A 48,785-nucleotide genomic window follows, 5' to 3' on the forward strand; every position below is an offset into this window, starting at 1 on the left:
CGGTATCTGACAAAAATTCAGATAAAGTGCAAAAAAGTGTCGGTGAACGGATCAATACCCTAAAACACCTTAGCGATTTTTCGTGTATTTAACCGATAATCCCGGGAGTGATTTTGAGCAATAAATTAGGATTCGGACAATTTTGTTGATACTCAAACAAGTCCTTTTTTGTACAAACTCCGGGATAATCTCCCCTGAAATGGCCAATGTCCCCTATAATTTGGAAATGAAGATGCGGCGCATAGTTTACATTAATCCTGGTATCGCCTAATGTTCCTAAAACCTCTCCCGGCTTATATTCTTTGTTTTTATAGAGCCCATAAAGGGATTCTATCGATAAATGCCCATAAAGCGTATAAAATTGAATTCCGTCCAATTCATGTTTCAAAATTATGGTCGGACCATAATCTCCCGGAAGCTTATTATTTTTAAAACTATGCACTAAACCCCCAACTGGTACAATAACCCTGGTACCTGCTTTGGACCAAAAATCCATTCCAAGATGAATATTGCGTACTTCATCACCTTTGGGGTTAAAATTAGGACTATTGCTATATAAGTTCCTTTTTTCTAAATACCCGCCATAAGCCACTGAAGCGGGTTCATCTTTAAGAATGGTGTCTATATACTCCTGGCAAATTGTTGGATTCGCTATATCAAGGGTTTTCAGATCACTATTGGATACAGATAAGTTAAGCGTAATATATTTTGAAATCGGAATTTCCCTGTCTAAAATAGCTATTGGCCGGTCAGTATGCTTTAGAAGTACTTTTTCAAGCAAAGTCATAGAAATTCTTATAAAGTTGGTAAAACCAGAGCGTTTATACTTACCAAAGGCATTAATTAACAGGTCTTTAACCTCAATTACAGAAAGATTTAGTGATTTTTGAAATAAAATCGAAAAATGAAATTTCTGAAACTATTTATTTTACTGGGAGTCACTTTAATCTCCACCAGTTGTGAATCCAAAATTAAGAATAAAATGGAGCCAGCCAAAGAAGTAGTTCTGGTTCAAAAATTTTCAAAACAAGATCTCCAGGATTACGAAACCGCCTATTTTGCCAGTGGGTGCTTTTGGTGTGTTGAGGCTATTTTTGAAAGTGTAAAAGGAGTTAAGGAAGTAATTTCAGGCTACGCCGGCGGAACTGAGGAAAATCCGACCTATGAACAGGTCGCTTATGGAAAAACGTCCCACGCGGAGGCAGTTGAAGTTTATTACAACCCCAAAGAGATATCTTATTTTGAACTTGTACAGGTATTTTTTGGATCCCATGACCCGACAAGTCTCAATCGTCAGGGCCCGGACAGAGGTGCCCAATATCGATCTATTGCCTTTTACAAGAATCCAAAAGAGAAAAAGATCATAGAAACTTATATGGCAGCCCTAGAGGATAGTGGCCGTTACGAGGACCCTATTGTTACTGAAGTTACTGCCTTTACCAAATTTTACGATGCAGAAGACTACCATCAGGATTACGAAAGAAAAAATCCAAATAATTCCTATGTCCGACAAGTATCTGTCCCAAGGTTAAATAGATTTAAAATGAATTTCCCTGATTATCTTAAAAAAGAAGCCCACTAGATAGGTCAGTATAAATTTAGCTGGTATATATAAAGCGACTTTTTTAAGTCGCTTTTTTTATTTGTGCTCGCTTCAGACTATATTTAAGGAATTAACACATTCTAAAGCGAAATGAATCATAAAAATCTTTCTTTGTTTCAAAAAACAACCTTAATATTTATCATATTCGCCTTTCTGGGATGTTCCGGTTCCGAAAAAGATACAGAACCCTGGATTTCCCTGTTTGACGGTAAAACACTTAATGGCTGGACTATTAAAGGAGGTGAAGCGCATTATGAGGTGCGAGATGAAATAATTGTGGGAAGTACAGTACATGATACTCCTAACACCTTCTTAACTACCGACAAAATGTACGGTGATTTTATTCTGGAATTGGATTACAAGGTAGATTCCACTATGAATTCCGGAATTCAAATCCGCAGCAATAGTTTCCCTCATTACAGGAATGGGCGGGTGCATGGTTATCAGATAGAAATAGATCCTTCCGAGAGGGCATGGAGTGCAGGAATCTATGACGAAGCCAGAAGGGGATGGCTCAATACCATGGATAATAATCCGGAAGCACAACAAGCCTTTAAACAAAATGACTGGAATCATTATAGGATTGAAGCAATAGGAGACACTCTCAAAACCTGGATTAATGATATCCCCGCCGCATATTTGATTGATGACAAAACCAGTAGCGGATTTATTGGTCTTCAGGTACATAGCATTGGGAAAGATCAAAAGGAAGGCACCGAAATACAATGGAAAAACATTAATATCCTAACAGACAGCCTTTCTAAATATTCACGGAAAAGTCCACTTGCACCTATAATGACTAAAAATCAACTCACAATTGATGAAGAAAAAAATGGCTGGAAATTACTTTGGGACGGAAGTACTACTAACGGATGGCGGGGTGCTCGCCTGGATGATTTCCCGGATAAGGGTTGGATCATAGAGAACGGTGAGCTTATAGTATTATCATCAGGTGGTGAAGAATCTGCAGCCGGCGGAGATATTGTAACAGAGGACCTCTATGGGAATTTTGAACTTCAAGTAGACTTTAAACTTACCGAGGGTGCCAATAGCGGAATAAAATATTTTGTGGATACCGATATTAACAAAGGCCCGGGATCATCGATTGGCCTGGAATATCAAATCCTGGATGACGCCAGACATCCTGATGCTAAATTGGGAAATCACGAAGGTAGCAGAACCCTGGCCTCTTTGTATGACCTCATCAAGGTCGATCCAAATAAACCAGTGAATCCAATAGGTGAATGGAACCATGCGCGCATCCTTTCCAAAGATAACCATATAGAGCATTGGTTAAATGGCATGAAAGTGCTGGAATACGAGCGAAAAAGTGAAAACTATAGAAAATTGGTTGCTGAGAGTAAATACAAGGTCTGGCCTAATTTCGGAGAAGCAGAACAGGGCCATATACTGCTTCAGGACCACGGTGATCGTGTTGCATTTAAGAATATTAAAATCAGACCAATCCAAAACCAATAACCATGACTACAAGACGAGATTTTATTAAGAAAACCACTGTTGGAAGTGCAGCCCTGACCTTAGGAGGTTTGGTGCTTCCGGGAACCTTAAAGGCAAATGTTTTAGGCGCCAATGATCAATTACAGGTAGCGGTAATAGGAGTGAGAAGCCGCGCAAAAGCACTAACCATGGGAATTTCAAAAAGCCCCAATGTTAAAATTATTTATAACTGTGATGTAGATGATACCATTATTGAGGCTCACAATATATGGTGCCAGGAACAAATTGGTTATGTTCCTAAAGTTGAAAAAGATTTCAGGAAAATGCTGGAAGATAAGGATGTTGATGCGGTATTTATAGCAACACCTGAACACTGGCATGCTCCCATGGCAATAATGGCCTTACAGGCAGGAAAACATGTTTATGTTGAAAAGCCTTGCAGTCATAATCCGCACGAAAATGAATTGCTTGTGGCGGCCCAGGAAAAATACGGTAAAAAGGTACAGATGGGTAATCAGCAACGGTCTGCAAGGACTTCTATTACGGCCATCAGGGATATAAAAAATGGAATAATTGGCAATGTGTATAAAGGAGAAGCTTATTATTCCAATAGCCGCTCATCTATAGGCAATGGGGTTGATATTGCTGTTCCAGCGACCTTAGACTGGGAACTATGGCAGGGGCCAGCGCCAAGGGAAGCCTATAAAGATAATGTTCATCCTTATAATTGGCATTGGTTTCGTAATTGGGGAACAGGTGAAATTCATAACAATGGCACCCACGAAATAGATATCTGCCGTTGGGCCCTTGGGGTTGATCTGCCAGAGACCGTCACTTCTTTTGGTGGCAAATATGCATATGATGACGACTGGCAATTTCCAGATAACCAACAGGTTACTTATACATTTAGTGAAAATAAGTTTATAACATGGAACGGTCATAGCAGAGGGGTAATGAAACCACAACAGCCGGGTAGAGGTGCAACGATATATGGTAGTAAAGGTACCATAGAGTTAAGCCGGGAAAGCTATAAATTATACGACCTAGATGGACGACCCATCAAATTTGAGTTTGAAACTGGTGGCAGTGCAACCATTGACACTATGGGAGCAGGTGATCTGGATGGAATGCATATTGCAAATTTCTTTAATGCCATTCGCCTAGATGAACCACAAAACTCCCCAATAGCAGATGCGAGCATTACAACTATGCTTTGTCATCTGGGAAATATGGCCCAGGATGCAGGAGAAACATTGAAAATTGATCCGGCTACAGGTAAAATCCGAAATAATAAGCAGGCTATGGCATCCTGGAAAAGGGAGTATGAAAATGGCTGGGAACCAAAACTTTAAGCACGATATATGAAGCGGAGAGAATTTGTGATCAAAAGCGGACTGGTAACAGCTGCAATGGGTGCCTCAAGTCCTATGGTATCTGGTATGGTCTTTCCTAAAAAAGGGACCAATACCATCAATATTGGGGTCATAGGCACTGGAGATCGAGGAAGTGGATTAATATCGGTCATGAATCAAATCCCGGAACTAAATGTGATATCCTGCTGTGATATTTTACCCTTCAGACTTCAGAAAGGTATTGAAAATACGAAAGGTACAGCCAGGGGATATTCAGATTACCGTAAGCTTTTAGAGTCAAAGGATATAGATGCCATCCTGGTTGCGACACCTTTTAATACCCATGCCCAAATAGCCATGGAAGCTATTGATGCCGATAAACATGTTTTTTGTGAAAAGACCATGGCTAAAGGATTTGAAGGAATAATCCAACTTAAGGACAAGGCAAATACTTCCAATAAAATCTTCCAGACAGGACATCAATACCACAGTTCACGTTTATACACACATGTCGTAGATCTTATCCGGGGAGGCAAAGTTGGTAAAGTAACCGCTATTGAATGTCAGTGGAATCGAAATGGAAACTGGAGAAGGCCTGTAAACGACCCTTCATTAGAAAGAGCAATAAACTGGCGAATGTATCGTGAATATTCAGGTGGCCTGGTAGCTGAACTTTGTTCACATCAAATAGATTTTACAAATTGGGTTTTAAACGCCACTCCTGACAACGTAATGGGAGTTGGAGGAATTGACTACTGGAAAGATGGCCGCGAAACATTTGATAATGTACATCTTATCTACAGCTATCCCAATGGTGTAAAAGCTAAATTTACATGCCTGACCAGTAATTCCAAAGATGATTACAAGATAAAGGTAATGGGAGACAAAGGAACGCTGATCCTGGATTATGTGAATGCCTGGTTTTACCCTGAAGGACATTATAAAAAGGAAATTCAGGATGTGGACGGCGTATCAGGAGCTACTGTAAAATGGGATGAAGGCAAAGGAATTCCACTTGACATTGAACATGCAGACCCCAGCAAGCAGGCATTAATTGATTTTAAAGATAATATCTTAAGTAATACAACTCCCATATCTAATGTGAATACCGGAGCAACAACTGCTGTATGCGTTCAAATGGGATTGGATGCCATGTATAAGGGTAAAATAGTTCAATGGAACCATGAATTGGACTTATAAAAAAGTAAGTCGCCAAAGTCCTGATTTTTAAAACTTTAACACGAAGCCAGCCCTGGTATTTGCGCACTTTCACCTTAAGAATTTTATGATGTCACTATCAAATGGTACGGCCAGTAACTTAAATGGCCTTGGAAAAATTGACTTCAGTCTGTACTAACAAATGATTACGGGGATAAAGAAAGGGAAGATGCTATTGGATCGGTTTTAATACCAGAAAGTAAGAGAGAAAGGATAGATTAAAAGAGACATATGGGGGCTTTGGAAGAGGTTGATTGATTACTGTTGAAGCAGAATTTCACTGTATCTCGAATCTATTACAATCGATTTTCCGGAATTTGCTTCCAGATAATAGCCATTGTGAACCACGTGGTTTCCGTTTTTTTCTGATGCAAGTTTTAATTCCGCCGGAGCCGAATATTTGGATGAAGTCGCATCAATGGTTATGCTAAATGGGGTAACAGGTAAATTACATATTAATTCTCCATTTTGCATTGCTATGTCCAAATCTTTAAAATCACTGGCAATTGCATTGATCCTTATTGCGCCAAGGTCATTTTTTATTTGTGCACTTTTAAGTAAACGATCTATCGTAATATCCGAAGAAGTAGTACTTAATGTCAATGTATTTACATCCTGAAGAGCAACATCATCGGAGAAATTGATATTTAAGTTTCCATAATTCCATCGTTCTACAGACACCGGGGAATAGGAAGCGACAATATTTGTATTCACACCATCTATGGTGGAAGCAAGCAACCTTGCATAGGACAAGGTTGCATTCATATTCCTGGTATTTTCTGCCAATTTAACTTCCCCATGTCGCACATTCATTTTAAGCTTGGTGGATTTTGGCATTTTAATCTTAATCGTCTTCTTTATTTTATAATTTTTCCCTCCACCATCTGAAGATCTGTAATAAATTGTAGGACTATCTTTACCTTGCCTGGAAATAATTACGTTTTTCTGAATCTTGCGCTGTTTCTCAGCAATTTTTCGCTGCTCTTCCATTATCTCGCGTCTTTCTTCCATAGCTTCACGCCTAATTTCCTGGGCTTCCCTTCTCACTTCTTCTCTTTCTTTCATCATTTCTTCTCTTTCTTTCATCATTTCTTCCCTTGCGGCTTCACGTTCTTCAACCCTGGCTTGCATTTCTTTACCCCATTCTTCTATTTCCTTTTGATACCCTTCATCAAAACTCTTTTCAAATTCTTCAGACCACTCTTTCAGGTATTTTTCACCGTCTTTCTTATAAGCCTCGTAGTCAAAATTCCTGAATTGCATTGGGGGCATAGGAGGAAGGGGCATTTCCATAATCACCTGTGGTATATCGGGAAGTTCAGGTATCTGTATGTCCAGGAAAAGAGGTTCTAATTCGGGCATTTCCGGAATTTCTGGTATTTCCACAATAATATTATGAGCATCACCATGAGCACCTCTTGCAATCCATGAATTTTCCCTGCCTGTTTTTATAGTGATTTCCTGGCTATTACCTAAAATCTTTATCCCCCCTTTGTCAAAATATGCCTCGGCTTCTTCAGGGGAAGCACCTTCCAGTTCAATAGTGGCCTCAACTACTACCTGATCCTTATTCCAGGTTGTAAATTCAATGTCTGCGTGACTTGTGTTGATATCAACAACAGCATTCTTACCTACTACAAAGGTTTCCTTATAGGTCTTCGATTCTTTTTGCCCATAGCCGCTGGTTAAATACAGGCAAAGACTCAGGACGATACTTTTAAACACTATTTGATGTAACTTGTTCATTTTCTGATGATTTTAATTGATTTAATTTTTCTTTTAATTTTTGCAACAGTGCTAACCTTAGCTGCAAATTTTTTATTAGTGCATTAATGGTCTGGTCATTTGGACCAATTTCATTCAATTCTATATTCAACCTTTTGTATTCTTCATTTAATTCAGACAATCTGGACATATAATCATCCACCAGCGCTTTATTTTCCTTAGATACTTCCAGCCGTGATAATTCCAGATTGATATTGGCCATATAATAATTTTCTATTTTCTTTAAATCAGGAGAAAGATCTCCTAAAGAATAACCTTCTGCCCTTGTATCCTCGGTCCCTTTCTCCACAACAGTTGGCTGTTCTATAGTTTCGGTTTTAGAATGTAAATAGGCATATATTCCAAGGCTAAAAAGTACCAATACGGAGGCTGCAATCTTTATAAAATAAAAAGTTGACTTTCTTTTTAAGGGTAACTCTTTATCCAATAATGCTATAAACCGTTCTTCATGCCCATCTTTCATGGGAACCTTTTTCTCATTATCATCCCTGAACAGTTCTCTAAGATCCTGTGCCATATCGTTTTTCTTTAAGTAATTCCTTTAAATGTCCTTTTCCTCTCAATAATCTGGTCCTGCTTGTGGTTTCTGTTAAATTCAATATTTGAGCGATCTCACTATGATCATACCCTTCCATTAGAAAAAGCTGCACTACAAGCCGGTACTTTTCTGATAATTGATTTATAGCTTCTCTTACCTCATCAATTGAAATTCCATCATCTACAGACCAGTCATTATCTTCAACAATATGTATACTATTCTCATTGAGTTCCTGAAAGCGTTCCTTCCCGGATTTTAGAAAATCTATACTTCTGTTGATTACAATTCGCTTTAACCACGCGCCAAATGTGACTTCACCTTTAAACTGATGTATCTTCTGAAACGCCTTTATAAAGGATTCCTGCAAAACGTCTTCCGCATCATCCGGATCACTTACGAAGCGCTTAGCGACATAGTACATTCCATCACAATACTGCCTGTAAAGCTTTATTTGTGCTTTTCGATCGTTGGCTTTGCAACGCTCTACCAGATCTATTTGAAACATTTGGCCAGTTTCCAATTTAGGTGTTAGTTGTTGTTATCTTAAGGACGGGAGAAAATATTAGATGTTGCAAAAAACAAGTATTTTTAAGAAATTTTAAATGATCAACCTTGCAACAAGTTACAATTAAAAACGAATTTCTATCCTTGACTGTCCTTGATTACGGAGCCGTAATTCAAAAAATTCTGTCTAAAGATCGGGAAGGAAATATATTGAATTTGGTGGTTGGATTTGAGAATCCTGTTGATTATCTGGAAGATCAAATTGCTATGGGGGCATGTGTTGGGCGTTTTGCCGGAAGAATATCAAATGGGGGCTTCAATCTTAAAGGCCGTACCTATAAATTGTACGCGGAAGATGGGGTCCATCTACATGGGGGAAAGGCTGGCTTCTCAAAAAAATACTGGACTTTTGATACCATTGAACACAACAACGAACCATTCGTTAAATTAAGTTATCAAAGCCCACATATGGAAGAGGGCTATCCGGGTCATATAAAGGCAAGTGTAACTTACAAACTGGTTGGTAATTCTCTCCATGTTATCCATATGGCAACAACAGACAGAACTACGGTCATTAACCTGACTAATCATTCTTACTTTCGGCTTGACAATACCAATTCCATTGATCACTATGAAATGCGACTGGAATGTCCCAAAATACTGGAAACCCGCGACAATTTGTTACCAACCGGTAAATTGATTTCAGTTACAGACACAGATTATGACTTTCTTATCAAAAAAAAGATTGCAAAAATACGACTAGACACGCCGTTTGTAGTTTCAGAAGTTGGTAAAAAAGTAGCTGAGTTATATTCCCCTGTTTCAGGAATTCTAATGGGGGTTGAAAGTAACCAACCCGCAGTTGTAGTTTATACGCCGCCCGGGTTTGCTGCCATTTGTTTTGAAACACAAAACTTCCCGGATGCACCTAATATTAAGTCATTTCCATCAGCAATCCTAAATCCCGGAGAAACCTATAACAACCAGGCAGTTTTTACTTTTGATTTAGTAACTTAGACAAACTAATCAATACCTCAATACGATGAAAGTATTAAAATGGATTTTGATCATATTAGCTGCAATAGTCCTACTTTTTTATTTCGTGGCCATGCCCTATCTCAAGGAACAAACAAAGAAGAACAGTCCACAAAAGACCGTTGTATATACTGAAAATGGTATGGACCTTACAGTAAAATACAGCAGTCCCTTTAAGAAGGGAAGGGAAATTTTTGGTAATCTGGTTCCTTATGATACCGTTTGGCGCACCGGTGCCAATGAGCCTACAACGCTTACCACGAATTCCAAAATTTATATCATCGATAAAGAACTTCCATCCGGCACCTATTCAATTTGGACCGTTCCGGGTAAAGAAAGTTGGCAAGTAATCTTTAATAAGAATGTTCCTGAATGGGGTGTTACAATAATGAGCGGTGGTAAAGAAACAACGAGGAACCCTGAAGAAGATATCATTAATGTTGAGGTACCTGTTATTAATTTGGTGCAAACAGTTGAAAGTTTTACAATCGATTTTGAAGACACTGGTCAACTATACATGAGTATGGACTGGGATAAAACCAAGGTCAGGGTTCCTATCAACAACTAAGTTTGAGTACAGAAAAAAATAAAGATACGAAGGGGGTCCTCCAGGTTAGAAAGCACCGCAAAAAGAAGCCGTCCGTTGAGGAGCTTACCCATGGAGTTCTTAATGGCGATAAATCCATCTTGGCAAGGGCAATAACTCTTGTGGAAAGCACAAGAAATGATGACCTGAAACAGGCCTATACCTTAATTGAAAATTGCCTTTTAAAAAAATCCAATAGTATTAGAATTGGTATAACCGGGGTTCCGGGGGTTGGTAAAAGCACCTTTATTGAAATCTTTGGCAAAACACTTACGGGACTTGGCAAAAAAGTCGCTGTCTTAGCCGTTGATCCCACAAGTACCCTCAGTAAGGGCAGCATCCTTGGTGATAAAACACGAATGCAGGAGCTGGTTAAGGATCCTAACGCATTTATAAGGCCATCACCTTCAGGCAAATCCCTTGGCGGAGTAGCCCGTAAGACACGAGAAACCATTATCCTATGTGAAGCCGCCGGTTTTGATATTATCCTGATTGAAACAGTTGGGGTTGGACAAAGTGAGACCGCAGTACACAGCATGGTCGATTTCTTTTTACTCTTAAAACTGGCAGGAGCCGGAGACGAACTCCAGGGAATTAAAAGAGGTATTATGGAAATGGCGGATGCCATTGTTATTAACAAGGCCGAAGGAGACAATTTAAAAAGGGCAGAACGGGCACAAGTAGAATTTGAAAGAGCTTTACAATTATATCCTCCAAAAGTAAATGGATGGACACCCAAGGTTAGTACATGTTCTGCTATAGACAATAGGGGAATTATTGAAATATGGGAAATGATTATACAATTTTTGGACACCACCAGAGACCATGGTTATTTTGAAAGCAACAGGCAAAACCAGAATAAATACTGGCTCATGCAAACCATAGAAGAACTTCTAAAACAGCAATTCTACCAGACAACTGCTGTTAAAGAGCACCTGGAATCTATGTTGCAAAAGGTTGCTGAAGATAAAATCTCCCCTTTCCGGGCGGCAGAACTACTCATGAACAACTATAAGAAAGAACTTAAATAAAAAGCATAAATTTGTCCGAACAATTATCCACTTTAATGAACCCGGTTACTGCCTCCCTTTTATCCATAGTTATTCCGCTTTATAATGAAGAAGAAAATGTAGTGCTGCTTACCTCCAAAATCAACGAAAGCCTCGAGGGCTATATTTATCAGATTATTTATGTGGATGATTTTTCTACGGATCGTACACGACAAAAGGTAAAAGAGATGAAAGATCCCAGAGTTCATCTTATTTCACTAAAAAAGAATTATGGCCAAAGTCTGGCATTGGCTGCGGGCATAGATTATGCTGAAGGTGAATATATTATAACCATGGACGGGGACCTGCAGAACGACCCTCAGGATATTCCCAAAATGCTGGAATATGCGGTGAGTGGGGAATATGATGTGGTCACAGGTATCCGGCAAAAAAGAAAGGATTCGTTGATAAAAAAAATACCCTCCAAGATTGCTAACTTTCTGGTCAGACGCGTCACAAAGTTAGATATCAAAGACAACGGATGCGCCCTTAAGGTATTCACAAGGGATATTGCTAAGGATTTAAATCTCTATGGCGAAATGCATCGCTTTATCACTTTATTGGCTCATTTGGAAGGTGCTCAAATAAAACAGGTTCCTGTAAAACACCATGCAAGAAATGCCGGAGTCTCTAAATATGGACTCGAACGTGTTTTTAAAGTAGTGGCTGATATGATGTTGCTCCTTTTCATCAGGAAGTATTTCCAGCGACCCATTCATTTATTTGGTATTCTTGGGGTCTTGCTAATTATCCTGGGAATTTTCATTAATATCTATTTACTCATCGTAAAACTGGTTTACGGACAGGATATTGGAAACAGACCGCTTCTTATTTTCGGAATGATGTTCATTTTAGCTGGGATTCAACTGTTTACAATAGGAATAGTCATGGAACTGCTTATAAGAACCTATTACGAGTCACAAAATAAGAGACCATATAGAATTAAAAGTATATCTATAGGTGGCCAATAATCGTAAAAATTTAATTACCCTACTTAAAATTATTTTCAGTGTCCTGCTGATTTATTTTATTTTTAACAAGATTCCCTTTAAGGATGTTTGGGCTGTTTTAAAGACAAGTAATCCGTGGCTATTAACTATTGCTCTTCTATTCTTGTTACTTTCTAAAGTCTTCAAAGCCTTGCGCTTAAACCTATATTTTCACCAACTCAATATTCCAATAACCCAAAAGAGTAATTTTAAACTCTATCTCCTGGGCATGTTTTATAATCTGTTTCTCCCTGGCGGTATTGGTGGGGATGCGTATAAGGGTTACGTAATCCGTGATAAATTTGAGGTAAATACCAAAAGCGTGGTTACGGTTTTTTTATTGGATAGATTAAGTGGATTGTTGGTAATTGTGAATTATACCTGTATCCTGGCATTACTTTTGAAAAATGAAGTTTTGCAGCCCTATAACTATCTTTTTATATTGGTTATCCTGCTCAGTTTATTTGTTTTTTGGTTCATCAATAAAAAATATTTCTCATTCGTTTATCCTGTTTTTTGGAAATCAATAGGTTATTCTTTAGTTGTACAATTGGTACAATTGCTATCTGTGGTATTTATCATTAAATCATTATATGTAAAAGGTAATATGATTGCCTATCTGTTTATTTTCTTTATTTCTTCGATGGTTTCCGTTCTGCCTGTCACAATCGGCGGAATTGGTAGTAGAGAATTGGTCTTCTTTTACGGGGCAGAATGGTTGAAGCTGGATCAAAGTACCTCTTTGAGCATAAGTATTTTGTTTTTCTTCCTTACGGCCATATTGTCCCTAACCGGAATCTATTATCACTTTAAAAAACCAGAATTAAAGTTAGAATCAACCTAACAACTCTAGTCTTTAAGATGAATTAAGTGCATATGGTTCAGCACCTGATTCCTTGAGGAGGGATCTAAGAATTTCGGCTGCAAACGCGTTATCCTGAATTGCTCTGCTGAGTAATGCTCATCCCATCCGAAACCATATTTTTTAAGGCTTTGAAGATCATCATCTGTGCCATAAACCCATACTGCACCCATATCGGATAAATTTGAGGTCTCCGTAATCTTAACGGGGTGTTGGTTGTAAAAATCCATTGCCCAGGAAGAACTTAGGGTAATCTTGTATATCTGGTCCACCGGGATATTCTTTTCGGCAACAATACCGGCAATTGTAGAACCGGCCTGATACTTTAATAAAGATGGGTAAAAATGTAAATTCATTACGGCATTAAGAAATAGAGAACTGAACAGGGCGATGGTTAGTAAGCGAATACCGTATCCCTGATTCCTCAAACAGATTAAACCTGTTAGTACAAACGCGGACAAAAATAAAATATAGGCATACCAGTCCGAGAATTTGAAAACAAAAAAACAAATCAGAATTGAGCTTATGCCAACTAAACCCAGAATGAAATATTGCAGTCCAAGAAATACTTTCCTTTTTTTCAACTTTGTGTCATTAAATAATTCTTGCATAAAGGAAGCGGTAAGCACAGCAAACAAGGGTATCGTGATATTCAGGTAATGTGGCAATTTAAATTGTGCAAAACTTATTATTATAAAAATTATAGTAATCCCCCCAATAGTAAGAAACTCCAGACCCGAACTCCTCCTGAACTTCGCATTGAAAAACGCCCTGATTCGAGTCCAATATGCAGCAAGGCCGAGTATAGTCCAGGGCAGAAATACCCATAAAAAAGTATGGAAAAAGAAAAAATAATCACTGCTATTCTTCCCTACCCCTTCTCCGCTTAAACGTTCAAAACTCTGCTCCCAGAGAATAAATAGTATTCCACTCCTGTGATCTTTACCGCGGATAACTTTCTCCGGATGCAAGTCAAATTGCTGGTAATAAGCGTAGAGCACAGGTGAAATTGTCAATGCAAAAACGACCAGGGCAACTAAAACCTTCCAACTAAAAAGCAATTTCCATTTCTTGCTAAAACCCAAATGACATAATATTGGAAGACCTATTACCAATAGTGCAATCTGTCCTTTAGTGGAAAAAGCAATTCCGGCACCAAAAGCACCCAGAAGTAAATTCTTAAGGGATTTATTTTCTATATAAGAAGCTAATTGCCAAATAGCAAAAGCTGTAAATCCGGTAAGCACAGCATCTGTTCGCACATCAATATTGGAAAGCATAATGGTTTGCGCCGTCATAAAAATAAGTGAGGCAACTTTTCCTACTTCTTTATTATACAGGAGCTTACCTAAACCATAACAACTATAGGCTCCCAACAAAGTGGCAAGGATTCCCGGAATGCGATAGGCCCAATCGTGCAGGCCGAAAATTTTATAAGAAATGGCTGCCAGCCAGTAATGCATATGTGGTTTATCCAGATACTCCTCCGGCCCTTTAAACAAATTAATAAAATCGTTTTCCTGTACCATTCGCATTGCCATTACAGCAAATTGAGCAGAATCATATTCAAAAAGTGTTACGAACATCCCCGCCAGATATACCAGGACTATGAGAAAAAGAAAGAGCCAATACTTGGTATTTGAGATCATATGCGGTATTTGTAAATGGCAAAGATATATAACTTGGCAAATAGCCATCCAAAGAGTAAACCAATACCCATACCTGTAATAACATCCAATGGAAAATGTACTCCAATGTAAATTCTGCTATAGGAAACAAATGCAGCCCAAATAAGCAAAAAAACACCCACATATTTATAGGCTGAACCGAATAGAACGGTAAAAAATAATGCCAGTGCAGATGTATTGGCGGCATGGGCAGAAAAATAGCCAAATTTCCCGCCGCAATAGTCTTTTACGAGGCGCATTACCTGGCTAATTTCAGGATCATAACAGGGACGTAAACGTTGAACCCCGTATTTAAAAAAATTAGATAATTGATCAGTAACTGTAATTAAAAAAATGACGCTTATAACCACAAAAATCATCTTCTTAGCTCCAAAGTGCTTAAAGGAGAGAATTAACAGGAAAAAATACAACGGAATCGCACTCCACTTATTGGTGAGAAACATCCAAAAACCGTCCCATTCTGAACTTCCCAAAGAATTGAGAAAAAGGAACACTTCCTTGTCGAGTTGTACCAATTCTTCCAACATGTTAATCTTCGTATCTGGCTATTTCCCTATCATAAAATGCAGTAGCGGCTTCTATCAGGTTTTCCGTTTCGGAAGACAATTCTTTTTCATCTTCACTGGTAAAATCTTCAAGCCACTCAACTTCATCATTTTCCAGGTTGATTATGAATCTCGGGTATTCCGTATGAACAACAAAAATTGAAGTAGGATAATCGGTATTATCACCGAGTAAAAATTTTGGAAATTGCATAGATCAATCTATTTATATTTTAATTTATCATTCAAAGGAATTCTCTTCGGACTATCATAAGCATTTCAAGATAAAAGGCTATTGAGAAGCTATGAGTTGTTTCGTCATTTTATTAAATCGAATATACAACATAATTGCCGATGTACTCAAGCCTGACAGTAATCCAATCCATATTCCCAAACTCTTCAGTTCTGTATGTAATCCCAAATAATAGCTTATTGGAAACCCTATCAACCAATAGGCAATAAAAGTGATAAACGTTGGAACTTTGACATCCTGCAGGCCTCGTAATGCACCCAGAATAACCACCTGAAGACCGTCTGAAATCTGAAAGAAAGCCGCTACCAGCAGTAATTGAGAGGCAAGCAGAATTACCTCCATATTATCTAACTGGTTTACAGGGTCGTTCACATCAAGGTATATTGTTGGAAGCCAATGTCTTCCAAGAAGGAAAAATAATGCAAAAACTACCTCAAGCATAAAAGTAAGAACAAAAATAGATTGGGCTATTCGCCTTAATTCCGTAAAATTATGTAACCCTTTTTGATTTCCAACACGTATCATAGCGGCAACCCCAAGACCCATTCCAAACATGAATGTCATGCTGCTAAGATTTAAAGCTATCTGGTTTGCTGCCTGAGGGTTTTTTCCTAATACGCCGCTCAGCCAAATGGCTGCGGTAAAAATAGCAACCTCAAAAAACATCTGTAAGGAAGAAGGAAAACCAAGGTTAATAATTTTACGCATCACCCGGTTTTCAATTTCTTTAAAATTTAATCCCGTTACATAATCATGAAATTTTTTCTTTTTATTCAGTAAATACCAAAGCAGAATCAGCATTAGAACACGGGCGGCAAGGGTTCCAATAGCAGCTCCAATAATTCCAAGTTTTGGAAATCCAAACGCCCCAAAGATCAACAGATAATTAAGTACAATATTCAGCACATTTGCCACAATTGTAGCATACATGGGATACTTAGTTTGCGATAAGCCTTCAGAAAACTGTTTAAAAGCCTGAAACATTACCAAAGGGACCAATGAGAAGGCTACCAGATCCAAATAGGGTAGAGATAACTCTACGACTTCAGGAGGTTGGTCCATTAAAAACATCAATGGTTTTCCCAATTGAATTAACCCGAAAAGCACTAAACCAATAATGGTACACAACACTAATCCGTGCTTTAAGGCACTTTTTGCACCCACTTTGTTTCCGGCTCCATCTGCCTCAGCTACCAATGGAGTAATAGCAGTTGAAAATCCTATTCCCAATGACATAGCAACAAATACAAAACTATTTCCAAGAGAAACAGCGGCTAACTCTGCAGTGCCTAATTGCCCAACCATGATATTGTCTGCAAAGGCTACAAAAGTATGTCCAAGCATTCCCAGAATAACAGGTACTGCCAGCCTTATATTATATCTGAATTCTTTGGTGTATTGTTGCAGTAACACAGGATAATTTTTGAAGCAGCAAAGATAGGATTTAGGATTGGTTTAAAGATAACATATAGTAAGCCGTGAGCCATTGGGATATTAATACAAATAGATCGTATTCCGGGAATCGAATATCCTCAGTAACAAAGCAGATCAAAGCCTAAATCCTCTTAGCTTCCTCCCAATAGACATCCATCTCTGCCAGTGACATTTCCTTGAGTGTTCTTTTGTGATCTTTGGCTTTACCTTCTAAATATTGAAAGCGTTTAATAAATTTCTTATTGGTCCGTTCAAGGGCATTCTCGGGATTAATATCTAAAAATCTGGCATAATTTACCAGAGAGAAAAGTACATCTCCAAATTCGGATTCCAATTTATCTTTATCCCCGGCACTCACTTCTTCCTGTAACTCTGACAACTCCTCCTTTACCTTTTCAAATACCTGCTCCGGTTGTTCCCAATCAAATCCAACACCAGCCACTTTTTCCTGTATTCTATTGGCTTTGACTAATGCAGGAAGACTATTTGGAACTCCTTCAAGAACACTTTTTTTACCTTCTTTAAGTTTAATACTTTCCCAATTTCTTTTTACATCTTCTTCATTGGTAACAGTTACATCCCCGTAGATATGAGGGTGCCGGTTAATCAGTTTGTCACAAATAGAATTAGAAACGTCAGCAATATCAAAACTATTGGTTTCAGATCCGATTTTCGCATAAAAAACAATATGCAACAGAAGATCTCCAAGCTCATTTTTAACTTCCTTTAGATCATTTTCCAGAATTGCATCACCCAATTCATAAGTCTCTTCAATGGTAAGATGTCTTAAGGTTTGTAGTGTTTGTTTTTTATCCCAGGGACATTGTTCCCGGAGTTCATCCATAATAGTAAGTAAGCGATCAAAGGCCTTAAGTTGTGATTTTCTTTTATTCATAGAACGGGCATTTGGGTAAAAGTACAAATACCATTGATAAAGGTGTATGGAAAATTTAAACTAATTTAGAAGCACACAGCTAACTAATCAAAACAATAAAATCATGCAATCCAGACGAGATTTTTTATTGCAATCCACAGTTTTAACTGCCGGATCATTGCTTCTTCCTTCATTTACTTATGCCCCTAAAAAAACACAACATTTTGGTGTTCAATTGTATTCATTCCGGAATGAAATGGCAAAAGATGCCATTGGCACATTGAAACAAATAGCCGCTTTGGGTTTCAAAGAGATTGAAACAGCCAGAAGTCAGAAAGGACACTATTATGGCCTCAGCCCTGCCAAAATGAAATCAGTTTGTGATGACCTGAATATGAATCTAAAGAGTGGACATGTGCATTTAGATCAAAACTGGCAGCAAACCATGGTAGAGGCAGTAGAATCAGGACAGGAGTATCTTATCTGCTCTTCAATGCCAAGTAAAGGACAAAATACAGACAATTATAAAAAGGTAGCTGAAGAATTTAATAAAGCCGGAGAAGCATGTAAAAAAATGAATCTCAAATTCGGTTATCACAATCATGAATATGAATTTGAAACTGAAAATAACCAGGTTCTTTATGATGTACTCCTATCAAATACAGAAGCAGATCTTGTTCATATGGAATTGGATCTCGGATGGGTGATTGTGGCAGGAAAGGATCCCCTGGATTATTTTAAAAAGTACCCGGGAAGGTTTCCATTGTGGCATTTAAAGGATATGGACATGAATAAAAAGGTAAGCACAGAATTTGGTAAAGGTGGCCTTGATATTCCTGCTGTGATGTCTTATAAAAAAGCTTCGGGTGTAAAGCACATTTTCATAGAGCAGGAAGAGTATGCTAACAACGCATTGGAGAGTATGAAACATAATATGGCATACCTAAAAAGTCTTTCCTAAACGCTTTTATTTGCAGATCTGATTAGCCATGACCAAAACTAAAGATCCCTATTTATTGTCTTCTGACAAAATCAAAGATCCTCCATTGACCTTCGGGGGACGCCTAAAATTTCTGGGGCCAAGCTTTATACTATCTGCCTCCATTGTAGGTTCAGGGGAATTAATAGCCACAACAACTTTAGGTGCAGAAGCCGGGTTCATTACATTTTGGGTGATAATCGTAAGCTGTATCGTAAAAGTAGCTGTACAATTAGAGTTTGGAAAACATACTATCCTTACCGGGGAAACGGCCATGCAGGCTTTTAATAAACTACCCGGTCCTGTTTTTGGTAAAGCCAAGTGGTCTGTCTGGACTGTATTGGCAGTTATGATCGTTAAACTTTTACAGGTTGGAGGTATTGTGGGTGGGGTGGCCATAATATTAAACATGGCTATCCCCGGAATAGGTGTGCCCTTCTTTTGTTTTGGTATTGCTATAATAGTAGCCCTAATGGTTTATCGTGGTTATTACTCTTTTATTGAGAAATTTTCGCTTATAATGATTGGATTCTTTACCATTTTTACTTTTGCTTCACTTTATTTTCTGAAATTCACTCCTTTTCAGATATCTTTTGATAGCATCTGGAGCGGACTTCAGTTTAAACTACCAAAAGAAGCCTTAGCAACTGCTATTGGGGCCTTTGGCATTACAGGAGTAGGAGGTGATGAAATAATACACTACAATTACTGGTGCCTTGAAAAGGGCTATGCCGCTTTTACCGGCAAGAATGATAATTCTGAAGCATGGAGGATTAGAGCCCGGGGGTGGTTGAAAGTTATGAAATTAGATGCTATAATTGCCATGTGTATCTACACCGCTGTCACTGCTGCGTTCTATTTGCTCGGTGCAGCTGTACTTCATGCACAGGGTTTTGTCCCTGAAGGATATGGTATGGTGGAGACACTTTCATCCATGTATACGGAATCCTTGGGACCTCATGCAAAATCAGCCTTTCTTATTGGTGCTTTTATCACTTTGTTCTCTACTTTGTTTGCAGCCCTGGCGGCCTGGACAAGACAGATAACAGATATTTTTGGGGAGATTGGATTGATACGTTTTTCTAACTTCGAACAACGTAAAAAGACAATTGCAGCCCTGGCCTGGCTTATACCCTTATTATGGGCATTACTTTTTGTCTTTATTAAACTACCTGTTCTGATGGTGCTTACCGGAGGTATAGTCGGCTCATTTTTACTTTTTCTAGTGGTCTATGCCGTCTTCTATTTTAGATATTTTAGGGTAGAACCATTATTTAAACCGGGATTTTTTTATGATCTTACATTATGGATTAGCATCCTGAGTATTTTTGGTGTAGGAATTTTGGGAATTATAAAATTATTTAGCTAAGGAACGCTGGAATAAATAAAACCTATTAAAGTGAATAAAATGTATATTATGAGTTGGAAACCAATTGTATTAGCTTTTATAGTAATTAGCTTGTTTATCGGTTGTGAGAGCCAGGAGCCCTATGATTTAATAATCAGAAACGGTACCATTATGGACGGATCTGGTGATTCTTCGTATAAGGGGGACATCGCTATTAATTCGGACACTATAGTTGCCCTCGGAGATCTTAAAAAAGCTGTTGGGGCGCAGGAAATAGATGCAACCGGACTTACCGTGGCTCCCGGGTTTATTAATATGCTTAGCTGGGCCAATGTCTCCCTAATAGAAGACGGCAGATCACAGGGCGATATCAGACAAGGCGTAACACTTGAAGTTATGGGGGAAGGACGTTCAATGGGCCCCTTAAATGAACATATGAAACAGCAAATGAAAAAGAACCAACAAAATATAACCTATGACATTAGTTGGGCCACCCTGGGAGAATATCTGGATTTTCTGCAAAATAAAGGTATCTCTACCAATGTGGCGTCTTTTGTTGGTAATGGAACATTGCGGGAATATGTGATGAATTATGAGAACCGACCGCCCAATTCGGAAGAACTCGAAAAAATGAAGGAACTAACCAAACAGGCAATGGAGGAAGGGGCTGTTGGGCTTTCAACTTCATTGATTTACGTACCAAGCGGACATGCAAAAACAGACGAAATTATTGAATTAGCCAAAGTTGCTTCAGACTATGATGGTATGTACGTCTCACATATCAGAGATGAAGAAGAAAACCTTTTAGAGGCAGTACAGGAATTAATTACGATTTCCAAAGAAGCAGATATCCGTTCTGAAATCTATCATTTTAAGGCCTCCGGTACGGCCAACTGGCATTTGCTGGATAGTGCAATACAATTAGTAAATAACGCACGGAAAGCAGGACTTCCCATAACAACCGATATGTACATGTATAACGCCAGTTCTACCGGTCTTAATATTTTATTGCCTTCCTGGGCCAAGGAAGGGGGCCATAGTATGACCATGGAATTAATGGCTCAAAAGGCCAAAAGGAAGCAGATGATAGAGGAAATAAAATTTCATGTACCCCCTGAAAAGATTCTATTGGTTGGTTTCAGAAATAAGGAAATGAGGCACTTAATAGGTAAAACCCTTGCCGAAATAGCTGAGGATAGATCCAAATCTCCTGCTGAAACAGTGGTCGACTTAATTGAAGAAGATGATAGCAGGATTCAGGTAGTATACTTTTCCATGTCCGAAGAAAATATAAAAAAGAAATTGGCCCTTCCCTATATGGCTATTTGTTCTGATGCAGGTTCATATACCAATGAAGGGGTTTTCTTAGAACAAAGTACGCATCCAAGGGCTTATGGGTCCTTCGCGCGTTTATTGGGTCACTTCGTTCGCGATGAAAAAGTTATTTCTTTGGAAGAAGCTATTTATAAACTTACTACGCTCCCGGCGACAAATCTAAAACTTAAAAAACGAGGTGCATTAAAAGAAGGATATTATGCCGATGTAGTAATTTTTGATGCCAATACAATAAAAGCTAATGCTACCTTCTCCAAACCGCATCAATATGCTACGGGGATGAAACATGTCTTTGTAAATGGTATCCAGGTACTTAAAGATGAAGAACATACAGGTGCATTTCCGGGCAGGGTAGTTCGAGGACCGGGATGGACGGGAAATTAATTCTAATTAATATATTCAAAACAAAAGATGAACTATTTAAGTGTATTCCTTATTCTGTTTATTTCTTTCGGAACTGTAGCCCAAAAGCAAGAACTTATTGCTGATGGGGCTGAACTTACTTTGGTGGCTTCTAATTATAAATTTACAGAAGGTCCTGCTGCTGATAGCAATGGAGACGTATATTTCACGGATCAGCCTAATAACAAAATTCTAAAATGGTCTGCTTCAGAGAATTCGGTTTCAGTTTATATGGAAAATGCGGGAAGAGCTAATGGACTTTTCTTTGATAATGATGGAAATCTATTGGCTTGCGCTGATGAAAAATTTGAACTTTGGAGCATAGATAAGTCAAAAAATCCAACTGTTTTAATTGACCAGTTTAAGGGTAAAAAACTCAATGGCCCCAATGACCTCTGGGTAGATGCAAAGGGAGGTATTTACTTTACGGACCCTTATTATCAAAGGCCCTATTGGGAACGCACAGAAAAAGAGATTGAAAAAGAATGTGTTTACTACTTGTCTCCTGACCTGAATGAAATACGCATTGTAGCCGATGACATGGTGCAACCCAATGGAATCATAGGAACCGCGGATGGTAAAATGATATATATCGCCGACATAGGTGATAAAAAAACATATAAATTTACTATCTTAGAAAACGGTGACCTCAGCAACAAAGTACTCTTTGCCGAAATGGGCTCAGATGGCATGACCATTGACAATCAGGGCAATATTTATCTTACCGGAAATGGAGTAACGGTTTTTAATAAAAAGGGGAAAGAAATACTACAAATCCCTGTTCCCCAAAAATGGACGGCAAATGTTACCTTCGGAGGACCCGATGAGCATATCCTGTTTATTACTGCTATGAATTCGGTATACACACTGGAAATGAATGTAAACGGGGTGCGCTATTAGTTTAAGGCTGCGTACTATGTCATTTTAAACAAAGAAGAAATAGGCCAATATCAATATATACAAGCATAAAATTAATTTCCTTGAAAAAATTTCTAATTCTCCAATTAAGGCCGGAAACTGAAGCTTCAGATAGTGAGTTTGAAGCTATTTTGCGGGTTGCGGGATTATCCTATGAAGAAGTCCATCGCATTAGAGTAGAACAAGGTAATATTGAGGAAATTGACCTGGATAACTACGCTGCTATAATTGCCGGAGGCAGCCCTTTTGATGTCGGTATCCCGGAAGAAAAAAAAAGTGTGGTTCAAAAGAATGTTGAACTTTTTTTTGAGAAACTTTTTGATAAACTGGTTCCACAGGATTTTCCATTTCTTGGAGCCTGTTCGGGAAATGGACTATTGGGCCGGTACTGCGGAGCAACTATAACAAATAAATATGCTGAACCTTTACAAAGTGTTGAAGTTACAGTAACAGATGAAGGAATTAATGATCCCCTTTTAAGGGGACTACCAAAAAAATTCTCGGCTTTTGTTGGACATAAAGAAGCCTGCGACGATGTTCCACCCGGGGCCGTACTCCTGGTTACTTCAGAGCCTTGTCCGGTGCAGATGTTTCGGGTCAAAAAGAACTTATATGCCACACAGTTTCATCCGGAAGCCGATGCAGACGAATTTATACTGAGAATCAAGATTTATAAATATGCCGGCTACTTCAAACCAGAAGAAGCCGAAAATCTTATAGAGGCTCTTAAAGAAACAAACACTCCGGTTCCGAAAATAATCCTGAGTCGATTTGTTGATAGATACAGAGCCTAAAAAAATAGATAAGTTCTTATAAGTAAGATTTTTTAAGTAATTTAAGCCTATCCATTTATTAAGCAAGTATGGCTTTTCAATCTTTAAATATTAATAACAAAACATATGAAGTGGATCTTAATAAGGACACCTCATTATTGTGGATCCTAAGGGAACATCTTAGACTGACAGGCACAAAATATGGATGTGGAATTGCACTTTGTGGTGCTTGCACAATTCATGTGGATGACAAACCGATGAGGGCATGTTCACTAACCCTTGGAAGTTTGAATAAAGATCAAAAAATTACGACAATTGAAGGCTTATCCGAAAATGGGGAGCATCCAGTTCAAAAGGCCTGGATAGAGGTACAAGCACCACAGTGCGGATATTGCCAAACGGGCCAGATTATGCAAGCGGCGGCTCTTTTAAAAGAAACCCCAAATCCATCCAAAGAAAAAATAAAAGCCTATATGAACGGAAATCTATGCCGTTGCGGAACATATCTGAGAATTATTAAAGCCATAGAAATAGCAGCCGGGAAAAAATCGGTAAAAACATAAATCTTTTTAAATAATAAAACCTTTTTGTAAAACAATGAATAAGGCGGTAAGCAGAAGAGAATTTCTTAAAACTTCAAGTGGAGTTGCCCTATTTATAGGTGTTTCCGGCCTATTGCCACATATGGTCTCGTGTAAAAACGAAAAGGAGGTAAAAAAACTTCTAAAAAAACATCAACTAACTGCATGGGTTAATTTAGCCGAAGACGGCAGGATTACCATTTATAATCCTGCTGCAGAAATGGGTCAGGGATCCATGACCTCATTGCCCGCAATCTTTGCTGAAGAAATGGATGCGGATTGGTCCATGGTTTCTGTTGAGTTTTCTCCTCAGGTATCTGAAATTTATGGCTCAGAGAGATGGAACCCGAACAAAAAAGTAATGTTGAGCGCAGGTAGTCAGGTTACCGCTGGATACTTTCCGATAATGAGACAGGCCGGGGCTCAGGCCCGATATATTTTAATGCATAGCGCTGCCAGGTACTGGAAGGTAAATGTAGAGGGGCTAAGTACCGCCAATGGTGAAGTAATTAACAAACGGGATAACAAAAGTATTGGATTTGGAGAACTTGTCCCCTATTTGGAGATGCCCGATGAGCTCCCTGAATTTCAGGAATCAGAGCTTAAGGATCCTAAGGATTATCGGTTTATAGGACTTGATCAGCCCAGGGTAGATATTCCTGAAAAAGTAATGGGAACTGCCCAATTTGCCATTGATATTCAATTGCCCGATATGCTCTATGGAGTGTTGGAACGCGGTAATCTCCATGGCGCAAAGCCAACTCTGACTAATGAATCTGAAATCCTCGCCTTAGAAGGAGTGATAAAACTGGTACCTTTTGATTATTCCATTGGCATAATTGCAGAAACATTAGAGCAGGCCCTTGCCGCTAAAAAACTCTTAAACATTTCCTGGAGTGAGGCCCCTGCAAGCGGGTTCAATTCTCAGGACAGTTATAAAAAATATGAAAAAACAGCCTCGGAGAAATTAGAAGGTAAGGTGATTACAAATGAAGGGGATTTTCAAAAGGCACTCAAATCAGCAGCTAAAACATTTCAAATTGATTTTAAAAACGACTATGTCTATCACGCCCAGATGGAACCGCTTAATGCAGTAGTGCAGGTCGGGGCAGATGGCAACTCAGCCGAGGTTTGGGTTGGAAGTCAGCAAGGATTTGATTCTAAACTTGGAGTTCCCGGATACCTTGGCATACCAAATGAAAATGTAAAGATTAATCTCCAGTATTTAGGCGGTGGTTTCGGCAGGAGGAGTATGACAGATTTTGTGTTGGAAGGTGCCGGTTTAGCAAAGGAAGTTGCTCCCAAACCGGTTAAATTAATCTGGACACGTGAGGATGATGTCAGTTATGGTGCCTATAGACCATTAACTTTGCAACGATTACTTGCCACAGCGGATAATGAAGGGAATATAACAGGTTTTTCTCATTGCGTGGTTGGAGATGGCGGTAATTTGGTCGCTAGTGGTATCCGAATTGATTACTATGATATTCCCAATAAATATGCAGAATGGCGCGAAGTTTCCGAAGGTATCCGGTTAAAACACTGGCGCTCGGTTGGCCATTCTCCCAATAAATTTGCGATAGAATGTATGATCGATGAAATGGCTGCGTATTTCAAGAGAGATCCTGCAGATTTTAGAAGGAGTTTATTGGCTAAAACACCAAGAGCCCTTGCCACTTTGGAAAAAGCCATATCCATGTCTGATTGGGGTTCAACAATTACCAATGACCGTGCCAAGGGAATTGCTTTTTTGGAGCGAAGCGGAACGCTCAGCACAGGAGTTTGTGAAATTTCTGTAGATAGAAAAACAGGTAAAATAAAGGTACACCGTTTTTGGAGTGCCAATGATGCCGGAATCGTAATACAGCCCGATAACGTTAAGGCACAATTGGAAGGTGGTATACTAATGGGAATTAGTAGTGTACTTAAAGAACAACTTACTATTGTAGACGGACGGGTACAACAGACTAACTTCAATGATTACCAAATACTGCGAATGTCAGATATTCCGGATACAATAGAAACTGCAATTATTGATTCTCCTGAGCCGCCCCGAGGAGTTGGTGAGTCCGGCACACCCCTGGTTGCCTGTGCAATTGCCAACGCCTTCCTTAAATTAACCGGTAAACGACTCAGACATCTTCCTTTCACTCCTGAAAGGGTGCTAAACGCCTTAAATTCCTGATTCTAATTAGGCTATAAGTTTATTTTAAATAGCAGTTACCCCGTCATTTTTAGTACCTTTAGTATTAGGTTGTAATAGATTTATATAGGAGGTTTTGAATACCTCAAAACATAGCCCCTCATAGAGTAGTTCATACTAAAATGCCTTAATGAAAAGAAGAAAGTTCCTGTTATTATCCATTTTAGGTTTGTTTATAAGCTTAGTTTCCATTTGGTATTATAAACTTAAGTCCGTTACCATAAAAGAGCTGAGTATGCCTTCAGATCTCTCTGAAATCTGCAATCGAAAGACTTTGATAAAAATTGGAACCAGGTATCGGAAGTTAACCGGTGAAAATAATAAGGAATATTTGGAAGAACTGTTACGTAAAGATGCGGAAATTCACAATACTAATTTGAAAATTGGCTTGAGAAACAAGGTGACAGAAGACTTTAGTTCGGGCAAAATAATTCTTATTGACGGCTGGTTAATTTCTATTACTGAAGCCAGGCAATGTGCCCTTTTATCAATTTCCGAATCAAATTAGAGTTTATGCATGTAGACGCCAGAAAGCTTGATAACAACACCATAATTGAAGGTGATCTTTGTATTGTTGGTGCTGGTGCGGCAGGCATTAGTATGGCACTTGATTGGAACAATAGTAAGAAAAAAGTAATCCTTCTGGAGGGTGGGGGTTTTGAATATGACAATAAAATTCAGGATCTCTATACCGGAACGAATACGGGTCAAAGGTATTATCCGTTACGGTCCTGCAGGTTGCATTTATTCGGAGGTACAACCGGCCATTGGGGAGGAATGTGTTCCCCATTGGACCCGATAGATTTTAAAGAAAGAAGTTGGGTGCCTGATAGTGGTTGGCCAATTACTCTTAACGAACTAATTCCTTTTTATGGTGAAGCTCAAAAACTACTGGAATTAGATGCATATAATTACACCCTTAATTTTTGGCAGGATAGGTACCCCGACTTTATTCCTTTTCCTTTGGACGAAAGTGTTATAAGGTCAAAAATGTGGCAATTTAGTCCCCCTACCCGCTTTGGAAAAAAATATAGGGAACCCATTATTAGTTCTCCAAATATTCATCTGTACACTTATTGTAACCTTACCAATATTAGAGCTAATGAAAAGGTTAACCAAATTAGGGAAGTCGAAGTAAAGAATCATGAGGGAAAATCTCATGTAGTAAGGGCCAAAAAGTTTGTTTTGGCCTGCGGCGCCATTCAAAATGCCAGGATATTGCTGGCCTCAAGAGGGCAATCCAAAAATGGGATAGGTAATGACAGGGATGTTGTTGGCCGGTATTTTATGGAACATTTGGAAGTTAAATCGGCAGAATTATGGCTAAAAAATCCTCTATCTACCCGATTATACACCTTCGATTTTGACACGCGAAATCCCAGGGCAGAATTGGCAATAACCGAGGCTATTCAAAAAGAATATGGAATTCTAAATGGTTCTGCCTCTCTAACCGCCCTCGAAATCGCAAGTAAACAAACCCCTCTTATAGACCTATGGAATAATGAAGATCCAAGGAAATCCTTCGATAAATTGGTGGCTAATTTCAGAGAATCCAGAGAGAAAAACACTAGCAGGAAAGATGATGACGGGAATAGGGCTTTTGAATTATATACGCGAATGGAACAGGCACCTAACCCTAATTCTAGAGTAATGCTTTCGGATGAACTGGATGCCTTGGGCGTACCACGTCCCCAATTAAATTGGGAATTAACCAATTTGGATAAATATAGTATCAGAAGTATGTATCACATTCTGGGTGAACAAATAGGTAAGGCAAGAATTGGAAGAATAAAAGTAGAGGAATTCCTTTGGGAAGAGAACGACAATATCATGCCTGCTCATTTAGGTGGAGGCTGGCATCATATGGGAACCACCAGAATGAGTACAGACCCCAATAAAGGGGTAGTAGACGCAAATTGCAAAGTTCATGGTATCAATAATCTGTTTTTAGCAGGTTCTGGCTGCTTTGCCACTGCCGGAGCTCCAAATCCAACTTTGACTCTTGTAGCTTTGTCATTAAGACTATCAAATCATTTAAAACATAGCAAGTTTTAAGGCAGGAATTTAACTATTGACCTATCAAAATTGTAAATTAGCTTAAAAGCTAAACTCATGCCAACCGGCAGAAAATTTATCACTGAAAATCCTGGTAAATCAGCACGATATGCCCTGTCCGCTATAGCTCCATTTATCTCAGCCTACATCATATTTTTTGTAGAATTAGACCCTAACAATCCAGCCGTTACAAACACACTGGCCGTTGCGGTATTGATGGCACTTTGGTGGATTACCGAAGTTATTCCCCTTGCCATAACTTCCCTGCTGCCTATTGTTCTATTTCCTGCCCTGGGAATTATGAATGGACGTGAAGTTTCGTCCACTTATTTTAATCATGTAATATTTTTATTTATTGGAGGATTTCTGGTTGCCCTCGCCATTCAAAAATGGGGGTTGCACAAACGAATAGCGTTAAAGATTCTCAGAATAATAGGCAGTAGTCCCGGCAGAATTTTATTAGGCTTTATGTTCGCAACAGCATTCCTTTCAATGTGGATATCAAATACCGCTACAGCAATGCTCATGGTACCAATTCTAATATCTATAATCACAAAATTGGAGGAAATAAATGGAAAAGATTTGGTTAAACACTTTGCAGTAGGACTTCTTCTTTGCATTGCCTACAGCGCTTCTATTGGAGGAATTGCCACCCTGGTGGGTACCCCGCCAAACCTTTCATTCGCCCGAATATTCTATATCTACTTCCCAAATGCTCCGGAGATTTCATTTGCAACCTGGTTTTTTTATGCCTTTCCTATTTCGTTGGTTCTTTTCTTGGTTTTATTCGGTTACTTATACCTGATTTTCGTTAAGAGAAAAAAGAATTGGAAAAGTCTTAGTAAAGGTGAGATTCTAAATGATTATGAAAAATTGGGTAAGAAAAACTTCGAGGAGAAAGTACTGTTAATAGCTTTTGCAGCCCTGGCATTCCTCTGGTTCTTCAGGGCAGATATTGTCATAGGAGAAGTAGCAATCCCCGGTTGGTCAAACTGGTTTAATTATCCGCAATTTTTTAATGACGGTACCGTAGCCATCTTTGTTGCAGTTGTCCTTTTTATGATACCTTCTAAAACACAACCCGGGACATTTCTAATGGACTGGAAGGCTGCAGAAGAGATTCCATGGGAAATAATTTTACTCTTTGGCGGTGGCTTTGCCCTGGCAAGTGGATTTAAAGAATCTGGTTTATCCATGTGGTTTGGACATCAATTGGAATGGCTAAGTGGCTTGCATCCTCTGGTATTAATCCTGTGCATTTGTTTCCTGGTTACCTTTTTAACAGAAATCACCTCCAATACCGCCACAGTTGAAACCCTATTGCCCATTCTTGCAGGACTCGCAGTGAGTATCGAAACCAATCCATTACTTTTTATGCTTCCGGCTACCATAGCAGGATCCCTCGCATTTATGTTGCCGGTAGCCACCCCTCCCAACGCAATCGTTTTTGGCAGTAAACGAATTTCGGTAATTCAGATGGCCAAAACTGGCTTTTTCCTAAATATAATTGGGATAATTTTGGTGTCCATAATAACATATTATTTCGGTACCTTTATTTTTGATATCGCAGAAGGTGCTTTTCCAGAGTGGGCACAAATAGATAATTAGTAATTACTTTGCCTAAAACATATGTACAATGAAAAATATCATTTTATATTGGTAATCCATCACAGGTTTAAACCAAAATGTGGTTTTAGGAACGAACTATAACTTCAATATAAATTACTGAAAAGAAACATATGAAACTAAAAATGATCCTTATGGCTATTTTTTTGACAACTATTATAAATGCTCAGAACACGGGGTCCCGTGATTTGCCTTACTATCAGATTCCTTCTCATCCCGATTCTTATACAGCAGGAACCGTAGTAGCACGAATGATAGACGGCCTGGGATTCAGATACTATTGGGCAACGGAAAGGCTAACGGCAAATGACCTTGATTACAAACCTTCAGAAACTAACAGAACCATTGAAGAAACCATAGATCATATCTACGGGCTTTCTAAGGTTATATACAATTCGGCGATTAAGGAAGTAAATGACAGGACGATGCCAAAAGAGGGCGCTTTAGCATTCGAGGAAAAACGAAAGCGCACCTTATTAAATCTGAAAAAGGCCAGTGAAATTTTTATAACCGCAGAAGACCTAAGTGAACATCAGGTAATATTTAAGTCAAAGTCTGGCACATTTGAGAATCCTTTTTGGAATCAGATAAACGGACCTATTGAAGATGCGGTATGGCACTGCGGACAGATTGTAGTTTTGAGAAGAGCTTCAGGTAACCCTATTGATTCCAAAATTAGTTTCTTCAGGGGTATTCGAACTTCAGACTAATCTTGAGAAGCTTAAGATTATGGAATATTTTAGATGTTTTCTGTTCCTCTGAAATAATTTGATAGATCTGAAGACTATTTGTCAACAATTTATAGAATCCAAAGGCTTTTACTACAATATTCTTCGTATCTTTTTTAAGATCTATTACCATTTCAAAAGAAGTCTCTGATAGTTCATTCTAATTGTAAGATTAATGATAAAATTAATAACCTAAAAGAATAATAAAATGAAAAGAATTCTTCTACCGCTTATCGCCCTATTACTGCTTAGTTTTAATCAGTCCAGCACTAAACTTACAGATCAGGAAAGATTAAGAGGAGCTCTTGCCCTGATTAAAACACAAGCTCGTGTACTAGAAACTATAAATAATCTAAGTGAGGAACAGTTGAATTTCAAAAGCAGTCCGGAATCATGGTCCATCTCGGAATGCGTTGAACACCTGGCTATATCTGAAAATGCTTTCGACCAAATGCTTAAGGAATCCTTAAAAACACCTGCTGATCCCTCCAGAAGGGCAGAAGTGAAAATGACAGATGACGAAGTTCTGGCCATGATTACTAACCGGGATACCAAAGTAAAAACTTCTGAACCATTTGAGCCATCCGGGAAATTCGGATCTTTTGAGGAAACCTTGAATGCCTTTAAGACAAAACGAGTAGAACACATCGTTTACATGGAAACTACTGAAGATGATCTGAGAAATCATTATGGTCAGTCTCCCTTTGGAACCTTGGATGCCTATCAACTGATATTATTCATGTCTGGTCATACAGAAAGACATGTTCAACAAATGGAAGAAGTTAAAGCTGATCAGAATTTTCCCAAAGAATAAATCCAGGAACTGTTTAAAAAATATCGCCCTTATACCCTCTTGCTATTTAGTTGCTTGAGGGTATATTGATTTCAGTGTTATTGCTTATTTTTAGAGCGATGACATTTTTCACTTTTATTCTCTTCACCGGCTTCGTAGCTTTATATGCTACCTGGAAACTTCGCCGGGATAAATTAAGCACGAAAGACGGTTATTTTCTTGGTGGCAGATCCCTTACCGGGGTGGTAATTGCAGGATCTTTACTCTTAACAAACATCTCCACAGAGCATCTGGTGGGTATGAATGGGTCCGCTTATAAAAATGGTGCGATCATAGTTGCATGGGAAGTTACATCGGCATTGGCACTGGTAATCGCAGCCTTGTATTTTGCACCCCGGTATTTAAAAATGGGCCTTACCACCATCCCGGAATTTTTGGAAAAACGATTTGATGGGCTTACAAGAACCATAGTAGCATTGTTGCTTATTATCTCTTTTGTCGCTACCCTGTTACCGATTGTATTGTATACAGGAGCATTAAATATTGAAGAAATTTTTGAAATTTCTGACCTGTTAAATGTGAGTCAAAAAGAAGGTATCTGGATTACAATACTTGTGGTTGGCGGAATAGGCGCCATATATGCCATATTCGGAGGACTTAAGATGGTCGCCTATACAGACACCATTAACGGGTTTGGTCTCCTGGTTGCCGGATTGCTGGTTCCTGTTTTAGCACTTTGGAGTATAGGAGATGGGAATCTGGCTGCCGGAATTAGCAAAGTCTTCGATAATAATCCGGGGAAATTTAATGTAATAAGTAGTGAATCCGGAGCAGGACCGGGATCAAGATCGGCTATCCTCCCCTTTGAAGTGCTCTTCACAGGTTTGATGATAAACCAAATCTATTTCTGGACCATGCACCAGTCCATAATCCAAAGGGTGCTGGGGGCCGTAAGTCTGAAGGAGGCTCAAAAAGGTTTATTGTTTACCGGCCTGTTGAAAATTCTTGTTCCATTGGTAATTGTGCTGCCCGGGCTTATTGGTTTTTATTACTTCGGAGAACAATTTTATGATAACCCTGATAGTGTTTATCCCAACCTGGTGAAAATGGTATTACCTGAATGGTTAACAGGATTTTTTGTGGCGGTTATGATGGGTGCCATACTTACTACTTTCAACAGTGCATTAAACAGTGCGGCTACGGTATTCAGCCTGGGAATTTTTAAGCGCTATATCCAAAAAAATGCAAAAGAAAGGAAATTGGTAATTATCGGGAAATGGACTTCAGCTATCCTTGCTATCTTCGCAATAAGTATAGCTCCTTTTGTTGCCAATGCGCCCGAAGGGCTTTATCAACTTCTGCAACAACTTAACGGGATATTCTTCATTCCCATTGCAAGTGTAATTATTGCTGGCTTTCTACTCCCTAAAGTATCAGCTTCAGGAGCAAAAGCCGGTCTTGTCTTTGGATTGTTGTTTTATGTTTTGACTTACTATGTCCTTGAAATAGATCTGCATTTTGTTCATATATGGGGAATTGAATTTGTACTAAATATTGCGGTCATGCTTGTAGTATCCCATTTTTTCCCTAATAAGGTAACATTCGTTATCCGGGATGCCGGTATTTTGAACGTTAAACCATGGAAATATGCCCGTCCTTTCAGTCTCTTTTTGGTAGCATTCACCTTTATTTTGTACCTTTTACTTGGAAATGTCTAGTATGGAAAAAGTATTTAGAAATTACGAAGATACCGATGTCAATGCTGCGGTGCGCGAACATTATCGTAAAATGCGGAAAAGGCAGACTTATGATTATGTACAGCGTATGCATGGCAAGTATTTGAAGTATGATAAACCCATGCATTTATGGGAAGCAATGACACATTTAAATGATCTTATTGATGTAAGCGATCCTGATCTGGATCTGCCTAATGTGCAACATCTTATTCAAAGTGCTGAAGCTATCCGTGAAGATAAGCGCCCGGATTGGATGCAACTGGTTGGACTTATACATGATCTTGGTAAAGTAATGTTTCTTTGGGGAAGTGATGAAGATGGAACAAGTCAGGATGAGCAGTGGGGTATGGTTGGCGATGTATTTGTTGTGGGCTGCGCTATTCCTGATTCCTGCGTCTATCCGGAATTCAATCAACTTAATCCGGATATGAGCGATCCCAGATATAATTCTGAATTAGGAATTTACGAAAAACATTGTGGCCTGGATAAACTGAATCTTGCATGGGGGCATGATGAATATCTGTTTCAGGTCCTCCGGAACCATAAGGAAAACCAAATCCCTGAACAAGGAATGGTTATGATAAGATATCATTCCTTCTACCCATGGCATAGTGGAGGAAGTTATGCTCACTTCCTTTGCGACAAGGATAAGGATTATTTGGAATGGATAAGAGATTTCAATAAATATGATCTCTATACCAAATGCACAAAAACCTATGATCTGGACGAGATAAAAGATTATTATTTACCGATTGCCGAGAAATACCTTGGAAAAGGCCCCATCTATTGGTAATTCCCAGCTTCAGGCGATCTATAAAAATTGCGTATTGAACACTCTCAGGTCGAATATTTTTGTGCGATTTCCCAGGCATCAAGGTTACTGGCCTAGCTTCTTATTTTTTATACATCCAATACTATTCATTTTATTACTTGCTTGTACTAAAATAAACAGAACATGTCTCCCGGCGAGAACTCACCTAAAATTGTATTTATATTTACCGATGATCCGGGTAGAAGGATAAACCTCTTTTCTTCAAATCCAGAACTTGCCGGGGATTTGATATCCGAAATGAAAGAGGATCAAAAAGCTTTGGGTCCACTTCCGCCATCCTTAAATATAGGCAGAGAGCAGGATAATAGTCTTTATGAATATTTAGCGAATAGGCAAAAAGTGAAACTCGACTGATTTATAATATCTAATTATTTCCTTTACAAACTGTTATTATTAATTAATGCCAGTTTTAATTTTATTTAAATGGAATTAATTGTGGAAAAATTATGATTTATTAACAATATAAGATGATCGAAATCATTATTTTATGTTTCATTATATTATAATTTTGCAATCTATAATTATTTTAAATCTCAATCATGGAATATATAAAAGATCACAATTCGAAGAATTTACTAGTATTCGGTCTGGTTGTAATACTCTGCCTGTTGGGAACACCTGCTACCGTTCAGGGGTCTGTGTTCTTCCAGGAGGATTCGCAGGAAGTTACATCTTTCAACCAATATAAAGGAGAGGTAGTTGACTCGGAAAACAGGAAGCCTTTGGTCTTTGCCACGCTTACCCTGGAAGGTACTAATATTAGTACAATTACGAATACCGAAGGTAAATTTTTACTTAAAATTCCAACCAGTATCACCGAGGGAAATATTATTGTAGCCTACCTGGGTTATAAAACTTCTTTGATCCCTTTAAATCAGTTAAAGGAGAATAATAACAAAATTACCCTGGCGGTGTCCATAACCAAATTGGAAGAAGTTGATGTGGTTATCCCAAAAAGCGCCCGCACCCTGGTTAAGGAAACCCTTAGAAAGAAAGGGGAGAATTACTTGGGAGACCCTACTCTTATGACGGCATTTTATAGGGAAACTATTAAAAAAAGAAAGAAAAATGTATCGCTGTCAGAAGCTGTTGTAAACATATATAAATCGCCTTATTCCTCTAATAAAAAGGATGCTGTACAGCTATTCAAAGCCAGGAAAAGTACAGATTATAGTAAACTGGATACTGTTGCACTTAAATTGCAGGGGGGGCCATTCAATGCCCTCTATGTGGACATCATGAAATATCCGGAATATATCTTCAGCGAAACTTCAATGGATGATTATAACTTCAAATTTGAAAGGTCCACCAGGATTAATGATAAATTAATTTATGTAATAAGTTTTAAGCAATTGCCTACTATTTATGATCCGCTTTATCAGGGAGAATTATTTATAGATGCTGAAAATAAGATTCTCACGAGTGCTATTTATTCTTTGAATATCACAGATAAATATTTGGCAAGTAAAATGTTCGTTCGAAAAAAACCCAGAAACGCCAAGGTATTCCCAACAGAAATTGCATATAGGGTAGATTATAGGGAAAAAAATGGAAGATGGTACTACGGATATAGTAATGTACTATTAGAGTTTAAAATAAACTGGGATAAAAAACTTTTTAATTCGGTATATAGTATGAGTTGCGAAATGGCGGTAACAGATTGGGAAAAGAATATCGCAGGTGAAGTTCCCAAATATAAAGACAGATTAAAGTCTTCTATTATACTAAGTGACGCGGCTATAGGATTTACAGATCCGGATTTCTGGGGAGAATACAATATCATCGAACCTGAAAAATCTATTGAATCTGCCATCAAAAAAATTCAGCGTCAATTAAAAAGATCAAATCCTGATGGTGGCACATCTGCACCTTAAAATAAAATAACTTTAAAACGGCCTTATATAAGGCCGTTTCTTTTTATTTCCACAGCACGAATACACTTCACCTCCCAAGGGGTAAGACAAAGACGAGTTATGAACAAATGTTTATAAAATACGTTCATAACCTGTTGATTTTTAAAATGTTAAAATATTTGATTTTAACTCAAAAAGAATATATATTTATATCATGGTTTAAGGGAAAGACCTGTCTAGGGTAATTCATTAAAACCATTATAAAGTTGACGTTCTTTATATTATTGTTTAATCTCAAAATTGAAAAACGGTAATTTATTACCTGATTTCAACCAGAGAGGAGTATAATGAAGGAGAGCTGTAGTTTTCCCGACTTATATGGTTTCATTTACGTTAAATGCAAAGTTTAGGCTTTATGTTTAAGATAGGTGAAGTAAAATGATAAGAAGTAATCTTCACGTGTTACTTGGTTGAAAAATTAAGGACATAGAAAATTTCAAACGTTGATATAGTTAATGAAGCGCAATCAATGGTTGCAGTCCTGTACCTTGGTACAGAACGAAAAATTTTGTTGACTATTTCTAGAAAGCCATATCAAAGTACTTGTACGATGATATGGCTTTTGTTTTTTAAAATACTTTCCTGCTTGTGTTAAGTTTGTAGTATAAAATACAAACTGCATCTAGCAGTCTCTTTGACTATTGTAAAATTTTCTTTTCCAAAATTACGGTTTCCATTCTTCTAAAATATCCTTGATAAATAAGCTAAATAGTTGTACCATCGATTTACTTTCCACATGATTTTATGATATTTTAATAAGTCTGTTTCTGATATATTTTATAGTCCCCGCCAAAGCCATGTGATTTTTAAAGCGTATGTATACAGCTAAATTACGCGTCCAGGATAAAGTTTAAAAAACCGTAGTTTTTTGACCTGTTAAAATTGTATATTTGCAGCGCTTTAAACAAATCCGCTTTAATTTATGCAGAGAATAATTTACACCAAAACTGATGAAGCTCCGGCTTTGGCAACCCAATCATTTTTACCCATAGTAGAGGCTTTCACTAAAACCGCCGGTGTAGCCATTGAAGTTAAGGATATCTCTCTCGCAAGCAGGATTTTGGCCGTTTTTCCGGATTTTTTGGATGAAAACCAACAAACCCCCGATGATCTGGCTGAGTTGGGCATGCTGGCAAAAACTCCTGAAGCCAATATCATAAAGCTACCTAATATTAGTGCTTCAATTCCCCAATTAAAGGAGGCCATTGAAGAGTTACAAAACAAAGGGTATAAATTACCGGATTATCCGGATGAACCTGCTAATGAAAAAGAAAAAGAGATTAAAGGCAGATATGATCGCATAAAAGGCAGTGCTGTAAATCCGGTTTTACGTGAAGGGAATTCTGACCGAAGAGCTCCCAAACCGATAAAGAATTATGCGAAGAAGAATCCCCATTCAATGGGTGTCTGGGATTCAAATTCAAAGACTCATGTAGCCTCTATGCAACATGGTGATTTTAAATCCAATGAAAAGTCAATAACCATAGAAAAGGCTACTGAGGTAAGAATTATTTTCGCTGACAATGATGGTTCTACAACCATTTTAAAAGACAATATTTCATTGCTGGAAGGTGAAATCATTGATGCCACGGTTCTCAGCAAATCAGCCCTCATAAACTTCCTTAAAGAACAAGTTGAAGATGCAAAGCGAAAAGAGGTGCTCTTTTCTGTCCACCTCAAGGCTACTATGATGAAAGTCTCAGACCCAATTATATTTGGTCATGTCATGGAAGTTTATTTTGCTGAAGTTTTTGATAAATATGCAAGGCTTTTTGAAGAAATAGGGATCAGTTCCAATGATGGACTTGAAGTGTTATTTGAAAAATTAAATACCCTGCCTAAAGATAAAAGAGATGAAGTTCAACAGGCCATAATGAAAGCATTGCAGGATGGTCCTGATCTAGCCATGGTAAATTCGGATAAGGGCATAACGAACCTTCATGTCCCAAGTGACATAATAATTGATGCATCAATGCCTGCTATGATCAGGAATTCGGGTCAGATGTGGAATTCAGAAGGTAAATCCCAGGACACCAAGGCCATAATTCCCGATAGCAGTTATGCCGGAATATATCAGGCCACTATAGATTTCTGTAAAGAACATGGAGCTTTTGATCCCAGGACCATGGGGACCGTACCCAATGTTGGCCTTATGGCTCAGAAGGCAGAAGAATATGGGTCGCATGACAAAACTTTTGAAATAGAAAAGAACGGTTCTGTAAGTGTCATGGATAAGCATACCGGACAAGAATTGATAAAACACCAAGTCGAAACAGGTGATATTTGGAGAATGTGCCAGGTAAAGGATGCGCCAATAGAAGATTGGGTTAAACTTGCTGTGACAAGAGCAAGAACTTCCAATACTCCCGCTGTTTTTTGGCTGGATAAGGAACGTGCCCATGATGCAGAATTGATAAAAAAAGTAAATCACTATCTTCTTAAATATGATACTTCGGGCTTGGACTTAAGGATATTAGCGCCGGTTGAAGCCACAAATTTTACGCTTGGCAGGCTTAAAGCAGGTGAAGACACTATCTCGGTATCCGGAAATGTGTTGAGGGACTACCTGACAGACCTATTTCCCATACTGGAAGTGGGGACAAGTGCAAAAATGCTCTCAATAGTACCCTTAATGAATGGTGGTGGATTATTTGAAACTGGTGCCGGTGGTTCGGCCCCAAAGCACGTGGAACAATTCCTTGAAGAAGGTCATCTAAGGTGGGATTCGTTAGGAGAGTTTTTAGCACTCAGCGTTTCACTTGACTATTATGGGACTAAAAATGAGAATTCCAAGGCTTTAGTAATGGCAAAAGCTTTGGATGAAGCCACAGAAGAATTTTTAGATGCTGATAAATCTCCTTCAAGAAAAGTAGGTGAATTAGATACCAGGGGTAGTCATTTTTATTTAGGATTATATTGGGCAATGGCGTTAGCAAGGCAAGAAGATGACAAGGAATTAAAAGCCATTTTTACAAAGCTTGGAAATGCACTTGAAAATAACAGTACGAAAATTCTGGAAGAATTGATTAGTGCTCAGGGTACCCCACAGAATATTGGAGGCTATTACAAACCAGATCCTTCCCTTATGGGCGAGGCAATGAGGCCCAGTAGTACCTTGAATTCCTTGCTCGAACAATTGTAGATCCGGTAAATACCAAAGTGCAGATGAATGGAGTTAATTTAAATTCCGGCAAGTAAGATTTTCACTAGGATCTTATTATATATTTTTGATTAAAACTATTTTAATGCACCAACACTGGCGATTTTGGATAAACACTGTCTTTTTTCTAATCTCCTTTACACTTTTATCACAACAAAAGTTCACCCTTAGCGGAAATATTACAGAAGCTTCGAGCAATGAAAACCTAATAGGAGTTACTTTAATTATATCCGAACTGAACACCGGGGTTACTACAAATGATTATGGTTTTTATTCAATAACCCTACCAGAAGGGCAATACCAGATTAGAATCAGTTATTTAGGCTATCAGGAAATAGTGCAGACCATATCTCTAGACCAGGACCTAAGATTAAATTTTGAAATGTTTGAAGAAGTCGAACAATTAGATGAAGTTGTTGTGACGGAGGATGTTGAAAAAATTAATATTCGTAAACCTCAAATGAGTGTAAATACCCTTTCTGCACAATCTATCAAAAAAATCCCGGTTGTTTTGGGTGAGGCCGATGTAATCAAATCACTTATTCTATTGCCGGGAGTGACCAGTGCAGGTGAAGCCTCATCCGGTTTTAACGTGCGTGGTGGTGCCGTAGATCAAAACCTCATTCTACTCGATGAAGCCACTATTTTTAACTCTTCCCATTTATTTGGTTTTTTCTCTGTTTTTAATCCGGATGCCATAAAAGATGTTAAACTATTAAAAGGTGCTATCCCCTCCAGGTATGGCGGGCGTGTTTCCTCCGTACTTGAAATATTTCAAAAGGAAGGAAACAGCAATAAATTTCATATGACCGGAGGAATTGGAGCTGTAGCCAGCAGGTTACTTGCCGAAGGGCCAATTGTTAAAGAAAAAGCTGCATTTTTAATTGGTGGCAGGGCTTCCTATGCACATTTGTTCCTCCCTCTTTTCGATTTTCCAAATAAAGCCTATTTCTACGATCTAAATGCTAAGTTGAACTATAAATTCAATGAAAGGAACAGTATTTACCTTTCAGGATATTTTGGGCGTGATGTTTTTAGCATTTCTGATAATTTCGAAAATACCTACGGCAATGGTGTGGTTAATTTTCGTTGGAACCACCTTTTCTCCAATAAACTATTTTCGAACCTCTCTTTAATATATTCTGACTATTATTATGGTTTGGAGCTGGATTTTGTTGGGTTCAAATGGAATTCAGGTATTCAGAATTTTAATGTGAAATACGACCTTAAGCATTATCTAAGTGAAAAATTACGCCTCAATTATGGAATAAATAATATCTACTATAAATTCAACCCGGGGAAAATCGTGCCTAATAGCCCGGAATCAGGTATCGTAGAGGAACAACTTATTGAAAAATATGCAAATGAATTTGCAGCATACATCGATGTGGAGCATAATGTGACGGAGGACTTGAGTTTGGAATACGGGTTGAGGTTTAGTTATTTTATGAGATTGGGTCAGGATGAATTAAATGTTTATGCAAATAACAACCCGGTAGAATTTGATCCATTTCTGCTTATTTATAAACCGGCAGAGCCAATAGGAACCATTAATCCCGGAAGAGGTGAAACCCTGGCTTCATTTGCAAATTTGGAACCCCGCATATCATTGGCTTATACACTAAACCCGGATAATTCTTTAAAAGCCAGCTATACAAGATTGTCACAATACCTTCACTTACTTTCTAATACCAGTTCCCCTACACCTTTAGATGTCTGGACACCAAGTGGCCCGTTTATTAAACCACAGCTGTTAGATCAGTATGCATTGGGCTATTTCAGAAATATAAAAAACGGGGATTATTCTTTTGAAACTGAAGTTTTCTATAAAGACATACAAAATAGAATAGATTATATAGATGGAGCAAACCTTATTGCAAATAATGCTATAGAACAAGTCATTTTAAATGGTACCGCCCGGGCTTATGGGCTTGAGTTGCTCTTTAGAAAAAATCAAGGAAAGTTTCAGGGATGGCTTGCTTACACCTTATCTCGTTCAGAACAAAGGACTCCGGGAAGAGCCGCTGTAGAAGATAATGGAAGGTCTAATCTGGAAACTGGGATCAATCTGGGAGAATGGTATAGCACTCCCTATGACAAAACACACGATATCTCGTTATACGGAAGTTATAACCTGAACAAAAAATGGACTTTTAATAGTAATTTTGTATATCAAACCGGTCAACCCACCAACTATCCTGTAGGCCAGTTCGAATTTCAGGGTATAGTAGTGCCATATTACGGATTGCGTAATGAGGAACGTTTACCTGATTACCACAGACTTGATATTTCAGCTACACTGACACCGAGGAAAAATGCAGGCAGAAATTGGAAATCTGAATGGGTATTTAGTATTTATAATGTATACAACCGTATGAATGCCGCATCCATTACTTTCAGACAAAATCAGGATACCGGGGCCAACGAAGCGATACGTACTTCTATTTTTGGTATTGTGCCTTCGGTAACTTATAACTTTAAATTTTAGTTTATCCTATGAAAAAATACGTCGGTCTTTTTATAGTTCTAATGCTAAATGTTGCCTGTGAGGAGGTCATTGATGTGGAAGTTCCCAATGAAGAGCCAAGACTGATCATAGATGCCTTGATACGTGTTGATATAGATGAACCCTATGTTCCCGTAGAAGTTAAGTTATCATTGAGCAGTGATTTTTTTAGTGATAATACACCCACCTCTGCTGAAAGCGTAATAATTCAATATGATGAGTATGAAGATGGAACAATCATTAATTCATTTTTCTCCAGTTTAGCAGAGTTAGACCCTGGATCGGGAATTTACACCCCTGATCCCAATTTTTCATCAGATCAAAGAATACCAACGAGCATCTTAGACAGGAATTTAGTTTTTAACCTTTTAATAAGGCATGAGGGACGGCTGTATCTTGGATCGACTACATATGTACCCGCTGTTCCCATTGACTCTGTCTTTCAAGGTGATGGAAACTTATTCACCGATGATGAAACCGAAATTATTGTAACCTTTACGGATAATCCCGATGAGGACAACTTTTACCTTTTCGACTTCGATTTTGCTGAATTCCTTGTCACCGAAGATACATTTTATAAAGGCCAGGAATTTAGTTTTTCATACTTCTATGATCAAAAATTTGAAGCGAATACAGAAATAGAAATTGGACTAATGGGGGCGGATGAGACATTTTATAACTATATGGATTTGCTGATTGAGCAAACCACTAACAATGCAGGTGTATTTGCGACCCCGGTGGCCACTGTTCGGGGTAATATGTCTGACGTGACGGATATTGATAACATTGATATCTCTGATAACGTGGGTCAACCTGACATATTTCCATTGGGGTATTTTGCAATTGTTCAGCAATACAAAACCAGTATAATTCTAGAATGAATTTAGCCAATATGGGCTTAAATATCATCGTAACTTCATATATTGAACGATGCTTTTTTCAATTAAGGAAGCAGCATTTTCCATGTTAAATGCCAATGATTTTGAAGGATCTCTTACCTCCAATACTGCATGGAGTCCTTTTGCAAGACATAGTTCCTTATCTAACTCCAGAGTTCCACATATAGCTATAACCGGAATGGAATGAGCCTTGCCAAATTCCAGAATACCATGAATTAACTTACCACTAAAAGTCTGTTCATCAATTTTACCTTCTCCGGTAATAATAAAATCTATTGGATTGGATTCTAATAGTTGTTCAATGGCCGCCAATTGGAACAAGAAATCAGTACCGCTGATAAATTTCGCATTTAGAAATGTTTTTAAACCATATGCTGCACCTCCTGCAGCTCCACATCCAGGTAGGTGTGCATAGTCCTTTCCCATATCCCGTTTTACAATAGTTTGCAAGTTTTGTAAACCTTTGTCAAGGAATATTATTTCCTCTTTATTTGCTCCTTTCTGGGCGGAATAAACATACGCTGCTCCAGTTGGGCCAAATAGCGGATTTTCTACATCGTTAACGGCATAAATTTGTAAATTTTTATGCGCTTTCAAGAAGTTCGACGGTTCTATTGTACTAATCTTTGATAAATTTTTACCTATTGGTTCCAGTGAATTCCCTAATTCATCTAAGAGCAAAAAATCAAAAGCCGCAGCAATTCCCAAACCTGCATCGGTAGTTGCACTTCCCCCCAGGCCAATATATATTTTTTTTGCACCTCTTAAAACTGCATCTTTTATTTGAATCCCTGTACCTTTCGTTGAGGTTAGCAAAGGATTGCGTTCCTCTTTCTTCAATAATTCCAGTCCTGAAGCTTTTGCGAGTTCAATGTAGGCTTCTCCTGTTTGCCGGTTCAATAAATATTCGGTTTTTATTTTTCTCCCTAAAGGATCTGTTGTATTAATCTCAATAGATTCCAAGTCCATATAAAATCGCACAGATTCAAGAAATCCTTCTCCTCCATCGGAAGCCGCAACACTGTAAATATTTGCTCGCGGATGAGTAACGTAAACCGATCTGCTAATAGCATCTATTACCTGTTTAGCACTAAGAGATCCCTTAAATTTATCCGGAACCAGAAGGAAATTCATATATCTTTCTATTTATGATCTTGATACCAATAGCAGGCTATCCATTTATTGATCTGATTTTACACAGAAAAGTATTGCGTCAATTTGTAAACGCTATTTGTATAAATATAGCCCAATATTCTTAATTTTAACCAGACCAAACTGGCATGGGCCAAATATGAAAACAAACAAGGAATTATTGATTAGAGGAATAAAATTTCTTGCCTATACTACAGGCCTTATGTTCAGTGCCCCCATCGTACTATTTCAGGCATTTAAGAATCAGGGTCACCCCTTTTATATTCCGGTTCTTATCATTGGATTTTGTCTTGCTATAGCGGCCATTTTCATGGGTTTTAAAAGCATTAAAACAATAATTGATGCGCTTTTTGGCAAAAAGAAGTGAATATTAATACAAACCTTAACTATCCATTCAATACTAAAGAAATGGAGTAGGTTATTCGTAAAACCTTTTGAATGTTATTGTCCGCTTAATCCCAACGCACTATCTTTGCCAATCTACAATGAAAGGGTAGGCATTATGATCAAAATTACGCTTCCGGACGGAACAATAAAAGAGTATAAGCAAGGTAGCACCCCAATGGATGTGGCCAGAAGTATTAGTGAAGGTTTAGCAAGGAATGTTATTTCCGCTAAATTCAATGATACGGTGGTAGAGACAATTACACCTTTGAATGAAGATGGTAATCTTATCCTCTACACATGGAGCAATACTGAAGGTAAAAAAGCATTCTGGCACTCTTCGTCACATATCATAGCCCAGGCATTGGAGGAATTATACCCCGGGATCAAACTTACCATTGGTCCGGCTATTGAAAATGGATTTTATTATGATGTTGACTTTGGGGAGCATACAATTTCCGATAAAGATTTCCCAGCCATTGAAAAGAAAGCAATGGAAATTGCGAGGGGGAAACACGATTTCAAAATGCGTTCGGTGAGCAAGAAAGATGCCCTGCAATTTTATAAAAACCAGGGAAATGAATATAAGGTTGAGCTTATTGATAATCTTGAGGATGGCAGTATTACATTTTGTGATCACGACACTTTTACTGATCTATGTAGGGGCGGTCATATTCCAAATACAAGTATTGTAAAGGCTATTAAAATAATGAACGTTGCCGGGGCCTACTGGCGCGGTGATGAAAATAATACGCAACTTACCCGTGTTTACGGTATATCTTTCCCAAAACAAAAGGAGCTGACCGAATATCTTGAGTTATTGGAAGAAGCTAAAAAACGAGATCATAGGAAACTAGGTAAGGAACTAGAATTATTTACATTTTCTAAAAAAGTGGGACAAGGATTGCCTCTGTGGCTTCCAAAAGGGGCAGCCCTAAGAGAACGTCTTGAAAACTTCCTGAAAAAAGCGCAAAAAAAGGCTGGTTATGAAATGGTAATCACTCCTCATATTGGTCAGAAAGATTTATATGTAACTTCCGGACATTATGATAAATATGGCGAAGACAGCTTTCAACCAATTCATACGCCCAGGGAAGAAGAAGAGTTCTTATTAAAACCTATGAATTGTCCGCACCACTGTGAAATTTATAAATCCAAGCCTTTGAGCTACAGGGATCTTCCCAAACGATTTGCTGAATTTGGAACAGTGTATCGGTATGAGCAAAGTGGAGAACTCCATGGACTTACAAGAGTCAGAGGATTTACCCAAGACGATGCGCATTTATTCTGCACACCCGATCAATTACATCAGGAATTTATCGACGTTATTGACCTTTCACTTTATGTATTAGGCTCTTTGGGTTTTGAAGATTTTACGGCTCAGGTATCTATAAGAGACCTTGAAAAGCCTGAGAAATATATTGGTTCCGTTGAAAACTGGGAAAAAGCTGAAAATGCTATAATTAACGCGGCAGAAGAAAAAGGGTTGAATTTTGTAATTGAAAAAGGAGAGGCTGCATTTTATGGCCCAAAGTTGGATTTCATGGTAAAAGATGCCTTAGGCAGAAACTGGCAATTGGGTACCATTCAGGTTGATTACAACTTACCAGAGCGATTTGACCTTACTTATAAAGGCAGTGATAATGAGGAACACAGACCCGTTATGATTCACAGAGCCCCTTTTGGGAGTATGGAGCGATTTGTAGCTCTATTGCTCGAACATACAGGCGGAAATTTTCCTTTATGGCTTACGCCGGATCAGGCTATTGTATTGCCGGTAAGCGAGAAACATGAAAAATATGCCGAAAAAGTTTTAAATTCACTAGAAAATCACGAAATTCGCGCGCTCTCTGATGCAAGAAATGAGACTGTAGGAAAGAAAATACGTGAGGCAGAAATGAATAAAATCCCATTTATGCTTATCGTAGGAGAAAATGAAGAGGCTGAAAATACCGTTTCGGTTCGCAAACATGGGGGTGAAGACCTTGGAATGATTAGTGTGAAAGCATTTGCAAACTTGGTTGAAAAGGAAATAAATAGTACTTTGAAGTCATTTTAAAAAAATTAAGTTTAATTAAATATATAAGCCATAGCAATACGAAGAAGATTTAGGCCCCAACCTAGGAGGGAAAACAAGAATCCTCACAGAATCAATGAAAAGATTACATCACCAAATGTCCGTTTGGTAGGTGACAACGTTGAAATGGGGGTATTTCCCATTGCTAAAGCAATTTCCATGGCAGAAGAACTAGGCCTCGATTTAGTAGAAATATCACCAAAAGCTGATCCGCCCGTATGTAAGATCATAGATTACAAGAAATTCCTTTACGAGCAGAAAAAGAGGGAAAAGGTAATGAAGGCGAAAGCTACAAAGGTTATTGTAAAGGAAATAAGATTTGGACCAAATACAGATGATCATGATTATGATTTTAAAAAGAAACATGCTGAAAAGTTTCTGAAGGATGGCGCCAAATTAAAAGCTTATGTATTTTTCAAAGGACGATCTATTGTTTATAAAGATAAAGGTGAAATACTCTTGTTAAAGCTCGCCCAGGAATTGGAAGAATTTGGCAAGGTGGAACAAATGCCTAAACTTGAAGGAAAGCGAATGACAATGTTCATAGCACCTAAAACAAAAAAATAAGTAAGAAAATAAGCGAGATTAATTAACAAATAGGAAGAAAATGCCTAAAATGAAAACAAAATCCAGTGCCAAAAAGCGTTTTAAGCTTACCGGTTCCGGAAAAATTAAGAGAAAGCACGCTTTTAAGAGTCATATTTTGACAAAGAAATCGAAAAAGCGCAAGCTTAAGTTGACACATTCGACGTTGGTACATGACGCCGATGTGCCAAACATTAAAGGACAATTAACGCTAAAATAAATTGTTCCTTAGGTAATTAATATTAACCCTGGAGTTAGGCCATAAAAGTGTTTTTTAGATCATATTCTTAAACCGCCTACTACAAAAAAAAGTAAAAAAATGCCAAGATCAGTAAATTCAGTCGCTTCAAGAGCCAGAAGAAAAAAGGTGATGAAGCAAGCAAAAGGTTACTTCGGAAGACGTAAAAACGTTTGGACAGTAGCCAAAAATGCGGTGGAAAAAGCAATGGTATATGCTTATAGAGACCGTAGAAATAAGAAAAGAAATTTCCGTGCGTTATGGATCACCCGTATTAATGCTGGTGCAAGATTACATGGAATGTCCTATTCGCAATTCATGGGAAAAATAAAAGCCAATAACATAGAACTCAATAGAAAGGTTCTTGCTGACTTGGCCATGAACCACCCGGATGCTTTTAAAGCCATTGTGGATAAAGTAAAATAATCGTAAGAATTCTCGCTAAAAAGCCCTGACGGATACCGTTGGGGCTTTTTTTATAGCTTTAAACTGGCTAGGTGCCAAAACAGCTAATAACCAGGCTTCGACCGGAAGCATTATTTCTATGTTCACATAAATATACCCCTTGCCAAATACCAAGATTTAGGTGTCCGTCCCTAATGGGGATTTGAACTGAGGACCCCATTAAAGAAGCTTTTATATGAGCAGGCATATCATCTGAACCTTCATAAGTGTGCTTATAATATGGCGCTTCTTCGGGCACCATAACATTCATATGTGATTCAAAATCTGAACGCACAGTTGCATCGGCGTTTTCGTTAATAGTTAAACTAGCAGAGGTATGTTTAATAAAAACTTGCAACATCCCTATTTTAAGTCGCGTTATTTCCGGGAGACTCTCTACTATAAAATCTGTTATTAAATGATACCCTCGTCTGTAGGGCCGCAAACGTATTTCCTTTTGATAAATATGCATAGCCAATAATCTTAGCTTAAAAATTAATGAAAGATACCTGAAATTTAAACATAAAAAATACCTTTGCCATCATTAAAGAGTTATATGAATTTGTCAGATGTAAAAATGGTTGTTGCCGATATGGATGGAACCTTGTTAAATTCCAAACATGAAGTGAGTTCCCTTTTTTTCAGGCAATTTGAGGAATTAAAAAAAAAGAATGTCCTTTTTGCAGCTGCAAGTGGCCGTCAATACAACAGTATTGCTGAGAAATTATACCCAATTAGAAATGAAATTATTATTATCGCAGAAAATGGTGGTTTTGCCATGCAAAAAGATCGCGAGCTGTTATCAACTCCATTAGAATCAAATTCCAAGAATTCCATACTGGACATACTGGAACAGATTGAAGGAGCTCATCCGGTCTTGTGCAGCAAACAGAATGCGTATATTCATGGAGAATCCTCAAAATTCATTACAACACTCCGGGAATACTATACCAAATTTGAGGTTATTGAAGACCTACAGGAGTTTGATCGAGAGGTAATGAAAATAGCAGTATATCATTATGGGGGCTCTGAAAAACACATATATCCTGTCGTTAAACACCTTGAAGCCAAATTTAAGGTGAAAGTGTCCGGTGAAAACTGGGTAGATATTTCTCATCTAAATGCGCATAAAGGTTTTGCTTTAAAAAAGATCCAGGAGCGGGAAAACATTAGTCCCTCAGAAACCATGGTTTTTGGCGATTATAATAACGACCTGGAAATGCTTGCCCTGGCAAAATATAGTTTTGCCATGTCTAATGCTCATCCAAATGTTCTCGACGCAGCCAATTACCAAACTTTAAGCAACGATAATTTTGGAGTGGAACAAATTCTGGAAAAAGTTATAAAG

At 38.3% G+C, this 48,785-nt stretch carries 45 protein-coding genes; 34 read left to right on the forward strand and 11 right to left on the reverse strand.

From position 1 onward, the window contains the following. Nucleotides 1-88 precede the first annotated feature (88 nt). Entirely contained in the window at nt 89-787 is a 699-nt protein-coding gene (locus Q0X77_RS07465; RefSeq protein WP_297795349.1) for a peptidoglycan DD-metalloendopeptidase family protein, read from the reverse strand. 117 nt (nt 788-904) lie between these two features. Here Q0X77_RS07465 and msrA point away from each other — a divergent pair, with 117 nt between their 5' ends. From msrA to Q0X77_RS07485, 4 genes are all read left to right on the forward strand, one after another. Beyond that, nucleotides 905-1,582 carry a peptide-methionine (S)-S-oxide reductase MsrA gene (gene msrA, locus Q0X77_RS07470; RefSeq protein WP_297795352.1) on the forward strand — a complete coding sequence of 226 codons (678 nt, stop codon included), beginning with the start codon at nt 905-907 and terminating at the stop codon, nt 1,580-1,582. A 111-nt stretch (nt 1,583-1,693) separates the two neighbouring features. After that, a complete protein-coding gene (locus Q0X77_RS07475) occupies nt 1,694-3,082 on the forward strand; it encodes a DUF1080 domain-containing protein (RefSeq protein WP_297795355.1) in 1,389 nt (462 codons plus the stop codon). A 2-nt stretch (nt 3,083-3,084) separates the two neighbouring features. Next, on the forward strand, nt 3,085-4,413 hold the full coding sequence (locus Q0X77_RS07480) for a Gfo/Idh/MocA family oxidoreductase (RefSeq protein WP_297795359.1): 1,329 nt from the start codon (nt 3,085-3,087) through the stop codon (nt 4,411-4,413). Nucleotides 4,414-4,422: 9 nt separating this feature from the next. After that, on the forward strand, nt 4,423-5,613 hold the full coding sequence (locus Q0X77_RS07485) for a Gfo/Idh/MocA family oxidoreductase (RefSeq protein WP_297795362.1): 1,191 nt from the start codon (nt 4,423-4,425) through the stop codon (nt 5,611-5,613). A 276-nt stretch (nt 5,614-5,889) separates the two neighbouring features. Here Q0X77_RS07485 and Q0X77_RS07490 read toward each other — a convergent pair whose 3' ends face one another. Genes Q0X77_RS07490 through Q0X77_RS07500 form a run of 3 tightly spaced genes read right to left on the reverse strand, consistent with a single transcriptional unit; the run spans nt 5,890 to nt 8,459 of the window. Further along, nucleotides 5,890-7,377, reverse strand: a complete 1,488-nt coding sequence (locus Q0X77_RS07490; RefSeq protein ID WP_297795365.1) for a hypothetical protein — start codon at nt 7,375-7,377, stop codon at nt 5,890-5,892. After that, a complete protein-coding gene (locus Q0X77_RS07495; RefSeq protein ID WP_297795368.1) occupies nt 7,349-7,933 on the reverse strand; it encodes a hypothetical protein in 585 nt (194 codons plus the stop codon). The genes Q0X77_RS07490 and Q0X77_RS07495 overlap by 29 nt, the downstream gene beginning before the upstream one ends. Continuing rightward, the gene (locus Q0X77_RS07500; protein WP_297795371.1) at nt 7,917-8,459 is read right to left on the reverse strand and encodes a sigma-70 family RNA polymerase sigma factor; all 543 of its coding nucleotides are present in this window, start codon (nt 8,457-8,459) and stop codon (nt 7,917-7,919) included. The genes Q0X77_RS07495 and Q0X77_RS07500 overlap by 17 nt, the downstream gene beginning before the upstream one ends. Nucleotides 8,460-8,566: 107 nt before the next feature. Here Q0X77_RS07500 and Q0X77_RS07505 point away from each other — a divergent pair, with 107 nt between their 5' ends. The 5 genes from Q0X77_RS07505 to Q0X77_RS07525 are packed head-to-tail and all read left to right on the forward strand — an operon-like array spanning nt 8,567 to nt 12,961. Further along, nucleotides 8,567-9,475 carry an aldose epimerase family protein gene (locus Q0X77_RS07505; RefSeq protein ID WP_297795374.1) on the forward strand — a complete coding sequence of 303 codons (909 nt, stop codon included), beginning with the start codon at nt 8,567-8,569 and terminating at the stop codon, nt 9,473-9,475. 25 nt (nt 9,476-9,500) lie between these two features. After that, nucleotides 9,501-10,061: a DUF2911 domain-containing protein gene (locus tag Q0X77_RS07510; protein ID WP_297795376.1), complete on the forward strand. Its 561-nt coding sequence runs from the start codon at nt 9,501-9,503 to the stop codon at nt 10,059-10,061. A 2-nt stretch (nt 10,062-10,063) separates the two neighbouring features. Further along, nucleotides 10,064-11,110: a methylmalonyl Co-A mutase-associated GTPase MeaB gene (meaB, locus tag Q0X77_RS07515; protein WP_297795378.1), complete on the forward strand. Its 1,047-nt coding sequence runs from the start codon at nt 10,064-10,066 to the stop codon at nt 11,108-11,110. A 35-nt stretch (nt 11,111-11,145) separates the two neighbouring features. Next, a complete protein-coding gene (locus tag Q0X77_RS07520) occupies nt 11,146-12,099 on the forward strand; it encodes a glycosyltransferase family 2 protein (protein ID WP_297795524.1) in 954 nt (317 codons plus the stop codon). Continuing rightward, nucleotides 12,089-12,961 (forward strand): lysylphosphatidylglycerol synthase transmembrane domain-containing protein, encoded by an 873-nt coding sequence (locus Q0X77_RS07525; RefSeq protein ID WP_297795381.1) that lies wholly within the window; start codon nt 12,089-12,091, stop codon nt 12,959-12,961. The genes Q0X77_RS07520 and Q0X77_RS07525 overlap by 11 nt, the downstream gene beginning before the upstream one ends. A 5-nt stretch (nt 12,962-12,966) precedes the next feature. On the opposite strand, the gene Q0X77_RS07530 is transcribed toward Q0X77_RS07525, so the two are convergent. The 5 genes from Q0X77_RS07530 to mazG form a co-directional block, all read right to left on the reverse strand. Next, on the reverse strand, nt 12,967-14,628 hold the full coding sequence (locus Q0X77_RS07530; RefSeq protein WP_297795383.1) for a glycosyltransferase family 39 protein: 1,662 nt from the start codon (nt 14,626-14,628) through the stop codon (nt 12,967-12,969). Further along, complete coding sequence (locus Q0X77_RS07535) at nt 14,625-15,194, reverse strand: phosphatase PAP2 family protein (protein ID WP_297795385.1); 570 nt, start codon at nt 15,192-15,194, stop codon at nt 14,625-14,627. The genes Q0X77_RS07530 and Q0X77_RS07535 overlap by 4 nt, the downstream gene beginning before the upstream one ends. A 1-nt stretch (nt 15,195) precedes the next feature. Further along, nucleotides 15,196-15,423: a hypothetical protein gene (locus Q0X77_RS07540; protein ID WP_297795388.1), complete on the reverse strand. Its 228-nt coding sequence runs from the start codon at nt 15,421-15,423 to the stop codon at nt 15,196-15,198. 78 nt (nt 15,424-15,501) lie between these two features. Continuing rightward, nucleotides 15,502-16,875 carry an MATE family efflux transporter gene (locus Q0X77_RS07545; RefSeq protein WP_297795391.1) on the reverse strand — a complete coding sequence of 458 codons (1,374 nt, stop codon included), beginning with the start codon at nt 16,873-16,875 and terminating at the stop codon, nt 15,502-15,504. A 142-nt stretch (nt 16,876-17,017) separates the two neighbouring features. Next, nucleotides 17,018-17,791 carry a nucleoside triphosphate pyrophosphohydrolase gene (gene mazG / locus Q0X77_RS07550; protein WP_297795394.1) on the reverse strand — a complete coding sequence of 258 codons (774 nt, stop codon included), beginning with the start codon at nt 17,789-17,791 and terminating at the stop codon, nt 17,018-17,020. A gap of 103 nt (nt 17,792-17,894) precedes the next feature. Here mazG and Q0X77_RS07555 point away from each other — a divergent pair, with 103 nt between their 5' ends. From Q0X77_RS07555 to Q0X77_RS07645, 19 genes are all read left to right on the forward strand, one after another. Next, the gene (locus tag Q0X77_RS07555; RefSeq protein WP_297795397.1) at nt 17,895-18,731 is read left to right on the forward strand and encodes a sugar phosphate isomerase/epimerase; all 837 of its coding nucleotides are present in this window, start codon (nt 17,895-17,897) and stop codon (nt 18,729-18,731) included. Nucleotides 18,732-18,759: 28 nt separating this feature from the next. Next, complete coding sequence (locus tag Q0X77_RS07560) at nt 18,760-20,118, forward strand: Nramp family divalent metal transporter (RefSeq protein ID WP_297795400.1); 1,359 nt, start codon at nt 18,760-18,762, stop codon at nt 20,116-20,118. A gap of 48 nt (nt 20,119-20,166) precedes the next feature. Next, entirely contained in the window at nt 20,167-21,816 is a 1,650-nt protein-coding gene (locus Q0X77_RS07565; RefSeq protein ID WP_297795403.1) for an amidohydrolase family protein, read from the forward strand. A gap of 27 nt (nt 21,817-21,843) precedes the next feature. After that, nucleotides 21,844-22,734 (forward strand): SMP-30/gluconolactonase/LRE family protein, encoded by an 891-nt coding sequence (locus Q0X77_RS07570; RefSeq protein ID WP_297795405.1) that lies wholly within the window; start codon nt 21,844-21,846, stop codon nt 22,732-22,734. A gap of 80 nt (nt 22,735-22,814) precedes the next feature. Further along, a complete protein-coding gene (locus Q0X77_RS07575) occupies nt 22,815-23,546 on the forward strand; it encodes a glutamine amidotransferase (RefSeq protein ID WP_297795408.1) in 732 nt (243 codons plus the stop codon). A gap of 68 nt (nt 23,547-23,614) precedes the next feature. After that, nucleotides 23,615-24,088: a (2Fe-2S)-binding protein gene (locus Q0X77_RS07580; protein ID WP_297795411.1), complete on the forward strand. Its 474-nt coding sequence runs from the start codon at nt 23,615-23,617 to the stop codon at nt 24,086-24,088. A 34-nt stretch (nt 24,089-24,122) separates the two neighbouring features. Then, on the forward strand, nt 24,123-26,291 hold the full coding sequence (locus tag Q0X77_RS07585; protein ID WP_297795414.1) for a molybdopterin cofactor-binding domain-containing protein: 2,169 nt from the start codon (nt 24,123-24,125) through the stop codon (nt 26,289-26,291). Nucleotides 26,292-26,439: 148 nt separating this feature from the next. Then, nucleotides 26,440-26,817 (forward strand): hypothetical protein, encoded by a 378-nt coding sequence (locus tag Q0X77_RS07590; protein WP_297795418.1) that lies wholly within the window; start codon nt 26,440-26,442, stop codon nt 26,815-26,817. Nucleotides 26,818-26,822: 5 nt separating this feature from the next. Beyond that, on the forward strand, nt 26,823-28,364 hold the full coding sequence (locus Q0X77_RS07595; RefSeq protein ID WP_297795420.1) for a GMC family oxidoreductase: 1,542 nt from the start codon (nt 26,823-26,825) through the stop codon (nt 28,362-28,364). Between the two features lie 57 nt (nt 28,365-28,421). Further along, nucleotides 28,422-29,972: an SLC13 family permease gene (locus Q0X77_RS07600; RefSeq protein WP_297795423.1), complete on the forward strand. Its 1,551-nt coding sequence runs from the start codon at nt 28,422-28,424 to the stop codon at nt 29,970-29,972. Between the two features lie 131 nt (nt 29,973-30,103). Continuing rightward, entirely contained in the window at nt 30,104-30,700 is a 597-nt protein-coding gene (locus Q0X77_RS07605; RefSeq protein ID WP_297795426.1) for a hypothetical protein, read from the forward strand. Nucleotides 30,701-30,926: 226 nt separating this feature from the next. Beyond that, nucleotides 30,927-31,532, forward strand: coding sequence for a DinB family protein (locus Q0X77_RS07610; protein WP_297795428.1), 606 nt, complete (start codon nt 30,927-30,929; stop codon nt 31,530-31,532). 98 nt (nt 31,533-31,630) lie between these two features. Next, complete coding sequence (locus Q0X77_RS07615) at nt 31,631-33,229, forward strand: solute:sodium symporter family transporter (protein ID WP_297795430.1); 1,599 nt, start codon at nt 31,631-31,633, stop codon at nt 33,227-33,229. A gap of 1 nt (nt 33,230) precedes the next feature. Further along, nucleotides 33,231-34,040, forward strand: a complete 810-nt coding sequence (locus tag Q0X77_RS07620; RefSeq protein WP_297795433.1) for an inositol oxygenase family protein — start codon at nt 33,231-33,233, stop codon at nt 34,038-34,040. 162 nt (nt 34,041-34,202) lie between these two features. Further along, nucleotides 34,203-34,433, forward strand: coding sequence for a hypothetical protein (locus tag Q0X77_RS07625; RefSeq protein ID WP_297795436.1), 231 nt, complete (start codon nt 34,203-34,205; stop codon nt 34,431-34,433). Nucleotides 34,434-34,618: 185 nt separating this feature from the next. Next, nucleotides 34,619-35,953 carry a carboxypeptidase-like regulatory domain-containing protein gene (locus tag Q0X77_RS07630; protein ID WP_297795438.1) on the forward strand — a complete coding sequence of 445 codons (1,335 nt, stop codon included), beginning with the start codon at nt 34,619-34,621 and terminating at the stop codon, nt 35,951-35,953. 961 nt (nt 35,954-36,914) lie between these two features. Beyond that, nucleotides 36,915-39,134, forward strand: a complete 2,220-nt coding sequence (locus tag Q0X77_RS07635; RefSeq protein WP_297795441.1) for an NADP-dependent isocitrate dehydrogenase — start codon at nt 36,915-36,917, stop codon at nt 39,132-39,134. Nucleotides 39,135-39,237: 103 nt separating this feature from the next. After that, nucleotides 39,238-41,640, forward strand: coding sequence for a TonB-dependent receptor (locus tag Q0X77_RS07640; protein WP_297795444.1), 2,403 nt, complete (start codon nt 39,238-39,240; stop codon nt 41,638-41,640). Between the two features lie 8 nt (nt 41,641-41,648). Next, a complete protein-coding gene (locus tag Q0X77_RS07645) occupies nt 41,649-42,539 on the forward strand; it encodes a DUF4249 family protein (RefSeq protein WP_297795446.1) in 891 nt (296 codons plus the stop codon). Between the two features lie 24 nt (nt 42,540-42,563). Here Q0X77_RS07645 and Q0X77_RS07650 read toward each other — a convergent pair whose 3' ends face one another. After that, entirely contained in the window at nt 42,564-43,691 is a 1,128-nt protein-coding gene (locus tag Q0X77_RS07650) for a glycerate kinase (RefSeq protein ID WP_297795447.1), read from the reverse strand. 157 nt (nt 43,692-43,848) lie between these two features. On the opposite strand from Q0X77_RS07650, the gene Q0X77_RS07655 reads away from it, so the two are divergent. The 5 genes from Q0X77_RS07655 to rplT all read left to right on the forward strand — a co-directional run bounded on the left by Q0X77_RS07655 (nt 43,849) and on the right by rplT (nt 47,419). Beyond that, a complete protein-coding gene (locus Q0X77_RS07655) occupies nt 43,849-44,076 on the forward strand; it encodes a DUF6095 family protein (protein WP_297795449.1) in 228 nt (75 codons plus the stop codon). 135 nt (nt 44,077-44,211) lie between these two features. After that, a complete protein-coding gene (thrS, locus tag Q0X77_RS07660; protein WP_297795450.1) occupies nt 44,212-46,152 on the forward strand; it encodes a threonine--tRNA ligase in 1,941 nt (646 codons plus the stop codon). Between the two features lie 36 nt (nt 46,153-46,188). Then, on the forward strand, nt 46,189-46,737 hold the full coding sequence (gene infC, locus Q0X77_RS07665; protein ID WP_297795527.1) for a translation initiation factor IF-3: 549 nt from the start codon (nt 46,189-46,191) through the stop codon (nt 46,735-46,737). Nucleotides 46,738-46,777: 40 nt separating this feature from the next. Further along, nucleotides 46,778-46,975, forward strand: a complete 198-nt coding sequence (rpmI, locus tag Q0X77_RS07670; protein ID WP_297795452.1) for a 50S ribosomal protein L35 — start codon at nt 46,778-46,780, stop codon at nt 46,973-46,975. 99 nt (nt 46,976-47,074) lie between these two features. Next, a complete protein-coding gene (rplT, locus tag Q0X77_RS07675) occupies nt 47,075-47,419 on the forward strand; it encodes a 50S ribosomal protein L20 (protein ID WP_297795455.1) in 345 nt (114 codons plus the stop codon). 67 nt (nt 47,420-47,486) lie between these two features. On the opposite strand, the gene Q0X77_RS07680 is transcribed toward rplT, so the two are convergent. Then, complete coding sequence (locus Q0X77_RS07680) at nt 47,487-47,909, reverse strand: secondary thiamine-phosphate synthase enzyme YjbQ (protein ID WP_297795458.1); 423 nt, start codon at nt 47,907-47,909, stop codon at nt 47,487-47,489. Nucleotides 47,910-47,993: 84 nt separating this feature from the next. On the opposite strand from Q0X77_RS07680, the gene Q0X77_RS07685 reads away from it, so the two are divergent. Continuing rightward, nucleotides 47,994-48,785 (forward strand): HAD family hydrolase (locus Q0X77_RS07685; protein WP_297795461.1); only part of this gene is annotated, 792 nt, incomplete at its 3' end.

Origin of the sequence: uncultured Eudoraea sp. (assembly GCF_947258925.1) — a bacterium.
In the GTDB taxonomy this organism is placed as follows: domain Bacteria; phylum Bacteroidota; class Bacteroidia; order Flavobacteriales; family Flavobacteriaceae; genus Eudoraea.

What these genes read in the sequence shown, in the direction of transcription:
- Q0X77_RS07465 (WP_297795349.1), bottom strand. Translation starts at nt 787, where the DNA reads ATGACTTTGCTTGAAAAAGTACTTCTAAAGCATACTGACCGGCCAATA.
- msrA (WP_297795352.1), top strand. Translation starts at nt 905, where the DNA reads ATGAAATTTCTGAAACTATTTATTTTACTGGGAGTCACTTTAATCTCC.
- Q0X77_RS07475 (WP_297795355.1), top strand. Translation starts at nt 1,694, where the DNA reads ATGAATCATAAAAATCTTTCTTTGTTTCAAAAAACAACCTTAATATTT.
- Q0X77_RS07480 (WP_297795359.1), top strand. Translation starts at nt 3,085, where the DNA reads ATGACTACAAGACGAGATTTTATTAAGAAAACCACTGTTGGAAGTGCA.
- Q0X77_RS07485 (WP_297795362.1), top strand. Translation starts at nt 4,423, where the DNA reads ATGAAGCGGAGAGAATTTGTGATCAAAAGCGGACTGGTAACAGCTGCA.
- Q0X77_RS07490 (WP_297795365.1), bottom strand. Translation starts at nt 7,377, where the DNA reads ATGAACAAGTTACATCAAATAGTGTTTAAAAGTATCGTCCTGAGTCTT.
- Q0X77_RS07495 (WP_297795368.1), bottom strand. Translation starts at nt 7,933, where the DNA reads ATGGCACAGGATCTTAGAGAACTGTTCAGGGATGATAATGAGAAAAAG.
- Q0X77_RS07500 (WP_297795371.1), bottom strand. Translation starts at nt 8,459, where the DNA reads ATGTTTCAAATAGATCTGGTAGAGCGTTGCAAAGCCAACGATCGAAAA.
- Q0X77_RS07510 (WP_297795376.1), top strand. Translation starts at nt 9,501, where the DNA reads ATGAAAGTATTAAAATGGATTTTGATCATATTAGCTGCAATAGTCCTA.
- Q0X77_RS07520 (WP_297795524.1), top strand. Translation starts at nt 11,146, where the DNA reads ATGAACCCGGTTACTGCCTCCCTTTTATCCATAGTTATTCCGCTTTAT.
- Q0X77_RS07530 (WP_297795383.1), bottom strand. Translation starts at nt 14,628, where the DNA reads ATGATCTCAAATACCAAGTATTGGCTCTTTCTTTTTCTCATAGTCCTG.
- Q0X77_RS07535 (WP_297795385.1), bottom strand. Translation starts at nt 15,194, where the DNA reads ATGTTGGAAGAATTGGTACAACTCGACAAGGAAGTGTTCCTTTTTCTC.
- Q0X77_RS07540 (WP_297795388.1), bottom strand. Translation starts at nt 15,423, where the DNA reads ATGCAATTTCCAAAATTTTTACTCGGTGATAATACCGATTATCCTACT.
- mazG (WP_297795394.1), bottom strand. Translation starts at nt 17,791, where the DNA reads ATGAATAAAAGAAAATCACAACTTAAGGCCTTTGATCGCTTACTTACT.
- Q0X77_RS07555 (WP_297795397.1), top strand. Translation starts at nt 17,895, where the DNA reads ATGCAATCCAGACGAGATTTTTTATTGCAATCCACAGTTTTAACTGCC.
- Q0X77_RS07560 (WP_297795400.1), top strand. Translation starts at nt 18,760, where the DNA reads ATGACCAAAACTAAAGATCCCTATTTATTGTCTTCTGACAAAATCAAA.
- Q0X77_RS07565 (WP_297795403.1), top strand. Translation starts at nt 20,167, where the DNA reads ATGAGTTGGAAACCAATTGTATTAGCTTTTATAGTAATTAGCTTGTTT.
- Q0X77_RS07570 (WP_297795405.1), top strand. Translation starts at nt 21,844, where the DNA reads ATGAACTATTTAAGTGTATTCCTTATTCTGTTTATTTCTTTCGGAACT.
- Q0X77_RS07580 (WP_297795411.1), top strand. Translation starts at nt 23,615, where the DNA reads ATGGCTTTTCAATCTTTAAATATTAATAACAAAACATATGAAGTGGAT.
- Q0X77_RS07585 (WP_297795414.1), top strand. Translation starts at nt 24,123, where the DNA reads ATGAATAAGGCGGTAAGCAGAAGAGAATTTCTTAAAACTTCAAGTGGA.
- Q0X77_RS07590 (WP_297795418.1), top strand. Translation starts at nt 26,440, where the DNA reads ATGAAAAGAAGAAAGTTCCTGTTATTATCCATTTTAGGTTTGTTTATA.
- Q0X77_RS07595 (WP_297795420.1), top strand. Translation starts at nt 26,823, where the DNA reads ATGCATGTAGACGCCAGAAAGCTTGATAACAACACCATAATTGAAGGT.
- Q0X77_RS07600 (WP_297795423.1), top strand. Translation starts at nt 28,422, where the DNA reads ATGCCAACCGGCAGAAAATTTATCACTGAAAATCCTGGTAAATCAGCA.
- Q0X77_RS07605 (WP_297795426.1), top strand. Translation starts at nt 30,104, where the DNA reads ATGAAACTAAAAATGATCCTTATGGCTATTTTTTTGACAACTATTATA.
- Q0X77_RS07610 (WP_297795428.1), top strand. Translation starts at nt 30,927, where the DNA reads ATGAAAAGAATTCTTCTACCGCTTATCGCCCTATTACTGCTTAGTTTT.
- Q0X77_RS07615 (WP_297795430.1), top strand. Translation starts at nt 31,631, where the DNA reads ATGACATTTTTCACTTTTATTCTCTTCACCGGCTTCGTAGCTTTATAT.
- Q0X77_RS07620 (WP_297795433.1), top strand. Translation starts at nt 33,231, where the DNA reads ATGGAAAAAGTATTTAGAAATTACGAAGATACCGATGTCAATGCTGCG.
- Q0X77_RS07625 (WP_297795436.1), top strand. Translation starts at nt 34,203, where the DNA reads ATGTCTCCCGGCGAGAACTCACCTAAAATTGTATTTATATTTACCGAT.
- Q0X77_RS07630 (WP_297795438.1), top strand. Translation starts at nt 34,619, where the DNA reads ATGGAATATATAAAAGATCACAATTCGAAGAATTTACTAGTATTCGGT.
- Q0X77_RS07635 (WP_297795441.1), top strand. Translation starts at nt 36,915, where the DNA reads ATGCAGAGAATAATTTACACCAAAACTGATGAAGCTCCGGCTTTGGCA.
- Q0X77_RS07640 (WP_297795444.1), top strand. Translation starts at nt 39,238, where the DNA reads ATGCACCAACACTGGCGATTTTGGATAAACACTGTCTTTTTTCTAATC.
- Q0X77_RS07645 (WP_297795446.1), top strand. Translation starts at nt 41,649, where the DNA reads ATGAAAAAATACGTCGGTCTTTTTATAGTTCTAATGCTAAATGTTGCC.
- Q0X77_RS07650 (WP_297795447.1), bottom strand. Translation starts at nt 43,691, where the DNA reads ATGAATTTCCTTCTGGTTCCGGATAAATTTAAGGGATCTCTTAGTGCT.
- Q0X77_RS07655 (WP_297795449.1), top strand. Translation starts at nt 43,849, where the DNA reads ATGAAAACAAACAAGGAATTATTGATTAGAGGAATAAAATTTCTTGCC.
- thrS (WP_297795450.1), top strand. Translation starts at nt 44,212, where the DNA reads ATGATCAAAATTACGCTTCCGGACGGAACAATAAAAGAGTATAAGCAA.
- rpmI (WP_297795452.1), top strand. Translation starts at nt 46,778, where the DNA reads ATGCCTAAAATGAAAACAAAATCCAGTGCCAAAAAGCGTTTTAAGCTT.
- rplT (WP_297795455.1), top strand. Translation starts at nt 47,075, where the DNA reads ATGCCAAGATCAGTAAATTCAGTCGCTTCAAGAGCCAGAAGAAAAAAG.
- Q0X77_RS07680 (WP_297795458.1), bottom strand. Translation starts at nt 47,909, where the DNA reads ATGCATATTTATCAAAAGGAAATACGTTTGCGGCCCTACAGACGAGGG.